The sequence below is a fragment of the Bradyrhizobium lablabi genome, assembly GCF_900141755.1.
Lineage (GTDB): Bacteria > Pseudomonadota > Alphaproteobacteria > Rhizobiales > Xanthobacteraceae > Bradyrhizobium > Bradyrhizobium lablabi_A.
Map to the genome: position 1 here is coordinate 4174855 of NZ_LT670844.1, position 57671 is coordinate 4232525.

51 protein-coding genes and 1 tRNA gene (1 of these 52 running past the window's edge) are annotated in these 57671 nt (G+C 63.5%); 23 read left to right on the top strand and 29 right to left on the bottom strand.

The features are described from left to right. Positions 1-185: the 5' portion of a hypothetical protein gene (locus B5526_RS19470; protein WP_079545115.1), read on the bottom strand. 28 nt of this gene lie to the left of the window's left edge; only the first 185 of its 213 coding nucleotides appear in the window; it begins with the start codon at positions 183-185; its stop codon lies off the left edge, out of view. Positions 186-346: 161 nt separating this feature from the next. Beyond that, positions 347-625, bottom strand: coding sequence for a hypothetical protein (locus B5526_RS19475; RefSeq protein WP_079540647.1), 279 nt, complete (start codon positions 623-625; stop codon positions 347-349). Between the two features lie 364 nt (positions 626-989). On the opposite strand from B5526_RS19475, the gene B5526_RS19480 reads away from it, so the two are divergent. Then, on the top strand, positions 990-2009 hold the full coding sequence (locus tag B5526_RS19480; RefSeq protein ID WP_079540649.1) for a polysaccharide deacetylase family protein: 1020 nt from the start codon (positions 990-992) through the stop codon (positions 2007-2009). 151 nt (positions 2010-2160) lie between these two features. Here the strand turns inward: B5526_RS19480 and B5526_RS19485 are convergent, their stop codons facing one another. The 5 genes from B5526_RS19485 to B5526_RS19505 form a co-directional block, all read right to left on the bottom strand. After that, positions 2161-2475 (bottom strand): hypothetical protein, encoded by a 315-nt coding sequence (locus B5526_RS19485; RefSeq protein WP_079540651.1) that lies wholly within the window; start codon positions 2473-2475, stop codon positions 2161-2163. 145 nt (positions 2476-2620) lie between these two features. Beyond that, positions 2621-2696 (bottom strand) — tRNA-Thr (locus tag B5526_RS19490). A gap of 166 nt (positions 2697-2862) precedes the next feature. Further along, positions 2863-4584 (bottom strand): heme biosynthesis HemY N-terminal domain-containing protein, encoded by a 1722-nt coding sequence (locus B5526_RS19495; protein WP_079540653.1) that lies wholly within the window; start codon positions 4582-4584, stop codon positions 2863-2865. Between the two features lie 7 nt (positions 4585-4591). After that, on the bottom strand, positions 4592-5761 hold the full coding sequence (locus tag B5526_RS19500) for a COG4223 family protein (protein ID WP_079540655.1): 1170 nt from the start codon (positions 5759-5761) through the stop codon (positions 4592-4594). A gap of 166 nt (positions 5762-5927) precedes the next feature. Further along, a complete protein-coding gene (locus B5526_RS19505) occupies positions 5928-6665 on the bottom strand; it encodes a uroporphyrinogen-III synthase (protein WP_079540657.1) in 738 nt (245 codons plus the stop codon). Between the two features lie 118 nt (positions 6666-6783). On the opposite strand from B5526_RS19505, the gene tsaD reads away from it, so the two are divergent. The 3 genes from tsaD (at position 6784) to B5526_RS19520 (ending at position 9583) form a co-directional block, all read left to right on the top strand. Continuing rightward, positions 6784-7875, top strand: a complete 1092-nt coding sequence (tsaD, locus tag B5526_RS19510) for a tRNA (adenosine(37)-N6)-threonylcarbamoyltransferase complex transferase subunit TsaD (RefSeq protein WP_079540659.1) — start codon at positions 6784-6786, stop codon at positions 7873-7875. A gap of 195 nt (positions 7876-8070) precedes the next feature. Continuing rightward, entirely contained in the window at positions 8071-9051 is a 981-nt protein-coding gene (locus tag B5526_RS19515; protein WP_079545116.1) for an NAD(P)H-dependent glycerol-3-phosphate dehydrogenase, read from the top strand. A 115-nt stretch (positions 9052-9166) separates the two neighbouring features. Beyond that, positions 9167-9583, top strand: coding sequence for an EVE domain-containing protein (locus tag B5526_RS19520; RefSeq protein ID WP_079545117.1), 417 nt, complete (start codon positions 9167-9169; stop codon positions 9581-9583). A 736-nt stretch (positions 9584-10319) separates the two neighbouring features. On the opposite strand, the gene B5526_RS19525 is transcribed toward B5526_RS19520, so the two are convergent. Beyond that, positions 10320-11465, bottom strand: coding sequence for a DNA topoisomerase IB (locus B5526_RS19525; RefSeq protein WP_079540661.1), 1146 nt, complete (start codon positions 11463-11465; stop codon positions 10320-10322). A gap of 397 nt (positions 11466-11862) precedes the next feature. Between B5526_RS19525 and acs the strand changes: the two genes are divergently transcribed. Together acs and B5526_RS19535 are read left to right on the top strand one after the other, a co-directional pair. Further along, the gene (acs, locus tag B5526_RS19530) at positions 11863-13815 is read left to right on the top strand and encodes an acetate--CoA ligase (protein WP_079545118.1); all 1953 of its coding nucleotides are present in this window, start codon (positions 11863-11865) and stop codon (positions 13813-13815) included. Between the two features lie 466 nt (positions 13816-14281). Next, the gene (locus B5526_RS19535) at positions 14282-14794 is read left to right on the top strand and encodes a L,D-transpeptidase (protein ID WP_079545119.1); all 513 of its coding nucleotides are present in this window, start codon (positions 14282-14284) and stop codon (positions 14792-14794) included. Between the two features lie 163 nt (positions 14795-14957). On the opposite strand, the gene B5526_RS19540 is transcribed toward B5526_RS19535, so the two are convergent. Beyond that, positions 14958-15173, bottom strand: a complete 216-nt coding sequence (locus tag B5526_RS19540) for a DUF1674 domain-containing protein (protein ID WP_079540663.1) — start codon at positions 15171-15173, stop codon at positions 14958-14960. A gap of 192 nt (positions 15174-15365) precedes the next feature. On the opposite strand from B5526_RS19540, the gene B5526_RS19545 reads away from it, so the two are divergent. The 6 genes from B5526_RS19545 to B5526_RS19570 all read left to right on the top strand — a co-directional run bounded on the left by B5526_RS19545 (position 15366) and on the right by B5526_RS19570 (position 23307). Further along, positions 15366-16715 (top strand): RsmB/NOP family class I SAM-dependent RNA methyltransferase, encoded by a 1350-nt coding sequence (locus tag B5526_RS19545; RefSeq protein ID WP_079540666.1) that lies wholly within the window; start codon positions 15366-15368, stop codon positions 16713-16715. 162 nt (positions 16716-16877) lie between these two features. Further along, a complete protein-coding gene (locus B5526_RS19550; protein WP_079545120.1) occupies positions 16878-18596 on the top strand; it encodes a heparinase II/III family protein in 1719 nt (572 codons plus the stop codon). Between the two features lie 92 nt (positions 18597-18688). Then, the gene (purH, locus tag B5526_RS19555; protein ID WP_079540669.1) at positions 18689-20281 is read left to right on the top strand and encodes a bifunctional phosphoribosylaminoimidazolecarboxamide formyltransferase/IMP cyclohydrolase; all 1593 of its coding nucleotides are present in this window, start codon (positions 18689-18691) and stop codon (positions 20279-20281) included. Between the two features lie 220 nt (positions 20282-20501). Continuing rightward, positions 20502-21551 carry an aromatic ring-hydroxylating dioxygenase subunit alpha gene (locus B5526_RS19560; RefSeq protein WP_079540671.1) on the top strand — a complete coding sequence of 350 codons (1050 nt, stop codon included), beginning with the start codon at positions 20502-20504 and terminating at the stop codon, positions 21549-21551. Positions 21552-21555: 4 nt separating this feature from the next. Continuing rightward, positions 21556-22311: a GntR family transcriptional regulator gene (locus B5526_RS19565; protein ID WP_079540673.1), complete on the top strand. Its 756-nt coding sequence runs from the start codon at positions 21556-21558 to the stop codon at positions 22309-22311. Between the two features lie 15 nt (positions 22312-22326). After that, positions 22327-23307 carry a PDR/VanB family oxidoreductase gene (locus tag B5526_RS19570; RefSeq protein ID WP_079540675.1) on the top strand — a complete coding sequence of 327 codons (981 nt, stop codon included), beginning with the start codon at positions 22327-22329 and terminating at the stop codon, positions 23305-23307. A gap of 142 nt (positions 23308-23449) precedes the next feature. Here B5526_RS19570 and B5526_RS19575 read toward each other — a convergent pair whose 3' ends face one another. Continuing rightward, on the bottom strand, positions 23450-24835 hold the full coding sequence (locus B5526_RS19575; protein WP_079540677.1) for an MFS transporter: 1386 nt from the start codon (positions 24833-24835) through the stop codon (positions 23450-23452). Positions 24836-24956: 121 nt separating this feature from the next. On the opposite strand from B5526_RS19575, the gene ggt reads away from it, so the two are divergent. The 3 genes from ggt (at position 24957) to B5526_RS19590 (ending at position 29217) form a co-directional block, all read left to right on the top strand. Continuing rightward, complete coding sequence (gene ggt / locus B5526_RS19580) at positions 24957-26711, top strand: gamma-glutamyltransferase (protein WP_079540679.1); 1755 nt, start codon at positions 24957-24959, stop codon at positions 26709-26711. Between the two features lie 153 nt (positions 26712-26864). Then, the gene (locus B5526_RS19585; protein WP_079540682.1) at positions 26865-28166 is read left to right on the top strand and encodes an MFS transporter; all 1302 of its coding nucleotides are present in this window, start codon (positions 26865-26867) and stop codon (positions 28164-28166) included. A 154-nt stretch (positions 28167-28320) separates the two neighbouring features. Continuing rightward, positions 28321-29217 carry an SDR family oxidoreductase gene (locus B5526_RS19590; RefSeq protein ID WP_079540684.1) on the top strand — a complete coding sequence of 299 codons (897 nt, stop codon included), beginning with the start codon at positions 28321-28323 and terminating at the stop codon, positions 29215-29217. Between the two features lie 80 nt (positions 29218-29297). Here the strand turns inward: B5526_RS19590 and B5526_RS19595 are convergent, their stop codons facing one another. The 7 genes from B5526_RS19595 to sdhC all read right to left on the bottom strand — a co-directional run bounded on the left by B5526_RS19595 (position 29298) and on the right by sdhC (position 36849). Beyond that, positions 29298-31184, bottom strand: a complete 1887-nt coding sequence (locus tag B5526_RS19595; RefSeq protein ID WP_079540686.1) for an OmpA family protein — start codon at positions 31182-31184, stop codon at positions 29298-29300. A 262-nt stretch (positions 31185-31446) separates the two neighbouring features. After that, a complete protein-coding gene (locus B5526_RS19600) occupies positions 31447-31833 on the bottom strand; it encodes a VOC family protein (RefSeq protein WP_079540688.1) in 387 nt (128 codons plus the stop codon). Between the two features lie 27 nt (positions 31834-31860). Beyond that, positions 31861-32688, bottom strand: coding sequence for an FkbM family methyltransferase (locus B5526_RS19605; RefSeq protein WP_079545121.1), 828 nt, complete (start codon positions 32686-32688; stop codon positions 31861-31863). A gap of 224 nt (positions 32689-32912) precedes the next feature. Then, entirely contained in the window at positions 32913-33695 is a 783-nt protein-coding gene (locus tag B5526_RS19610; RefSeq protein WP_079540690.1) for a succinate dehydrogenase iron-sulfur subunit, read from the bottom strand. 503 nt (positions 33696-34198) lie between these two features. Then, positions 34199-36043, bottom strand: coding sequence for a succinate dehydrogenase flavoprotein subunit (sdhA, locus tag B5526_RS19615; RefSeq protein ID WP_079540692.1), 1845 nt, complete (start codon positions 36041-36043; stop codon positions 34199-34201). 3 nt (positions 36044-36046) lie between these two features. Then, positions 36047-36421 carry a succinate dehydrogenase, hydrophobic membrane anchor protein gene (gene sdhD / locus B5526_RS19620; RefSeq protein WP_172842209.1) on the bottom strand — a complete coding sequence of 125 codons (375 nt, stop codon included), beginning with the start codon at positions 36419-36421 and terminating at the stop codon, positions 36047-36049. Positions 36422-36450: 29 nt separating this feature from the next. After that, on the bottom strand, positions 36451-36849 hold the full coding sequence (gene sdhC / locus B5526_RS19625; RefSeq protein ID WP_079540696.1) for a succinate dehydrogenase, cytochrome b556 subunit: 399 nt from the start codon (positions 36847-36849) through the stop codon (positions 36451-36453). Positions 36850-37197: 348 nt separating this feature from the next. Here sdhC and B5526_RS19630 point away from each other — a divergent pair, with 348 nt between their 5' ends. From B5526_RS19630 to B5526_RS19640, 3 genes are read left to right on the top strand one after another with little or no spacing between them, the layout of a single operon-like run. Beyond that, positions 37198-38184, top strand: coding sequence for an ABC transporter substrate-binding protein (locus tag B5526_RS19630; protein ID WP_172842068.1), 987 nt, complete (start codon positions 37198-37200; stop codon positions 38182-38184). Then, entirely contained in the window at positions 38181-39173 is a 993-nt protein-coding gene (locus tag B5526_RS19635) for an ABC transporter substrate-binding protein (protein ID WP_079540701.1), read from the top strand. The genes B5526_RS19630 and B5526_RS19635 overlap by 4 nt, the downstream gene beginning before the upstream one ends. Continuing rightward, positions 39170-40153 (top strand): ABC transporter substrate-binding protein, encoded by a 984-nt coding sequence (locus B5526_RS19640; protein ID WP_079540703.1) that lies wholly within the window; start codon positions 39170-39172, stop codon positions 40151-40153. The genes B5526_RS19635 and B5526_RS19640 overlap by 4 nt, the downstream gene beginning before the upstream one ends. Positions 40154-40274: 121 nt before the next feature. Here the strand turns inward: B5526_RS19640 and B5526_RS19645 are convergent, their stop codons facing one another. Continuing rightward, on the bottom strand, positions 40275-41789 hold the full coding sequence (locus B5526_RS19645; RefSeq protein WP_079545122.1) for a malonate--CoA ligase: 1515 nt from the start codon (positions 41787-41789) through the stop codon (positions 40275-40277). A gap of 122 nt (positions 41790-41911) precedes the next feature. On the opposite strand from B5526_RS19645, the gene B5526_RS19650 reads away from it, so the two are divergent. The 4 genes from B5526_RS19650 (at position 41912) to B5526_RS19665 (ending at position 45225) form a co-directional block, all read left to right on the top strand. Beyond that, positions 41912-42673 carry an SDR family oxidoreductase gene (locus tag B5526_RS19650; RefSeq protein ID WP_079540705.1) on the top strand — a complete coding sequence of 254 codons (762 nt, stop codon included), beginning with the start codon at positions 41912-41914 and terminating at the stop codon, positions 42671-42673. A 317-nt stretch (positions 42674-42990) separates the two neighbouring features. After that, positions 42991-43545 (top strand): fasciclin domain-containing protein, encoded by a 555-nt coding sequence (locus tag B5526_RS19655; protein WP_079540707.1) that lies wholly within the window; start codon positions 42991-42993, stop codon positions 43543-43545. A 187-nt stretch (positions 43546-43732) separates the two neighbouring features. Beyond that, on the top strand, positions 43733-44362 hold the full coding sequence (locus tag B5526_RS19660; protein WP_079540709.1) for a cytochrome b/b6 domain-containing protein: 630 nt from the start codon (positions 43733-43735) through the stop codon (positions 44360-44362). 77 nt (positions 44363-44439) lie between these two features. Further along, positions 44440-45225 carry a molybdopterin-binding protein gene (locus B5526_RS19665; protein ID WP_079540711.1) on the top strand — a complete coding sequence of 262 codons (786 nt, stop codon included), beginning with the start codon at positions 44440-44442 and terminating at the stop codon, positions 45223-45225. Between the two features lie 13 nt (positions 45226-45238). Here the strand turns inward: B5526_RS19665 and B5526_RS19670 are convergent, their stop codons facing one another. The 9 genes from B5526_RS19670 to B5526_RS19710 form a co-directional block, all read right to left on the bottom strand. Next, positions 45239-47110 carry a bifunctional sugar phosphate isomerase/epimerase/4-hydroxyphenylpyruvate dioxygenase family protein gene (locus tag B5526_RS19670; protein WP_079540713.1) on the bottom strand — a complete coding sequence of 624 codons (1872 nt, stop codon included), beginning with the start codon at positions 47108-47110 and terminating at the stop codon, positions 45239-45241. Next, positions 47107-47847, bottom strand: a complete 741-nt coding sequence (locus B5526_RS19675; RefSeq protein ID WP_079540715.1) for an ABC transporter ATP-binding protein — start codon at positions 47845-47847, stop codon at positions 47107-47109. Before B5526_RS19675 ends, B5526_RS19670 begins: the two co-directional genes overlap by 4 nt. 9 nt (positions 47848-47856) lie before the next feature. Further along, complete coding sequence (locus tag B5526_RS19680) at positions 47857-48600, bottom strand: ABC transporter ATP-binding protein (RefSeq protein WP_079540718.1); 744 nt, start codon at positions 48598-48600, stop codon at positions 47857-47859. After that, positions 48597-49595, bottom strand: a complete 999-nt coding sequence (locus tag B5526_RS19685) for a branched-chain amino acid ABC transporter permease (RefSeq protein ID WP_079540720.1) — start codon at positions 49593-49595, stop codon at positions 48597-48599. The genes B5526_RS19680 and B5526_RS19685 overlap by 4 nt, the downstream gene beginning before the upstream one ends. After that, complete coding sequence (locus B5526_RS19690) at positions 49592-50467, bottom strand: branched-chain amino acid ABC transporter permease (RefSeq protein ID WP_079540722.1); 876 nt, start codon at positions 50465-50467, stop codon at positions 49592-49594. Before B5526_RS19690 ends, B5526_RS19685 begins: the two co-directional genes overlap by 4 nt. A 56-nt stretch (positions 50468-50523) precedes the next feature. Then, the gene (locus tag B5526_RS19695) at positions 50524-51675 is read right to left on the bottom strand and encodes an ABC transporter substrate-binding protein (RefSeq protein WP_079540725.1); all 1152 of its coding nucleotides are present in this window, start codon (positions 51673-51675) and stop codon (positions 50524-50526) included. A 60-nt stretch (positions 51676-51735) separates the two neighbouring features. Then, positions 51736-52623: a shikimate dehydrogenase gene (locus tag B5526_RS19700; RefSeq protein WP_433994586.1), complete on the bottom strand. Its 888-nt coding sequence runs from the start codon at positions 52621-52623 to the stop codon at positions 51736-51738. Positions 52624-52701: 78 nt separating this feature from the next. After that, positions 52702-53640 carry a LysR family transcriptional regulator gene (locus B5526_RS19705; protein WP_079540727.1) on the bottom strand — a complete coding sequence of 313 codons (939 nt, stop codon included), beginning with the start codon at positions 53638-53640 and terminating at the stop codon, positions 52702-52704. 86 nt (positions 53641-53726) lie between these two features. After that, positions 53727-54926: a YbfB/YjiJ family MFS transporter gene (locus tag B5526_RS19710; protein ID WP_079540729.1), complete on the bottom strand. Its 1200-nt coding sequence runs from the start codon at positions 54924-54926 to the stop codon at positions 53727-53729. 243 nt (positions 54927-55169) lie between these two features. On the opposite strand from B5526_RS19710, the gene leuB reads away from it, so the two are divergent. Next, positions 55170-56282 carry a 3-isopropylmalate dehydrogenase gene (gene leuB / locus B5526_RS19715; RefSeq protein WP_079545124.1) on the top strand — a complete coding sequence of 371 codons (1113 nt, stop codon included), beginning with the start codon at positions 55170-55172 and terminating at the stop codon, positions 56280-56282. A 226-nt stretch (positions 56283-56508) separates the two neighbouring features. Here the strand turns inward: leuB and B5526_RS19720 are convergent, their stop codons facing one another. Beyond that, positions 56509-56895 (bottom strand): hypothetical protein, encoded by a 387-nt coding sequence (locus B5526_RS19720; RefSeq protein WP_079545125.1) that lies wholly within the window; start codon positions 56893-56895, stop codon positions 56509-56511. Positions 56896-57054: 159 nt separating this feature from the next. Then, positions 57055-57510: a hypothetical protein gene (locus tag B5526_RS39605; protein ID WP_349642740.1), complete on the bottom strand. Its 456-nt coding sequence runs from the start codon at positions 57508-57510 to the stop codon at positions 57055-57057. Between the last annotated feature and the right edge of the window lie 161 nt (positions 57511-57671).

The following is a 57671-nucleotide window of genomic DNA, read 5'->3' on the forward strand; positions in this document are numbered from 1 at the left end:
GCGCAGGCCTTGCTGAGCCGGGCGCGGTTTTGCTTCAGGCATGCCAGCACGATTTGGTCGCCATCATTCATATGCGCGCGGCAGAAACGCGAGACGTCCCGCGCGCAGGCGTCATGCCCCTGCTGCTGCGCCGACGCCGCGGAAGCCATCGCAACAAGCGGGATAATGAAAAGAAATCTGGCCATCATGTTGCGCCTCATACCCGTCAACGATGCGCGATCAGATTCTGCTGCCGCGTTGATGTCAATGCGCTGAAAAAATGCACGAGCAGTCTGCCGCGGGGCAGACTGCTCGGCCAGGTTCGCTATCTCCGAGGGAGCCGTGCGGAGCGCGAATTGCTTTCGAGTTACTTGGAGGCGACCTTGGATCCCTGGGCCGCCAGGTCGCGATCCATCACCGTTCTGCAACCGGTGGAGAGCTGCGCCCGGTGCTTCATCATGCAGGCGGTGATCGCGGGAATGTTGGGGATATCGGAAGAGCACAGGCGGAAGGCGTCGCCCGTGCACATCTGCTGCGCCTCGGGGCTAAAGGCGAAGCTCGAGGTCGACGCCAATGCGGAGAACGAGACGGCGAAAGCCAGCACCAAACCGGCCTGACGAAGTGTTCTGGTGAAAGATGCGGTCATGTTCGGCTCCTCGGTTGGCCGCGGGGTCGCGGCGCGTTGTTGATGCCTATGAGTGCCGCAACCATCGGATTTGGACTGTGATGATCATCACTTCGTCAGGCCGATTGTGATTTCCATCACCCGGCCGGATTCGAGCTTCACCGACTGTCATGGCCCGGGCCCGTTCCGGGCATCCATGTCTTTCCCGCCCTTGGGCGGGAAAGACCGTGAATGGCCCGGACGCGGCCTGGCCATGACGATAAAAGCGGATCATTTCCAAGCCGTTAGAAAAATTAATGCGCCGGCCAGGGCCGCGTTGGTGGGGCGTTAACGACTATTTCCCATTAATGGCTTGGCTAAAATTGTATTCCTGGAAAGTGTAGCGATGCGTAACGCGTTAGGTTTGATGCTGGCGAGTGTTGTGACGGCCATCGTGATATCGGCCGTTTGGTGGTTCTGCACATCTTCCCCGCGTCTCGATGTGGCGGCTCCCGCCACCGTCGTCGCCCCACGGGCCGAGCGGCTGACGGAAGCCGCCAAGCCGGCCGCGGCGCCAGGCGATGTCGAGGTCACGGCCGCCATCCCGGACAAGGCACCGGTCGCGCCGCAGCCCAAGAGCATTTGCGCCAATCCGAACCCGCTCGGCGTTGCCCGCGTCGTTGAAATCGACACCACGGGCGGACCGGGTTTTGGTTTCGAGAACTTCAAGCAGCTCGACTTCCTCGCCGATAAGGAAGTGGTGCTGACCTTCGACGACGGCCCGTGGCCGGCCAACACGCCCGCCGTGCTGAAAGCGCTTGCGGACGAATGCACCAAGGCGGTGTTTTTCCCGATCGGCAAGCACGCCCTCTATCATCCGGAAATCCTCAAGCAGGTGGCCGCGGCGGGTCATACCGTCGGCGCCCACACCTGGTCGCACGCCAATCTGAACAGCAAGAAAATGACGGAGCAGCAGGCCAAGGACGAAATCGAAAAGGGCTACAGCGCCGTCAAGATGGCGCTGGGCGCTGCGCCGACCCCGTTCTTCCGTTTCCCGGAACTGCAGCATAATCCCGCGGCGGTGGCCTATCTCGGCACGCGCAATATCGCGATCTTTTCCTGCGATCTCGATTCGTTCGATTTCCGCGCCAAGGACGCCGGCCAGATCGTCAATACCGTGATGACCAAGCTCGACAAGCATGGCAAGGGCATCATCCTGATGCATGATTTCCAGAAGCACACCGCCGAAGCCCTGCCTACGCTGCTCGGCCGGCTCAAAGCCGGCGGCTACAAGGTCGTGCAGATGAAGGCCAAGGCGCCGATGCAGACATTGCCCGAATATGACGAGGCGCTGATCAAGGAGCAGAAGGTTCCGGTCGCCAGCACCCGTCCGGTCGGCAGCGTGGTGCAGACGGTTGCGCAGTAGCGGGCGGACTCTTTAGCGAGACAAAGCAATTCGACTTCCTCGTCATGGCCGGGCTCGTCCCGGCCATCCACGTCTTGGCAGCACAAAAGCAAGAAGACGTGGATGCCCGGGACGAGCCCGGGCATGACGCGTTCGCTCTGAGGCGCCGCGCCTACCAGTAAATCCCGTGGCGGTGCAGCTCATAGATCACGCGCGCTTCGGTCAAGCCACGCCGATGCTTCCGCATCGCGGCCTTCGCATGCACATCCTTGTCGGCAACGGGTTTTGACGGATCGGCCGCCGGCGTCTGCGCCGCAGGGGTCACGGCCGCAGGCCGCGCGACATAGGTCGGTGTCTCGGCCGGCTTGGCCTGGTCGGTCGCCGCCGGCTGATCATCGTTCGACGCGATCGTGAGGCCGCGCGACACGCCCGCCTGAGCCGTTGCCGATACCAGAACTAAAGCTGCGATCAGAATGAATTTGCGCATGTGAAGTCCCCTTCGTTGGTGTTGGCTGCTGGCCAAGGAGACTAGGCGAGGCGGACCCGACGTTATGTGATTGGGATCACGCAGCTTGTTCCGCCCAAACGGGCTTAGCCTACGATCCGGATTGCGGCTGGGTTCACGAGAGAATTGGTGCCGCAAACAGGACTCGAACCTGTGACCCCGTCATTACGAATGACGTGCTCTACCAACTGAGCTATTGCGGCGGACCAAGCGGCTTGGTGTTCAGCTACGGGGCCGAAAACGCCCGCACCTGATATCGGGCAGCGCCTGTTTTGGCAAGAAAAACGCTTGGCTCGGGCGGGTAAATAGCTTTTTTTGACGCGTTTTCTTTACGCGAACCGGTACCCACTTCGCTCGAAAACGCTTTGCTCACCCGCCCCAGCGGGACAGAAAGCCGCGCCAGCCGCCGGCCTGGCCCTGCGCAGGACCGACTTGTTCCGCGAATTCATCGCTCACCGGCCCGTCATCGATCCCGGGATCGTCGGGCGGGCGGACGATCGGGATGACCGGCGGAATGTTTTGCGGGGCGGTTTTGGGCAAATCCTGGCGTGCGCGGAACAGCGGCGGCACGGCGGTGGCTGATGATTCGCCTTGCGGCGGGGACGGTGCGGGCTTGGCGGCCGGGACCGGTTCGACGACGGTTGCCGTGAGCGGCGGTGGTGAATTGGCCGGAGAATTGTCCTGTGCGGCGGGTTGAGATGTCGGGGATGGCGCTGCTTCCTCGACAGGGGCCGCGCGCGGCGGCTCGACGCGGCGCGGAGCGAGCATTGCTTCCTCGAAGGGCGAGGACTCGATCGCGCCATTTTTGTCGGACGGTAACGCCGCGAGCGGCGTCTGCCATTGAAACGCGTCGAGCCGGCCGGTGACCGGCGATACCGGCCGCCAGCGCTCCGAAACATAGCCATCGGCGGTCCACACCGGATCGTGCAGCGCGCGGACCGCGCGCAAGGTCCAGGCCCGCGCCCGGCCGCTGTCGCCGTGCTCGGTGCGCTCGATTTCCGCCATCAACAGCGCCACCCGTTGCGTCGGCGCCGCCGTGAACGGCGCCAGCACCTCGCGGGCGCGGGCAAATTCGACTGCATCAATGGCAGCGCGCGCCACCGCCAGCGCACCCTCGATATGACCAGGCGTTTTGGCGGACAGGGTCTCGACACGCACCAGCCGCTGGCGGGCGGAATCGCCGAGCTTCACATGCGCATAGGCGTCGGCGAGATCGGGATGCGGCTGCGCCAGCCAGGCGGTTTCCACGATCCGCATCGACCGCCGCACCTGATGCGCCTCGCTTTCATACTTGCCGGCAAGGGCTGCCGCCGGCACCAGCGTCGGCGCGAGTTTTACGGCCTCCATCACGCTCTCGCGCGACAGATCGCGGTCGACGGTTTCCAGTTCCAGCGCCCGCGCCGTCAGCAGCACGCCGCGCTGACGCCGATAGGCGGCCTTTTCGATCAGGCCGGAGGTGAGATTGTTGTCGAGGATCGCCAGCGCGCCGCTCCAGTCGCTGCCGGCGCAGCGAAATCCTAGCACCGCATGCGACGCCCAGGTCGATGACGGCGCAACTTTCAACGCCTCTTCCGCGATCATGACCGCCGCGACCGGGTCGTCGGCGCGCTGCGCTTCGATGAACAATCCGCGCAAGCCCAACAGCCGCGTGTCCTCGCGTTCGGCCATCGCGCGGAACGCGGCCTTGGCGCCGTCGCGGTTGCCGTCGAGCTGGGCCGATTGGGCGTGCAGTAACAGCGCCAGCGGATCATTCGCGGCATGTTTTCGCGCGACCTCGGCGTGCGCGCGCGCAGCCGTTGCATCGCCGTGGCCGATCGCGAGCAGACCGCGGGTGATGGCATGCCGGCCGCGCGCATGACGGCGCTCGTGCCGGCTGCGCCGGATCTTTTCCGGCACCCGCCACAGCGCGCGCAGGATCGCCCACGCGACCGTCGCCGCGACGATGGCGATGCCTAGCGCCAGCGCAGCCTGCGTGATCACGATCTTGGTGCCGCCCGACGACAGCACGACATCGCCGGTCTGATCGGCTACCCACGCCGCGCCCGCCGCCGCAAGCGCGATCAACAGCAGAAACAGAATGATCCGGTACATCGGGGTCCTATGGCGCGGGTTTGGCGAGCGCCGCCATCGCGTCGGCCGCAAATTTTCGCGATGTGGCGAGCGCGGCATCGCGCGCATCGGCCTTGTCGAGCCAGGCTTGCGCCGCGGCGCGATCGGGGGCTGCGAGCGTGTTCAGCTCGCGCCGCGCCTCGTTGAAATCGTTGCGCAGCGCCGCCGCGGTGACCCGCGCCACCACCGCGCCGCGATCGGTGCCGACCGTATCGGTGCGCTCGATGCGGACCAGTTTGGCCGCGCCCGCCTGCAGCCGATCGACCAGGCCGGCGCCGGTCGTGCTCTCCGGCGCCGGCGGCGTTAGCTTTGGCACCAGGGTCAAGAGCTCACGGCTCAGCGCGTTGGCGCTCGGCACGCCCGAGGCGGCAAAGCCGTCGAGCGGTTTTAATGCATCCGGATTGTCCGTAAGCGATTTCGCCGCCGCCAGCGCGGCCGGATAGGGGTCGCCGATCCGAACCAGAACGTCGAGCAGGGCGGCCGCCACGACACGGCGCAGCGGCATATCGTCGGCGGGTTTGGCGCCTTCCTGCGCGATCTCGGCGCTTTGCGCGCGGGTAGCGCGCTCGATCTGGGCGATGCGCTCGTTGATCGCGGAGAGATCCACGGCGGCGGCGGCTTCGCGCGGCGTCGCCTTGGCGTCATTGAGGGCGGTCGCGAGCTTCTCCGACTGCGCTCGCAAACCCGCGAACTCGCCGCGCAGCGCGGCAACGGATTTCTCCAGCGCCTCGACGCGCCCGGTCACCGCCGGATCGGGCGTGGCAGGTTTGCCGATCTTGGACTCCACGCTCGCCACACGCGCGGCGAGATCATCGATGGCGGCTGCCTGCGGCGCGCCGGGCGGCGCCGGCGCAGGCCATCCCAACATCCAGGCGACGCCGATTACCAGCGCCGCGGCGACGGCGCCGGAGACGGGCGCAATCACCCAAGGCGAAATCACCGAAGGCGAAATCACCGCGCGAGCATCGCGGGAAACGGGCTCGGGCTTTACGTCATCGCCCATATTTTTTGCGTCATCGCCCGTATTTGGTGTGTCCCCGCCAGCATCCCGGGTTTCGCCGGACACCTCGGAGGCTTCGAGGTCGATGGTCGGCGGCGCCCGTTTGGCCCGCGCCGGTTCCGGCGGCGATGTCGTAGCTTCGGGCGTGTCGTCGACCATCCCTGCGGTTCCCTAGATATTGCGGCCGGACATTAGCAGATTCGGCAAATCTACTTGGAGTTTCGGTTCCGATTGCATCAGAGCCGAGGTTCTAGTTGCTTGTTTTGACACGTTTTCCCGGGGCGGACCGGCGTCTGCTTGGGTTCGAAACCGCTTTGTAGCGCGATCAGGGGCGCAAAGCACGGTCCAGCGCCTCGAGCAAGGCATTTTCATCCGGCCTCGCCGCCACCATGACCTGCGTAGCCCCGGCATCGCGGAGGACCGAGGCAACGGCCGCCGAGATGCAACATTGCGGAATTGCCAGCGCCGATATTTCGACGCCGCCCGCGCGCGCCGCCTCCAGAAAGGCGCGCGCGCTGCGGCGCGAATAATGCAGCACCGCCTCGATCCGGTGGGCGGCGAACGCGTCACATATTTCACGCGGGAGGTTTGATACCGGTGACATCCGATACGTCGTGTGCGTGACGACCGTAAAACCGCGCTCGCCGAGTTCGCCGGCCAGATCGCGCGCGAGGTCGGCGCCGGCGAGATAAAGCAATGGGCTCGTTTTTTTCAGCTCCTTTGTCCTTACGCTGGCGAGCACGGAATCGCGCAAGCCTGCGGCGTCGCTATCGGCCGAGATCACCTGAGCAAACCCGGCGCCGCGGGCGGCGGCGGCGGTGCGTTCTCCGACCGCAAACAAGGGCAGCTTGAGCAACCGGCTGTTTTCAAGATGCGGCTCAATGCCGCGCAGCGCATTGGCGCTGGTGACGATGACGGCGCCGTAAGCCGCATCAATATCGTCCTGGAAGGCGACCGGCTCGAACCGCAGCATCGGCGCCTTCAAGACTTCGAAGCCTCGCGCGCGAAGCGCCGCCGCGGTGGCTTCGTCGTCTGGCTGCGGGCGGGTGACAAGAACGGCCATGTATTATCCTCTTGCGAGCGGGCGTTCTGCCGCAACGGACGATTGCACTGCGAGACCCCGCAATGCTACCGCATGAGGAGGAAAAACCCCGGTTTCGCCGATAAGGCAAGGGCTCAAATTGGCTAACGACGTCAGAACATTGGTGCTGGGCATCGAGACCACCTGCGATGAAACCGCGGCTGCCGTGGTCGAGCGCTTGAGCGACGGCAGCGGAAAAATCCTGTCCAATATCGTGCGCTCGCAGACCGAGGAGCATGCACGGTTCGGCGGCGTGGTGCCGGAGATCGCGGCGCGCGCCCATGTCGACCTGCTCGATGGCATCGTCGACAGTGCCATGAAGGAATCAGGCGTTAGCTTCGCGCAGCTTTCGGCGGTCGCCGCTGCCGCCGGTCCCGGCCTGATCGGCGGGGTGATCGTGGGGCTGACGACCGCGAAGGCGATCGCGATGGTGCACGACACGCCGCTGATCGCGGTCAACCATCTCGAGGCCCACGCGCTGACGCCGCGGCTGACCTGCGCGCTGGCGTTTCCCTATTGCCTGTTTCTGGCCTCCGGCGGCCACACCCAGATCGTCGCGGTGACAGGCGTCGGCAAATATGTGCGGCTCGGTACCACCGTCGACGACGCCATGGGAGAGGCCTTCGACAAGGTGGCAAAAATGCTGGCGCTGCCCTATCCGGGCGGGCCGGAGGTCGAGCGGGCGGCCCAGGGCGGCGACCCCAGGCGCTTTGCCTTTCCACGGCCGATGCTAGGCCGCGCGGATGCCAATTTCTCGCTGTCCGGATTGAAGACAGCGGTGCGCAACGAAGCCGCCAGGATCGATCCCCTGGAGCCGCAGGATATCAGCGATCTCTGCGCCAGCTTTCAGGCGGCGGTGCTGGAATCGACGGCCGACCGACTAAGCGTCGGCTTGAAATTGTTTCACGAACAGTTCGGCCCGCCGCGCGCGCTGGTCGCCGCCGGCGGCGTCGCCGCCAATCAGGCGATCCGCGGCGCGCTGCAGGATGTCGCGGCCAAAGCGCAGACCACGCTGATCATCCCGCCGCCCGCGCTCTGCACCGACAATGGCGCGATGATCGCCTGGGCGGGTATAGAGCGGCTGGCGATGGGATTGGTCGACACGATGGACGCCGCGCCGCGCGCGCGCTGGCTGCTCGATGCCAACGCCACGGCGCCGGCCGGATTTGCCAATACGCGTGCGGGATTTTGAGGCCTTATGAAGCGAGGATCAATCCGCAAGGGCAGTCTAACCTCTCCCCGCCTGCGGGGAGAGGTCGGATCGCGCAGCGATCCGGGTGAGGGGGACTCACCGCGCATTCCTCCCCCTCCGAATTCGCGGCTGCAGCCCCTCACCCCAACCCTCTCCCCGCAAGGGCGGGGCGAGGGAGCGCACCGAGTTTGGATGATGACCTCGTTCCAATCAGTCGCGGTGATCGGGGCTGGCGCGTGGGGGACCGCACTGGCCGCACTGGCCGCGCGGGCGAGACGCGACGTCGTTCTCCACGCGCGCAATTCGGAGAGTGCGAAGCAGATCGCGGCCACGCGGGCAAATCCAAAATTGTCAGGCGTCCGGTTGGATGCGAGCATCAAGGTCACAGGCGATATCGCGCTTGCCGCGGACGCGGACATCATCCTGATCGCAACTCCGGCGCAAGATCTTCGCGCCGCTGTCACCGCGCTTGCGCCTCATCTTGCCGCGACAAAGCCCGTGATCGCCTGCGCCAAGGGCATCGAGCGCGGCACCCACAAATTCATGACCGAGGTGATCGCGGAGGCTGCGCCCAACGCCATACCGGCGATCCTGTCAGGCCCGAGTTTTGCCGCGGACGTGGCGCGCGGCCTGCCCACGGCGGTGACGCTGGCGGCGCAAGACGAGACGCTTGCGAGCACGCTGGTGCAGGCGTTGGGCTCGGCGACCTTCCGGCCCTATCACACGACGGATGTTCGCGGCGTTGAGATCGGCGGAGCCGCGAAGAATGTGCTGGCGATCGCGGCCGGCATCGCGATCGGCCGGAAATTGGGCGCGTCCGCGCAGGCGGCGCTGACCACGCGCGGCTTCGCCGAACTGGCGCGGCTCGGCCGCGCCTGCGGCGCGCGCAGCGAAACCATGGCGGGGCTGTCGGGTCTTGGCGATTTGATCCTGACCTGCTCGAGCCCGCAATCGCGCAATCTCGCGCTCGGCATCGCGCTCGGGCGCGGCGAGCAGCGGCCGCGCGAAAAACTTGCCGAAGGTGAATTCACCGCGCCCGTGCTGGTCGAACTGGCGGCGTCGCAGGACGTCGACATGCCGGTGTCAAACGCGGTCGCGGCGATTTTGAGCGGCGCGCTCACGATCGATGAAGCGATCGAAAGCCTGTTGACGCGCCCATTCAAGGCGGAGGGATGATCTCTCCCTCGTCATGCCCGCGCTTGTCGCGGGCATCCACGTCTTGTTTAATTGGCGCCGCAAAGACGTGGATGGCCGGGACAGGCCCGGCCATGACGGTGGGATGGTGGACGTCATGAATTACTGGCTGGTGAAATCGGAGCCTTCGAGCTGGTCATGGGACCAGCAGGTGGCAAAGGGCGCCAAGGGCGAAGCGTGGACCGGCGTGCGCAATTTCACCGCCCGGCAGAATCTTGTGAAGATGAAAAAGGGCGACCTCGCCTTTTTCTATCATTCGAACGAGGGCAAGGACATCGTCGGGATCGCGGAAGTGATCAAGGAAGCCTATCCCGATCCGACCGACAAGACCGGCAAATTCGTCTGCGTCGATATCAAGGCCGACAAGCCGCTGAAAACGCCGGTGACCATGGCCGCGATCAAGGCGGACAAGCGATTGGCCGACATGGCACTCGTAAAGTATTCGCGGCTGTCGGTGCAGCCGGTCACGGCGGAAGAATGGAAGATGGTGTGCAAGATGGGGGGAGTGTTGTGAACTCGTCATTGCGAGCGAAGCGAAGCAATCCATCTTGCCGCGAAACAAGAACTGGATTGCTTCGTCGCAAACGCTCCTCGCAATGACGGTTGAAGCCTGCCTTACTCCGCCGCCATTACCACTTGCGTCAGCAGTGTGAGGGGGGACAAGGACCGCAGTTTGCCCGTCGTGCCAATCTGCCGCGGTCGGGCGTTATTGATTTTACCCCCAAATCAGCGCCACATTTCGCGCTGTCCCGCCCTTTCAAGAGGGGCGTATCGCGATCGTCACGGACGTTGGTGCGGGATGCGGTGGACGTTGCGGCGCTATTGACGAACAGCGCTGAAGCGGACGGCGAAGACGTGTGGTCCTGACACCCCGACGCTGGTGTCAAGTTCTTGAGAAGCAAGCTTCTCAGGGGCGACGGTGGCAAGAAAGCCCGGTCGCCGGGGAGAGCACGAAATAAGCCGTAAACCATTGCGTGGGGAATGCCGGGTGATTCCGGTGTGACCTGACTAACGCGTGTGCTTTTTTGCTTTCTACCAGCGCACACGCGGCTATCGGGCGCATCGGGCGCCCGGCATCCCCGCGCCCTCTGTTCTTCCGAGGGCGGGAAGTTCATGCAAACCTCGCGCGAAACATGCGGCGAGATCGCGAAGCCATGTCTTCAAACGCCATATCTTCAAACGCCATATCTTCAAACGCCGTGTCTTCAAACGGCGGCTGTTCGAAATGTGAATTGGGAAGTGCGCAGATCTTACGCCGCCGCCGCCATCACGACCTGCGCCAACAGCTGCTCGCGCTTCGACTGCGAGCGATAGCCCTTCATGGTGGCGGCGAAACGCTCGAGGATGCCGTCTTCGAAGGCGGTGACGATGGTGTCGTGGACGTAGCTCTTGCGGCAGATCGCCGGCGTGTTGGACAATTCATCCGCGGCGGCGCGGACCGCTTCCAGCACCTGCTTGCGGCGGCCGCGGGCGCTTGCCGCCGGAGAAATCCGCGACAGCGATTCCAGCACCACGGCGGACGCCATCAGCGTGCGAAAATCCTTCAGCGAAATCTTGATGCCCGCGATCTCGCGCAGGAACGAATTGACCTGGGTGGTCGAGACCGCGCGGACATTGCCAAAATTGTCGCGATATTGGAACATGCGCTTGCCCGGCACGCCGCGCAGGATGCCGATGGCGCGCACGAGTTTTGCGGCGTCGCATTCCTTGCGCACGGCCTTGCCGCCCTTGGCCTTGAAGGTCAGCACCAGATTATCGTCTTCCAGCGCGACGTTGGATTTCAGCAGCGTGGTCGCGCCGCGGGTGCCGTTGAGGCGGGCATAAGATTCATTGCCCGGCCGGATCGCGGTGCGCGCGATCAGCTCGATTACCGCCGAGAGCGCGAATTCGCGGCTCGGGACGTCGCCGGACAGGTGCATCGAGACGTTGCGACGGATCTTTGGCAGGGCCGCGACCAGCCGGGCCAAACGATGCGCCTTGCGCTGCTCGCGGACCTTTTCCCAATCGGAGTGATAGCGGTATTGCAGCCGGCCCGCGGCATCGCGGCCGACCGCCTGCAGATGCGAACTCGGATCGGGGGAATAGCGCACCTCGGCATAGGCCGGCGGCACCGCCATCCTGTGCAGGCGCTTGATGGTGCCGGTGTGGCGGATCGGCGTGCCGTTGGCGCGGACGAAGGAATAGCTCTTGCCCCGCTTGATGCGGCGGATGGTCAGCTGGTTCTGGTCGCCAAGTTTTAGACCGAGTTCCCGGGCCAGGGATTCGACGGAGGTCTTGCCATGGAGGCTGGGTTTTGGCGCAGCCGGTTTCGGCAGTTGGCCGAGCGCCTTCGCCAGAGCAACGGCAGGATCGGCGGAAGCGGGCCGCTCAGCCTCGAAATTCTGCTGATCCATCATGACTTTAGACGCCTTGCTCCTGTTACGCCCTGCTACTGCCGGCTCTTGTTGTTTGGTTCCGGCCGAGGGGCTATCGCCCCGGGGAAGCCATTTAGGGGGTTATCGCTGGGAACGCTAGCCCACCTCGGGGGAGGCGACGGTTTCTGGTTACCATTGAGCAGGCACGCAGACGTCCCATGCGGCGTTTTGACCTGCGGGAAACGTGAACGTGATGGTCGGCCGAACCTCGGCGACGCCTCCTCCTCGCGCCCGCGAATTGATCCGACGCATCGTGAAGGGACCCCGACCAAAAGTCGTATCCGTTCCGCTTGTCGGCGCCATCAGGCCCGACGCATACTCGTTGCAACAAGAAGCGGCCGGCAGCCCGCGTTTGCTGGCCGCATGGGTGGAGGTAAAGATGTCCGAGAAGATCTACGACGTGCCCGCGGAATGGGCCAAGCGCGCCTGGGCCGATCAGGCCAAGTACCAAGAGATGTACGCGCGCTCGATCAGCGACCCCAACCGCTTCTGGGCCGAACAGGGAAAGCGCATCGGCTGGATGAAGCCTTTCAGCAAGGTCGAGAACTCGTCGTTTGCTCCTGGCAACATCTCGATCAAATGGTTCGAGGATGGCATCCTCAATGTCGCCTGGAACTGCATCGACCGCCATCTCCATAGCCGCGGCGACCAGACCGCCATCATCTGGGAGGGCGATAATCCTTCCGAATCAAAGCACATCACCTACCGGCAACTGCACGACGAAGTCTGCCGGATGGCCAACATCCTGCGCACGCGTAACGTCAAGAGGGGCGACCGCGTCACCATCTATCTGCCGATGATTCCGGAAGCCGCCTACGCCATGCTGGCCTGCGCGCGGATCGGCGCCATCCATTCGGTGGTTTTTGCAGGCTTCTCGCCCGACAGCCTGGCCCAGCGCGTCACCGACTGCCAGTCCAAGATCATCATCACCGCCGATGAGGGCCTGCGCGGCGGCAAGAAGGTGCCGCTAAAGGCCAATGTCGATGCCGCGATCGAAAAAGCCGGCGGCGTCGATTGGGTGGTCGTGGTCAAGCGCACCGGCGCCAAAGTCGACATGAATCCCTCGCGCGACCTCTGGTACCACGACGCCGCCAGAATGGTGACGACGGAATGCCCGGTCGAGCACATGCACGCCGAGGATCCGCTGTTCATCCTCTATACGTCGGGCTCGACCGGCCAGCCCAAGGGCGTGCTGCACACTTCGGGCGGTTATCTGGTGTTCGCGGCGATGACGCATCAATATGTGTTCGACTATCACGACGGCGATATCTTTTGGTGCACCGCCGACGTCGGCTGGGTCACCGGCCACAGCTACATTCTCTATGGGCCGCTGGCCAACGGCGCGACCACGCTGATGTTCGAGGGCGTGCCGAATTATCCCGATAATTCGCGGTTCTGGAACGTCATCGACAAGCACAAGGTCAACATCTTCTACACCGCGCCGACCGCGATCCGCGCGCTGATGCAGAGCGGCGACGAGCCGGTCAAGAAGACCTCGCGCAAGTCGCTTCGGTTGCTCGGCTCGGTCGGCGAGCCGATCAATCCGGAAGCGTGGGAATGGTATCACCGCGTGGTCGGCGACGAGCGCTGCCCGATTGTCGATACCTGGTGGCAGACCGAGACCGGCGGCATTTTGATTACGCCGCTGCCGGGCGCGACCAAACTCAAGCCGGGATCGGCGACGCAGCCATTTTTTGGCGTGGTGCCCGAAATCGTCGATGCCGACGGCAAGGTGCTGGAAGGCGAAGCGCAAGGCAATCTCTGCATCGCCAAATCCTGGCCGGGGATGATGCGCACAGTTTATGGCGATCACGCCCGCTTCGAGCAGACGTACTTCTCGACCTACAAGGGCAAATATTTTACGGGCGACGGCTGCCGGCGCGACCCCGACGGCTATTACTGGATCACCGGACGCGTCGATGACGTCATCAACGTCTCCGGCCACCGCATGGGCACCGCCGAAGTCGAGAGTTCGCTGGTGGCGCACGCCAAGGTCTCGGAAGCCGCCGTGGTCGGCTATCCCCACGACATCAAGGGCCAGGGCATCTATGCTTATGTGACGCTGATGAGTGGCGTCGAGCCGAGCGAGGAATTGCGCAAGGAATTGGTGGCGTGGGTGCGCAAGGATATCGGCCCGATCGCGTCCCCCGACCAGATCCAGTTCGCGCCGGGTCTGCCCAAGACGCGCTCCGGCAAGATCATGCGGCGCATTTTGCGCAAGATCGCCGAAGACGAGCCGGGCAGCCTCGGCGATACCTCGACGCTGGCCGACCCCGCCGTGGTCGACGATCTCGTCGCGCACCGGCAAAACAAGAAGAGCGCGGGGGCCTGACTGCTGCCTGCTTAGCCTCTCCCCGCGTGCGGGGAGAGGTCGAAATTCTCGCACAGCGAGAATTTCGGGTGAGGGGGACTCACCGCGCGCGTCTCAGCTTCAGAATTTGCGGAAGCGCCCCTCACCCCAACCCTCTCCCCGCAAGAGCGGGGCGAGGGAGTGCACTACCGTCGCCCGACATCCCCGTACAATTGATCCGCTCCAACTGATCCCTGCCCCCTCACGCAATCGTCAGGGGCAGATCCCGCTTTGCGGCAATTTCCTGACGAGTGTTGTTTTCAGGTCATTTACTTTGTTCACAACATTTCCTTTGTTTGGCCACAGTCGGGCAAGCCGCGCAGGGTCACCGAAACCGGCCGGTTAAGACACGCGGTTAAAAATGCGTGGGCAAAAGCCGGAATTACCGGGGTTTGCGGGAGATTTGGCTGCCCGAGCAGGGGCGATGGAAGCTGAAACGGAGATAATGATGTCGTTGAGGATTGCGGTCGCGCTGGCGGCCACCTTCGGGGCGGGTTTGTTGGTGACGACGGAAGCCCAGGCGCGGGCGGAAGTGGTCGGTGTGCACGGCGACTATTCGCCGGGGACGATCGTGGTGAAGACCAATGAGCGCCGGCTCTATCTTATTCTCGACCAGGACCATGCCGTGCGGTATCCGGTCGGCGTCGGCAAATCCGGCAAGCAATGGGCCGGCACCACGCGGATCGACGGCAAGTACCGCAATCCGGCCTGGTCGCCGCCGAGCGAAGTCAAGCATGACAAGCCGAACATGCCGGATGTGATCCCCGGCGGCTCGCCGCGCAACCCGATGGGTGTCGCCGCGATGACGCTGGCCGGTGGCGAATATGCGATCCACGGCACCAACATGCCGGGTTCGGTCGGCGGTTTTGTCTCCTACGGCTGCATCCGCATGCTGAACGACGATATCACCGACCTCTACGGGCGCGTCTCCGTCGGCACGCAGGTGGTGGTGACGCGCTGACAATAACACTTGTCATTCCGGGATGCGCCGCTTGGCGCAGGCCCGGAATCCATACTCCCGATCGTGGTTATAGATTCCGGGCTCGCTCGCTTCGCTCCGGCCCTGGAATGACGGAGTAGGAATAAAAAGCCGCGCCTCAGCGCGGCTTTCGCATATCCCGGCCTCAAAAATCCGACGCGATGCCCTTGTTCTCCCAATCGCCGTATCGTGTCGGTTCCGGGCCCTTTGGGCCCTGATATTCCTTAGGTCTCGGCGGGACATTTGCTTCCGCGGCTTTTCTCCGCGCCTCCGCCTCGGCGAGCGCGCGCTGGGCCGCCGGCGTGAGCGGCTTGCGTTCCGGCGATGATGTGGCCGCTGGCGGTGAGGGATCGTCTTTCATCTCGAAGCTTCCAGCCGTGGCATGAGGAATGCGTCGTTCCAGCCTTCGACATATAGATGTGATGCCGTACCCATGGAATCGGTAGGGCTGATTCTTATATTTGGCATATTCCCGTGGCACAGCTGTTTCTGCCTCGGGTGAAATAGGCGACAACGCCAGGCGTTACCCGACCTCCCGAGATGTTCACGCTCCATGCCCCCTCAAAGATTCGCCCTGCCATCCGAGGTGCCCGGTCTCGCGGCGCGGCGGATCGCGGCGGATATTCTCGACGGTGTACTGCATAAGCACCGCACGCTCGACGACCAGCTCGACGGCGCCGCCGCGCATCCCGGGCTGAAGTCGCTCGCCGATCGCGACCGCGCGCTGATGCGGCGGCTGGTGGCGACGATTTTGCGGCGGCTCGGCACGCTCGGCCATGTGTTGTCACGGCTGCTCGATCGCGGCATCCCGACCGATGCGCCGCGCGCGCAGAGCGCGCTGCTGATTGGCGCGGCGCAAATTCTCTGGATGGATGTGCCCGATCATGCCGCGGTCGACCTGTCGGTGCGGCTGGTGCAGTCGGACCGGCGGGCCGCGAAATATGCCGGTCTCGTCAATGCGGTCCTGCGCCGCTGCGCGCGCGAGGGCGAGGGGTTGATCGAGGAAGTCAGGTCGCAGACGCTCGATGTTCCGCCGTGGTTGCTGGCGCGCTGGATCGCCCATTACGGCGAGAGCGTTGCACGCGAGATCGCCGAAGCGATCAGCCACGAGCCGTCGCTCGACATCACCGTAAAATCCGACGCCGAACAATGGGCGAGCCGGCTGCACGGCGAGATGTTGCCGACCGGGACCGTCCGCACGCTGCTGCAGGGTTCGGTCACCATTCTGCCGGGCTTCGCCGAGGGACAGTGGTGGGTGCAGGACGCCGCCGCTGCGTTGCCGGCGCGGCTATTCGGCGATGTCGCCGGCAAATCCATCCTCGATCTCTGCGCCGCACCTGGCGGCAAGACGGCGCAACTCGCCCACGCCGGCGCGCGCGTCACCGCGGTCGACCGTTCGCCGGCTCGCATGGCGCGGCTGCGTGAGAATTTCGCTCGGCTCTCGCTTCAAGCCGAGGCCGTGGTGGCCGACGCCGTCGAATGGCAGGGCGGAGATAGCGGCGGCTTCGACGGCATCCTGCTCGATGCACCCTGCACGTCGACCGGCACCATCCGCCGCCACCCCGACGTCGCCTGGTTGCGCCAGGAAGCCGATATCGGCGCGCTGGTGGCGTTACAGAAGCGGCTGCTGCAAAAGGCGGTAGCCCTGCTGCGGCCGGGCGGCACGCTGGTCTATTGTACCTGCTCGCTGGAGGAGGAAGAGGGCGAGCAGGCCATTTCGGCCCTTCTCGCCAGCGAGGCGGCTATGCGCCGCTCGCCGATCGAAGCCGGCGAGGTCGCGGGGCTTGCCGAAATCCTTAACCCCGAGGGCGATTTGCGCACGCTCCCCAGCCATTTGCGGCAGCCAGACCCCAAGCTTTCCGGGCTTGACGGCTTTTACGTCGCGAGACTGGTTAAATCCTGATTTTGCACTGTATTTTCGCTTCGAGGCGCTGATTCGCGCGGTTTCAAGATGGTGTGTTGAGCGCGTTTCCGGATTAAAAGCATTCGCATAGAATTCTCTGCATCCTCCCGATCAAGGCAAGGCGTGTCGGTCGCTCAACGCAGACGCATCTCAACGCTGATCATGGGCCGCTTCGCGCGGAACCTGATGGCCCGCGCGAGCGGTGGCTCGGTGGCGTTGTCGCGGCTGTGGCCGGGCCGCACCGACCGGCTGATCATCGCCCCGCATGATCTGCGCACCGCCGACGCCACCCGCGCCGCCGAGATCTATGCCGGCCGCTTCGTGTTCGCCGGCAAGATCGTAACCTGCCACGGCCGCTCGATCTTCGATCTCGAGCCGCCGTCGGAAGATTGGGAGGTGGCGCTGCTCGGCTTCGGATGGCTGCGGCATCTGCGCGCCGCCGACACCGCGTTGACCCGCGCTAATGCGCGCTCGCTGGTCGACGACTGGATTTCCAACTCAGGTCAGAAACGCCGCCCGATCGGCCGCCGCGCCGACGTGCTGGCGCGCCGCGTCATCTCGCTGTTGTCGCAGGCGCCGCTCGTGCTCGGCGATACCGACGGCAAATTCTATCGGCGTTACTTACGCGGGTTGACGCGGGAAATCCGGTATCTGCGCTATACAATGATCGATATTCCCGACGGCGTGCCGCGGCTGCAGGTCCTGATCGCTTTGTGTTACGCCTCGCTCTGCCTCGCCAACCAGTCGGGTCACATCCGCGCCGCGACGCGAAAACTCTCCGACGAATTGCAGCGGCAGATCCTGCCCGACGGCGGCCACATCTCGCGCAATCCAGGCGCGCTGATCGAATTATTGATCGACCTGTTGCCGCTGCGGCAGACTTTTGCCGCCCGCAACATCGCGCCGCCGCCGGCGCTGCTCAACGCGATCGACCGCATGATGCCGATGCTACGCTTCTTCCGCCATGGCGACGGCAGTTTTGCGCTGTTCAACGGCATGAGCAGCGCGCCATCCGATCTGTTGGCGACGCTGCTCGCCTATGACGACACCCACGGCGTGCCGATGGCCAACATGCCGCATACCGGCTTTCAGCGCCTCGACGCCGGCGCGATGACGGTCATCATGGACACCGGCCCGCCGCCGCCGCCGAGCGTCAGTCACGACGCGCATGCCGGCTGCCTGTCGTTCGAATTGTCGTCCGGGGCGAGCCGGATCGTGATCAATTGCGGCATGCCCTCGACCGGTCGCGACAATTGGCGCGTCTTTGCCCGCAGCACGGCGGCGCATTCGACCCTGACCTATCACGACATCTCGTCCTGCCAGTTCGTCGAGCTTTCGGCGGTGAAGCGGCTGCTGCAGGGCGCGCCCGTAGTCAGCGGCCCGTCGAATGTGGAAAGCTACCGCGAGGTAGTCGCCAACGGCGTATTGCTCACCACCTCGCACGACGGCTATCTCGGCCGCTTCGGCGTGGTGCATCGCCGGGTGCTGATGGCCGCGCATGACGGCTCCCGGCTCGACGGCGAGGATACCGTGTCGCCGGCTCCGGGCGCCCGCATCAAGGGCAGTGAGACCGACTATGCCGTGCGGTTTCATCTGCATCCCGCGGTGAAGGCGAGCCGGCTCAGCGACGCGCGCGGCGTGATGCTGGTGCTGCCGAACCGCGACGTCTGGACCTTCGAGGCGCTCGACGACAAGGTCGAATTGGAAGACAGCGTGTTTCTGGCTGGAAACGACGGCCCCCGCCGCACCGCCCAGATCGTGATCCGTCAGGATTCGCGGCACGCCTCCTCAATCCGCTGGAGTTTTGTGCGCTCGACCGCCTCGCCCTCGGCCACCACCGCCAGGCGCAACGCCCGCCGCGAGCCGGAACTGCCGCTGTAAAATTGTGGCCAACACCTTAGGTAGGTGCCACCAGCGGTTTTACGGCTGATAAAACCGTGCTACCCGGCGGGCTTGCCATTTAGGACCGAGATATGACCGACCATCCGCGCCGCGTAACCCGCGCTTTATTGTCCGTTTCCGACAAAGCCGGGCTGATCGAGTTCGCCCGGGGGCTTTCCGGCCACGGCGTCGAACTCGTCTCTACCGGCGGCACCGCGAAAGCGATTGCTGCGGCAGGCCTCAAGGTCAGGGATGTTTCGGAACTCACGGGTTTTCCGGAAATGATGGATGGGCGGGTGAAGACGCTGCATCCAAAGGTGCATGGCGGATTGCTCGCGATCCGCGACAACGCCGAACATGCGCAGGCGATGAAAAGCCACGGCATTGCGCCGATCGATCTTCTGGTGGTCAATCTCTATCCGTTCGAGGCAACCGTCGATAAGGGCGCTGATTTCGAAGCGTGTATCGAGAATATTGACATCGGCGGCCCGGCGATGATCCGCGCCGCGGCGAAGAACCATGATGACGTTGCCGTCGTGGTCGAGCCGCAGGATTATCAATCCGTGCTCGACGAGCTCGCCGCCAACCAGGGCGCGACCACGTTGTCGCTGCGCCGCCGTCTTGCGGCAAAAGCCTATGCGCGCACCGCCGCCTACGATGCCGCGATCTCGAATTGGTTTGCCAGCGAACTCAAAATGGAGGCGCCGGATTTCCGCGCCTTTGGCGGCCGGCTGATCCAGGCGCTGCGCTATGGGGAAAACCCGCACCAGACGGCCGCGTTCTATCGCACGCCCGACAAACGCCCGGGCGTCGCCACCGCGCGGCAATTGCAGGGCAAGGAACTGTCCTACAACAACATCAACGATACGGACGCGGCTTACGAATGCATCGCCGAGTTCGATCCCGCGCGTACCGCCGCCTGCGTCATCGTCAAGCACGCCAATCCCTGCGGTGTCGCCGAAGGTCCCGATCTCGTCACCGCCTATCGCAAGGCATTTGCCTGTGACACACAATCCCCTTATGGCGGAATCATCGCGGTCAATCGCACGCTCGATGCCGACGCCGCGCGCGTCATCACCGAAATCCTGACGGAAGTGATCATCGCGCCCGATGCGACGGAAGAGGCAATCGCGATCGTCGCCAAGCGAAGGAATCTCCGCCTGCTGCTCGCCGGCAGCCTGCCCGATCCGCGTGCGGCGGGGCTCACCGCAAAGACCGTCGCCGGTGGCTTACTCGTGCAGAGCCGCGACAACGCCGTGGCCGATGATTTGCAACTCAAGACGGTGACAAAACGCGCGCCGACCGACGCGGAACTCCGCGATCTCCGATTCGCGTTCCGCGTCGCCAAGCATGTCAAATCCAACACCATCGTCTACGCCAAGGATCTCGCCACCGTCGGGATCGGCGCGGGCCAAATGAGCCGGGTCGATTCCGCGCGGATCGCCGCGCGCAAGGCGCAGGATGCCGCCGATGAGGCCAAGCTCGCGCAGCCGATGACAAGAGGCTCGGCGGTGGCGTCGGACGCGTTCTTTCCGTTCGCCGATGGCCTCCTGGTCGCGATCGAAGCCGGCGCCACCGCGGTGATCCAGCCCGGCGGCTCGATTCGCGACGATGAAGTGATAAAGGCTGCCGACGACGCCGGCATCGCCATGGTATTCACCGGCGTCCGGCATTTCCGGCATTGATGTAAGCCGCAGGCCTCTCCTCAACACAGGTCGTCATACCCGCGAAGGCGGGTATCCAGTAATCGCCGGCGTTTACTGGATCATCCGCTTTCGCGGATGATGGCTCTTTCTATTGTATACATATAGGTTATATAATACCCCCATTCTACAAGTTTTTGCCTTTCTCCAAAATAAATTGTATACATCCGGCATACGAAAAGCCGACCGGAGGTAATCGCCCATGGCCCGACCCTTCCCGATGAATGCCTGGTACGCCGCCGCCTGGGATGCCGATATCAAGCACGCGCTGTTTCCGCGCACGATCTGCGGCAAGCACGTCGTGATGTACCGGCGGGCCGACGGACAAGTGAGCGCCCTGGAAGACGCCTGCTGGCATCGCCTGGTGCCGCTTTCAAAAGGCCGGCTCGAAGACGATAGCGTGGTCTGCGGCTATCACGGTCTAAAATATAATTCGTCCGGCCGCTGCACCTTCATGCCGTCGCAGGAGACCATCAATCCGTCGGCCTGCGTGCGCGCCTATCCGGTGGTCGAGCGCCATCGTTTTGTCTGGCTTTGGATGGGCGATCCCGCGCTGGCTGATCCTGCGCTCGTTCCCGACATGCACTGGAACGACGATCCTGCCTGGGCAGGCGACGGCAAGACCATTCACGTCAAATGCGATTATCGGCTAGTGGTCGATAATCTGATGGACCTGACGCATGAGACCTTTGTCCATGGCGGCAGCATCGGCAACGACGCCGTCGCGGAGGCGCCGTTCGATGTGGTTCATGGCGACAAGACCGTGACGGTGACGCGCTGGATGCGCGGCATCGAGGCGCCGCCGTTCTGGGCCAAGCAGCTGCAAAACTCCGGAGCGGTCGACCGCTGGCAGATCATTCATTTCCAGGCGCCCTCAACCGTCAATATCGATGTCGGCGTGGCGCCGGCCGGCACGGGTGCGCCGGAGGGCGATCGCTCGCAAGGCGTCAATGGCTTTGTGCTCAATACCATGACGCCGGAAACCGCGACGACGTGCCATTATTTCTGGGCCTTCGTGCGCAATCATCATCTGACCGAACAACGGCTGACCACCGAAATCCGCGAAGGGGTCGCGGGCATTTTCGGCGAAGACGAAGTCATTCTCGAAGCCCAGCAGCGCGCGATCGACGAGAATCCCGATCGCGTCTTCTACAATCTCAACATCGATGCCGGCGCGATGTGGGCGCGGCGCATGATCGATCGCATGATCGGCCGGGAAGACTCGCCCCCAACGCTGCAGGCGGCGGAGTGAAGGGATGAGCGAACGCGACCCCGATCGCGCAGTGTCGCAAACCGTGCGCGCCCAGCTCGCGCTGCGCGACCTGATCCTTTCCGGCAGACTGCGGCCCGGCGAGCGGATTTCGGAGCTCGGCGCCGTCGAAACCACAGGCGTGTCGCGAACGCCGGTGCGCATGGCGTTGGTGCGGCTCGAGGAAGAAGGCCTCTTGGAAGCCATTCCGTCCGGCGGCTTCATGGTGAAGGCATTTTCCGAGCGCGACATCCTCGATTCCATCGAGCTGCGCGGGGCGCTTGAAGGTCTCGCCGCGAGATTCGCTGCCGAACGCGGCGTATCCGCACGCGATCTGGAGCCGCTGAAAGAAAGCCTTGCGGAACTGGACCAGTTGGTCACGCAGGACCCGGTTTCGGAGGAAGTGTTTTCGTCCTACGTCACGATGAACGCCCGCTTTCATGCCTTGCTGACGGAACTATCGCGGAGCGCCCCGCTGATCCGGCAGATCGACCGTGCCTCCGCACTGCCGTTCGCCTCTCCCAGCGGTTTTGTCATGGCGCAATCGGTGCTGCCGGAAGCGCATCAGATCCTGATCATCGGACAGGACCATCATCGCATCGTCGTCGACGCAATCGAAAACCGGGAAGGGGCGCGAGCCGAAGCGGTGATGCGCGAGCACGCCCGTCTTGCCGCACGAAACCTGCGGCTGGCGCTGCGCAACCGGACCCATCTCGATCTGTTGCCGGCGCTGGCGCTGATCCGCGCTCCGGTTGCCGAATAGGACGCGAGGACTTCCATGCGATTTGCAACGAAATGGACGACATGCAGGGTTCACGCGATCCGCGACGTCGCGCCGGCGATTCGCGAATTCGTGCTGCGGCCCGAGGCAACGAGCGTCGAAAACTACGCGATCGGCGGCCACGTCAATGTCGGCGTCTTGATTGATGGCCGTCCGGAGACGCGTTCTTATTCGCTGGTCGGCGATGTCAGCGCCGACGGCTACCGGATCGCGGTCCGGCGCGCGCCCGACAGCCGCGGCGGCTCGCGCTATATGTGGTCGCTGCAAGGAGGCGCGCGCATCGAGGTATCGAGCCCGGCTTCACTGCTCGAAATCGACTGGACGCGAAAATCCTATTGTCTGATTGCGGGCGGGATCGGCATTACGCCGATCATCGGCATTGCCGGGGCGTTGATGCGCCGGAACGCCGACGTGACGCTGCATTACGCCGTCAAGTCGCGAGAAGATGCCGCGTTTCTCGATGAGCTGTCGAAATTGCTCGGAGATCGCTTGATCGTCCATGCGAGCGACGAGGCCAAGCGGATAGAACTTGACAAAACCTTCGCCCGTCTGCCGGCGGATGCGTTAGCGATCATTTGCGGCCCGATGCGCCTGCTCGAAGCCGCCCGGCGCAACTGGACGGCCGCAGGACGCGTGCCGGCCGATTTGCGCTACGAGACGTTCGGCTCGAGCGGCCTTCTACCAACCGAATCGTTTCGCGTCCGGATCGATCATTGCGCCCGGGAGATCATCGTTCCCGAAAACAAATCGATGCTGGATGCCCTCAACGAGGCCGGCTTTGAGGTGATGTCGGACTGCCAGCGCGGCGAATGCGGGGTCTGCGCGATCGACGTCGTTGCCGTGGAGGGTCAAGTCGATCATCGCGACGTGTTCTTCAGCGAGCACCAGAAACAAGGCAACGGCAAGATCTGTCCCTGCGTCTCGCGTGCCGTCGGCGCGATTACGGTGAATACGCTCTATCAGCGCGACGCGGGTTAGCGAAAATCCAGTTCGGTGGCTTCATCCTTCGAGACGGCCGCTTTGCGGCCTCCTCAGGATGAGGTCTAAGACCCTCATGGAGAGGAGCGCGGCAACGCCGCGCGTCTCGAACCACGAGGCCAGCGCAGCGCCACTTTCTCCGCTAGTCCCGCACCCGCGCCAACAGCGCCAGTCCCGCCACGAAAAACAGCACCAGCACCGCCATGCCGGCCTTCTGGCTGTCGGTGATGGCCGTGATCACCCCGATCAATAGCGGCCCGACAAACGACGTCACCTTTCCGGTCAGCGCAAAAAGTCCAAAATATTGCGCGATGCGTTCTCTCGGCGCCAACCGGATCAGCAGCGTGCGCGACGCCGCCTGCAGCGGCCCGCCGGCGGCACCGATCAGGCACCCGAGCACGAGATAGGCGCGCTCGGCGGCGCTTGCGAACAGCGCGCCGCCCGGCGCGGGAGGGGCAACCCTGACGAAGAGGACAGACTCCTTGTCCACCAGCAGGATCGCGACGATCGCAAACAGCAGGATCAGCTGGCTTCCTGCGATCACCCGCTTTGGTCCGAGCCTGTCGTCGAGCTTGCCGCCAAGCCATGCGCCAAAGGTGCCGGCGATGGCTAGGATGATGCCGAAGGTGCCGATCTGAATCGTGTCCCAGCCAAACGTGCCGGCGGCGTAGATGCCGCCGAACGCGAACAGCGACACCAGGCCATCGGTGTAGATCATGTTGGCGAGCAGAAACGCGGCCATCGATTTCTGCTTCGGCAATTCGCCGAGCGTTTGCCGCAGTTCGACCATTCCCTCGCGCAGGGCTTCGGTCACCGGACGCTTGGCGGGATAATCCGGCGTCAGCAAAAACATCGGCAGCGCGAAGATGATGAACCAGATGCCGGTCAGGGGACCGGTGATGCGGTCGCCCTGATGGGTGCCGGGATCGAGGCCGAACAGCGGCTTGAATCCGAACAGCGTGCGGCCGGTGTCCGGACTGGCCGCGAGAAAGCCGAGCACCAGGATCAGGCTGAGGATGCCGCCGACATAGCCGGTGGCCCATCCGGTGCCGGACAACCGGCCGATCTTGTTTGGCGGCACCAGTGTCGGCATCATCGCATTGTTGAAGACGATGGCGAATTCGACGCCGATGGTGGCGATCGCGAAGACCAGCAGCAGCGGCGGAATCACACTGGCGTCGCCGGGCCTGCCGAACCACATCAGCGAGGCGCCGATCACCAGCATCGCACCGAACGCGGCGATCCACGGCTTGCGGCGGCCGCTGGCGTCCGCGATCGCGCCCAGGACCGGCGACAGCAGCGCGATCGTCAATCCCGCCGCGGCAGTCGCAAAGCCCCACAGCGACTGTCCGCTCGCGGGATTGGCGGCGACATGCGTCGCAAAATAGGGCGCAAACACAAAGGTCGTGATCAGCGTGAAAAAGGGCTCCGCCGCCCACGCGAAGAAAATCCAGCTGATGACGGCGGCGCGCGGAGGATAGGTCTCTCCCATGCCAGCCATGCGCGCGTCCGGAGCGATCACCGCCATGGCCGAAAAATATCCTTATTGATCACGAGGAGGCTTTTTGCCCAAGGGTTCGGAAACCATATAGCATCGACGTCTCTGACGATGCTTCCCGAATCTTCGCTAACCCCGCGGCGGAATTTTGATGATCTCATTTACGGCCGGAAAACGCAGGATCGTTGCAAGTCTCATCCTCTTTGCCGCGTTTTGGCTACCGGCCGCAGCCCAGGAGCAGCGCCGCGGTGTCTACACCCCTCCCGCGCTTGAAACCCTTCATGCGGTTGCGGCCGAACATGGCATGGTGGTCGCGCAGGAAAAGATCGCGGCGCGGATCGGCGCTGAGGTGCTGCGGCGCGGCGGCAACGCCGTCGATGCCGCGGTGGCCACTGGATTCGCGATGGCCGTGACCTATCCGCGGGCGGGCAATCTCGGCGGCGGCGGTTTTATGATGATCCACTCCGCGGAGCATCACGAAGACGTCGCGATCGACTATCGCGAAACCGCGCCTCAGGCGACCACGCCGCAGATATTTCTGGGACCCGACGGCAAGCCCGATACCGCGAAGTCGCGCGATTCCGCGCTCGGCATCGGCGTCCCCGGCACGGTCGCGGGGTTAGCGCTGGCATTGGAGAAATATGGCTCGGGGAAATTTACCCTTGCCGAATTGCTGCAGCCGGCGATCGATATCGCGCGCGGCGGCCTCGTCGTCACCGACGACAGCGCCGACACGCTGCCGGATTGGTTTCAGCGGCGGATGGCGCGCTTTCCAGCATCGGCAAAAATCTTTTCCCGCCTCGATGGTACTTCGCTGCGCGAAGGCGACAAATTGGTCCAGACCGATCTGGCGGCGACCCTCTCGGCGATCGCGACGCAGGGGCCGCGCGGGTTTTACGAGGGGCCGGTCGCGGAAAAACTCGTGAAAGCGGTCAACGATGCCGGCGGCATTTTCTCCCTCGACGACCTCAAATCATATCAGGCCGTGATCCGCCCCCCGATCCGCGGCAATTATCGCGGCTATGACATCATCTCGATGCCGCAGCCGTCTTCCGGCGGCGTCGGGCTCGTCGAGACGCTAAATATCCTCGAAGGCTTTCCGATGCGCGAGATGAAGCAGGGCACCCCGGCGTCCCTGCACGTCATGATCGAAGCGCTGAAGCGCGCCTATGCCGACCGTGCGCGCTATCTCGGCGATCCCGCCTTTGTCAGCGCCCCGATCGCGACCCTGATCTCGAAGGACTATGCCGCAAAACAGCGCGCCAGCATCGACCTCGACCACGCGACGCCGTGGACCGATGCGCTGTCGGCGATGCCTCCGCGCGAGGGCTCGAACACCACGCATTTCTCGGTGGTCGATGGGTTAGGCAATGCGGTCAGCAACACCTATACGCTGAATTTCAGCTACGGCCTCGGCCTTGTCGCCGAAGGCACCGGCGTGCTGCTCAACAACGAACTCGACGATTTCACTGCGGCCCCCGGCGCATCTAACGCCTTTGGCCTGGTCGGTTTCGAGGCCAATCTGCCCGGCCCGGGAAAACGGCCATTGTCCTCGATGGCGCCGACCATCGTGCTGAAGGACGGCAAGCCGGTGCTGGTGACGGGTACGCCGGGTGGCAGCCGGATCATATCGATCGTGATGCAGGTCATCGTCAACATGCTCGATTACGACATGGATGTCGCCGCCGCGGTGGCGGCGCCCCGCCTGCACCATCAATGGCTGCCGGACGAAGTGCGGATCGAGCACGGTTTTAGCGATGACACGCTGGCCGCGCTGCGAGCAAAAGGTCATCGCCTGATCGAGCCGCTCGGCTATTCCTCGGCCAATTCGATCGCCGTGACCGCGAATGGATTGCTCGGCGCCCCCGATCCGCGGACCCGGGGTGCGGAAGCGGCGGGCCAATAGGCGGCCGCGGACCTCAGGGCAACGGATTTGCCTGATGATGCGCATCTGTTATCAGCGTAGATTCAATCAACCCCGCGCCAACCGGCCGCCGTGGGGTGGGGAACAGGCCGGTCAGAAAATCTCCGGGGAAACATCCATGCGGAAACATCCATCATGAGCAGCACCGTCGAACCTTCGGGCGCGATCGAAACAGCGCCGATCGAGGATACCAGCCTTCTCGCCTTCTATCGCGACATGAACCTGCCGGAGCGGCGGACGTTCTGGGCCTGCGCGGCGGGATGGGCGCTCGACGGCATGGATTTCATGATCTATCCGCTGGTCATCGGCACCATCATCGCAATGTGGAAGGTCGATCCCGGCACTGCCGGCCTCGCCGGCACCGTGACGCTGCTCGCTTCCGCCGTCGGCGGCTGGCTCGGCGGCTATCTCGCCGACCGCATCGGCCGGGTCAAAACACTGCAGTTCACGATCCTGTGGTTTTCATTCTTCTCGCTGGTCTGCGCGGTCGTGCAGAATTTCGATCAGCTCCTGATCGCCCGCGCGCTGCTGGGCTTAGGTTTTGGCGGCGAATGGGCGGCCGGCGCCGTGTTGATGGGCGAAGCGATCCGTCCGGAATTCCGCGGCCGCGCGGTCGGTTCGGTGCAATCGGGCTGGGCGGTCGGCTGGGGCCTTGCGGTATTGTCGCAAGCGATTTTGTTCTCCTATCTGCCGGCCGAGATCGCCTGGCGCTGGATGTTCGCGGTCGGCGCGCTGCCGGCGCTCCTGGTGTTCTTCCTGCGCCGCTATGTCGAAGAGCCTGCGATCGCCGCGGCGACGCGCGAAAAGCAGGCCGCATCGGGCGACCAGCCGGCGCTGTGGGAAATCTTCCATGGCCCCATCCTGAAAACCACGATCCTCGCCTCGCTGATGGCGACGGGATGCCAGGGCGGCTATTACGCCATTACGTTTTGGGTGCCGCGCTTTCTCACCACCGAACGCAAGCTCTCGGTGGTGTCTTCCACCGGCTACCTCGCGGCGCTGATTCTCGGATCGTTCATCGGCTACCTCGTCGGCGCCTGGCTCGCCGACCGTATCGGGCGGCGCAATTTGTTCCTGACCTTTTCGATCGGCGCCATCGCCGTGGTGCTGCTCTATACCCAATTGCCGCTGACCAACGAGGTGCTGTGGCTGCTTGGTTTCCCGCTCGGCTTCTTTGCGTCGGGCTATTTCTCCGGCGTCGGCGCGTTCCTCACCGAGCTTTATCCGACCAGACTGCGCGGCTCCGGGCAGGGCTTTTGCTACAATTTTGGCCGCGGCATCGGTGCGCTGTTCCCGTTCCTGGTCGGCGCGCTCTCGAATTCAACCTCGCTCGCCAACGCGATTGCGATTTTTGCCGTTGCCGCATACGGCGTGTTTTTCCTCGCCGCCTTTGCCTTGCCGGAAACGCGCGGACGGGTTCTGCATGCGGATACGTGACGTATCGCGCCGTCATTCCCTCCCCCCTTGTGGGGGAGGGCTAGGGAGAGGGGTAAGCCACAAACACCGGACTCGCGGCTACCCCCCACCCCACCCTCCCCCGCAAGGGGGGAGGGAGCCAGTCATTCCGTGCGTCCATAACAGGAGGCTTCAGATGACCACCCTCAAAGGCAAGACGCTGTTCGTCTCCGGCGGCAGCCGCGGCATCGGGCTTGCGATCGCGTTGCGCGCGGCGCGCGACGGCGCCAATGTCGCGATCGCGGCAAAGACCGCCGAGCCGCATCCGAAACTCAAGGGCACCATCTTTACCGCCGCCGATGACATCCGCGCCGCCGGCGGCAAGGCGCTGCCGATCCTCTGCGACATCCGCGATGAAGCCCAGGTGATCGCGGCAATCGACAAGACCGTCGCCGAATTCGGCGGCATCGACATCTGCGTCAACAATGCCAGCGCCATCAGCCTGACCAACTCGCAAGCGACGGACATGAAGCGCTTCGACCTGATGATGGGCATCAACACCCGCGGCACCTTCATGGTGTCGAAATATTGTATCCCGCATCTGAAGAAATCGCAGAATCCGCACATCCTGACGCTGTCGCCGCCGCTCGACATCAAGGCAAAATGGTTCGAGCATTCCACCGCCTATACGCTGGCGAAATTCGGCATGAGCCTGTGCGTGCTGGGTCTTGCCGCCGAGCAGAAGTCTGCGGGCATTGCGGTCAACGCACTGTGGCCGCGCACCACCATTGCCACCGCCGCGGTCGGCAATCTCCTGGGCGGCGAGGCCATGATGCGCGCCAGCCGCACGCCCGAAATCATGGGCGATGCGGCCCATGTCATCTTCACCAAGCCGTCCCGCGAATTCACCGGCCAGTTCTGCATCGACGACAAGGTGCTCTACGACAGCGGCGTGCGCGATTTTGAACATTATCGCGTCGATGCCTCTGTACCCCTAATGTCGGATTTCTTCGTGCCCGACGACGATGTGCCGCCGCCCGGCGTCGCCGTGATGGCACTGCCTTCCGTCGGCGAGGCTCAGAAGTCGCGGTAGGGACGCGCCGATCGGCGGCGAGCCAGCAAAAAAAATGGCCGGGATTGCCCCTGGCCATTTCAAATCGCGAATGTTTTGCCTCAGCGCGGCGGCGCGATGCCCGGGGGCGGCGGCGGCAGCGATGCCACCCCGCCGTTGAGCAAGGGCGTGATGCGGCGGACGGTGACGCGCCGGTTGATACGGCTCGGTCCGCTCGTCTGTTCCTTCAGATATTGCGCACCATAGCCCTGCGAAGTCAGGTTTTCCGCCGGCACGCCAAACTGCTGCGTCAGCAACTCGGCCGCGGATTGGGCGCGACGATCCGACAGCGACAGATTGTCGACATCGTTGCCGACCGCATCGGTGTGGCCCTCGATCAAAAACACCTCGCGCGGGTTGCGCTGGATCGCCCGATTGAGGCCGTCCGCGATCACCTGCAGCTTCGCCGCCTGATCGGGTGGAACGTCCCACGATCCGGTCTCGAAGTTGATGGAGTTGAGATCGATGCTCGGCATCAACTGCCGCACCGACGGGCTGTAGCGGATCTCGTCGAGCGAATAACGCCGTTGGATTCGTTCCACCGGCGGCGCCTCCATGGTCTCGTAGATCAGGTCCGGCGGCGCGTCGTCGGCTTCAACGATATAGCGGTCGTAGGGAATGCGGATCACCGGCGGCGGCAGGTCGACATAGAAGCCGCCGACCGCGGCCGGATCGCGATAGCTGTTGTCGATGATAATGATCTCGCGGCCTTCGCGATCGCGCCTGATCCGGCGCAGCAACTGGCCGTCGCGGCCGACCACGGTGATGATCTCCGAGCCGTCGGGACGAATCACGACGGTGCGGGTGTCGCCGCCGACCTGCTCGGTCCGGATGTCGCGCGCGCCGTAACGGAATCGCTCATCTTCGTCGTGGCGAATGAACGACTGCCCGGAGGGATCGACAATGATGACGCGGCCGGGTTCGGTGAAGACCCTGCGGCCCCCCTGGTCGCTTTCCTGCCGCGCGGCGCGGAAATCTTCCATGCGGCGCGGCCCCTGCGGCGGCGCACCCTGAGGAATGGGTGCGAGCGCTGCGGCGGGCGGCGGCGGGGGCGGCAGCGGCGCGGTCACCGTCGGCGGGGCATGCCGCACCAGCGGCGCGGCGCCAGCCGGCAGCGCGGTCTGCGCGCCACCCGGTGCCGGCGTAGCGCTCGGCGCGACCGGTGCCTGGCCGGCGCGACCTGGCGGCGGCGTGCCCGCGCCACCGCCAGTGGGAGGCGCAGTAGGTGTAGGAGTGGGCGTCGACGTTGGTGACGGGGTCGCGGCGGGCGTTTGGCCGGCGCGCCCTGGGGGTGGCGTACCCGCGCCACCGCCTGCGGGAGGCGCCGTGGGCGTCGGCGTCGGCGTCGGGGCCGCGGTGGGCGCAGGTGACTGCGGCAGTTGTTTCGCCCCTGTTGGCGGTACCAAGGTCGGCGCGTTCTTCTGCGGCAGCTTCTGCTCGAGCCTTTGCTGAATCTGCGGCGTAGCCGTTGGGCTCGGCGTCGGTGTCGGCGTCGGGCTTGGCGTCGGGGTGGGCTTCGGCGCTGCAGGCGGTGGCGCTGCCGCAGGCGGCGGAATGTGCGGAGGCGGCGGCGCGGGCGGGGCTGCCGCGGGTGGCGGAACGTGCGGGGGCGGCGGCGGCGGCGGTGGTGGTGCCGCGGGCGGCGGGACATGCGGGGGTGGTGCCGCAGGCGGTGCGGGCTTCGGCGCGGGTGGTGGCGGAGGCGGCGGTGGTGGCGGAGGAGCTGCGGGCTTCGCCGGCGGGGCTGCGGGGGGCGCGGGGGGTGCTGCCTTCGGTGGGGCGCCCTTCGGCGCTTCCTTCGGCTTGGGCTTTCCGTCCGGACCCAGTTCTTCCTTCGGCGCGGCCTGCGCCACGACCAGCGGCGCGGTTTGCGCATGCGATGGAGCGGCTGCGAGTTGCGTCACGGTAAGCGCGGTCGTGGCAAGCAGCACGAGACGAAGGTTTGTCATGATGGTCTGGATCCCTAGGGAAGGTTTTCGACAATACGGTGTTGGCAATAAGCATTAGGCCGGATTGTGGCGGCCTCTAAAGGCGGACTTGTTTTTATTTCATGACAAGGAAAGTCCGGAAGCGCGTTTGTTCATTGCGCATTCAGGCCATCGTTTCAAAACATAGTTTCATGTCGTCCCCATATCTGGTGCGCGTCAACGGCCTTGGCGCGGCAATGTTCCGCCTCTGACAGCATCGCGCTGCAGCGAGAGTGAGGTGGCCTTACGCCGGCGCGTGACAGACCGCCTCGATATTGTGGCCGTCGGGATCGCGCACGAACGCGCCGTAATAATTGGCATGATAATGCGCGCGGATGCCGGGCGCGCCATTGTCGCGTCCGCCCGCCGCGATCGCCGCGTTGTAGAACGCATCGACGGTCAAGCGGTCCTTCGCCAGGATCGCGACATGCAGCGGCTTGTCCAACCCGCCTTCGCCGCCGATCCAGAAATCCGGCTTACCATTGGCGCCGAAACCGGCCGCGGGATCGTGACCGCTCTCCTCTTGCGTCACTTCCATGATCAGGCTGTAGCCAAGCGGCGCCAGCGCCTTCGCGTAGAAGGTTTTCGCGCGCGCATAATCGGAAACTGGAAAACCGATGTGGTCGATCATCGAAATCTCCTGCGGTTTGGGCTCGAGTTATAATTTGACGAGAAACGTGTTGCTGCGGGTCTTGCCGATCTCCGCGTAACCGCGCGCGCGCATGTCGGCAATGCAGTCGTCCTGCCATTCGTTCCGCGACAGATGCTCGATCACCACCGCGCGCGGCCACAGCGATGGCGGCGCCTGCCTGAAGAAGGTGGTCAGCACGCGGTCCTCAAAACCCTCGACATCGATCTTCAGCGCATCGACATGGCTGACGCCGGCATCGCCGAGAATGCGTTGCAACCGCAACGACGGCACCTTGATGGCGCTGCCCGAGCTTGTTCCTGACACGATGTGGCTGGCGCCGAGATTGTCGCCGTCGGTCTCGATCATCAGCTCGCCGTCCGAAGGGCCGGCGGCCGCGGCGACCAGGGCGACTTGCGTGGCGCCGGACGCGGCAAGGTTGAACGCAAGCCGCGCCTGCGTGACCGGATGCGGCTCGACCGCGATCACCTTGCCTTGCGCGCCGACGTGACGCGCCAGCACCATGGCGTAGGTCCCGACATTGGCGCCGATATCGACGAAGACGCCGCCTGTGGGTGTTTGCTCGCGCAAAAATGCGAGCTCCTCGAGATTGTAATCCGGATTGAACAACGCGCCGCGCTCGGTCGCAGAGGCCTGATGATAGAAGCGGAACGAGGCGCCCTGATAGGCGACATCGACCGGACCCGCGCGCAGCAAATTGACCAGCCGCGACAGCATCGGCCGGAATGCGCCGCGTTTCAGCCGCGTGCGCTGCGCAAGCCGGATGATCGCAGACTGCGCGCTAGTTGGCGCGAATGCGCCAAATGGCGGCGACGCCGGATCGTTGGCCGCGGCAATGCCGGGAGGAGGGATGGGTATGGTCAAACGTGTCTCGCTGGCGCTTCGCGAATGCCGCGCTTACATAGCTGACTTTGCCATCCGTTCCAACGTCACACTCCATCTGGTCCCGGCGAACGCCAGGACCCATACGCCGCGGCCTTGCTATTTAGCGCTGGGACTAAACGGCTCTCTACAACTAATTTCGGTGGCTGTGGATCCGGTGTTCGCCGGGACGACAAGTATCAAATCTGCCGCTCGACCAGCTTCAGCTTGAGTTCGGCAATCGCCTCGGAGGGATTGAGGCTCTTCGGGCAAGCCTTGGCGCAGTTCATGATGGTGTGGCAGCGGTAGAGCCGGAACGGGTCTTCGAGATTGTCGAGCCGCTCGCCGGTCGCTTCATCGCGCGAATCCTTGACCCAGCGCGTCGCCTGCAGCAGGGCGGCCGGGCCCAAAAAGCGTTCGCTGTTCCACCAATAGCTCGGGCATGAGGTCGAGCAGCAGGCGCAGAGAATACACTCGTAAAGCCCGTCGAGCTTTTCGCGGTCCTCATGGCTCTGCCGCCATTCCTTCTGCGGCGTCGGGGAAGTGGTCTTCAGCCACGGCTCGATCGAGGCATATTGCGCGTAGAAATTGGTGAGGTCCGGCACCAAATCCTTGATCACCGGCTGATGCGGCAGCGGATTGATCTTGACCGCGCCGTCCTTCACGTCGTGCATCGATTTGGTGCAGGCGAGCGTGTTCTGGCCGTCGATATTCATGGCGCAGGAGCCGCACACGCCCTCGCGACAGGAGCGGCGGAAAGTCAGCGTCGGATCGATGTGGTTCTTGATCCAGATCAGGCCATCGAGCACCATCGGGCCGCAATCATGGATATCGACGTAATAGGTATCAACACTCGGATTCTTGCCGTCGTCCGGGTTCCAGCGATAGATTTTGAACTCGCGCGTCTCGGTCGCGCCGGCCGGCTTCGGCCAGCTCTTGCCGCCGCTGATCCTTGAGTTTTTCGGGAGTGCGAATTCAACCATGGGAAGCTGTGCCTATCGAGTGCTATTGGGGTCCGTGTCTCTGACGAACTCGTCCTGAGACATTCCACAGTTTGCTAGAACGAAGCGGTCGTCTTTTGTGAACACAGGCAGACATTTGCGCCAGAACCGGGTGCCTCTGCCCTTGTCGTCATAGGCATAGTCTTCCATTTCCATCGTCGCTCCGCGCAAGCGATACTGCCATTGTCCATCCCATCCGTCGCAACCGCTACTTTTCCCGCACGCCACATTCCAGGTCTCAAGTAGGCCACGCGGCCGAAAGCACCATGTCCGCGAGCCCCACTCGTTCCTGTCGACGGGGATCTGATCCCTGGGAAAGGGAGTCGTTTGGGTCCAGCAGCCAGCGAGCCGCCCCGGCGGAGAGACCCTTCCGGCTGCTGCGGATTCGGACGCCACGACGGAGGCGATAGCTGCAAGCGTCACTCCCAAAGAAACCGGTCGCGACGAGCGCTGCGGCGTACCTCTTCCGCCACGCTCGAGTATCATCAATACACCCTCGCCTTCGGCGGGATGTATTGAACGTCATTGGTCATGGTGTAGTCGTGTACCGGGCGATAGTCGATCGAGGTCTTGCCGCCATCGTCGAGCCAGGCCAGCGTGTGCTTCATCCAGTTCTTGTCGTCGCGGTCGGGAAAATCCTCGCGCGCATGCGCGCCGCGGCTTTCCGAGCGGTTGGCGGCCGAATCCATCGTCACCACCGCCTGCACGATCAGATTGTCGAATTCCAGCGTCTCCACCAGATCGGAATTCCAGGTCAGCGAGCGGTCACTGACCGAGATGTCGCCGATGCCGCCATGCACCTTGTGAATCAGGTTCTGGCCCTCGTGCAGGATCTCGCCGGTGCGGAATACCGCGCAATTGTTCTGCATCACGTGCTGCATGTTGTCGCGCAGTTTTGCCGTCGGCGTGCCGCCGGAAGCATGGCGGTAATGATCGAGCCGCCCCAGCGCCTTGTCGGCGGAGCCGGCCGGCAATTCGGCCTGCTTGCCGTTCGCGGTCAGCTTCTCGGCGCAGCGCAAGGCCGCGGCGCGGCCGAACACGACGAGGTCGATCAGCGAATTGGAGCCGAGACGGTTGGCGCCATGCACGGAGACGCAAGCCGCTTCGCCGAGCGCCATCAGGCCGGGCACAATGGCATTGTCGTCGCCGTTTCGTTTGGTCAGAACTTCGCCGTGATAATTGGTGGGAATGCCGCCCATGTTGTAATGCACCGTCGGCACGATCGGGATCGGCTCGCGCGTCACGTCGACATTGGCGAATATCCTCGCCGATTCGGAAATGCCCGGCAGCCGCTCGTGCAGCACTTTTGGATCGAGATGGTCGAGATGCAGGAAGATGTGGTCTTTCTTCTTGCCGACGCCGCGGCCTTCGCGGATTTCGATCGTCATCGCGCGCGACACCACGTCGCGTGACGCGAGGTCCTTGGCGGACGGCGCATAGCGCTCCATAAAGCGCTCACCTTCGGAATTGACGAGATAGCCGCCCTCGCCGCGCGCGCCCTCGGTGACGAGGCAGCCAGAGCCATAGATGCCGGTCGGGTGGAACTGAACGAATTCCATGTCCTGCAGCGGCAGCCCGGCGCGCAACGCCATGGCGCCGCCATCGCCGGTGCAGGTATGGGCGGAGGTGCAGGAGGCGTAGGCGCGGCCATAGCCGCCGGTGGCGAGGATGGTGGTTTGCGCGCGAAAACGATGCAGCGTGCCGTCGTCGAGTTTTAACGCGACCACGCCGCGGCAGGTGCCTTGGTCGTCCATGATCAGGTCGATGGCGAAAAATTCGATGTAGAATTCCGCGGAGTGGCGCAGCGCCTGGCCGTACATGGTGTGCAGCATGGCATGGCCGGTACGGTCGGCGGCGGCGCAGGTGCGCTGGGCCTGGCCCTTGCCGTAGTCCAGCGTCATGCCGCCGAACGGCCGCTGATAGATCTTGCCGTCCTCGGTGCGCGAGAACGGCACACCCCAATGTTCGAGCTCATAGACGGCTTCCGGCGCATTGCGCACCATGTATTCGATGGCGTCCTGATCGCCGAGCCAGTCCGACCCCTTGACGGTGTCGTACATGTGCCAGCGCCAGTCGTCCGGATGCATGTTGCCGAGCGAAGCCGAGATGCCGCCTTGGGCTGCAACGGTGTGCGAGCGGGTCGGAAACACTTTTGTGATGCAGGCGGTGCGCAGCCCCGCTTCGCTGCAGCCGACCACGGCGCGCAGCCCCGCGCCGCCGGCGCCGACCACGACGACGTCGTAAGTGTGGTCCTCGATCGGATAGGCCTTGCCATTGGTGGCGGGACCACCAGAGCCGTTCGCGGCCTTGCCGTTGCCATCAGCGGCCATGCGCTAAACTCCCGATGACAGTTTTAAAATCGCGTAGATCGAGGCCAGCGCGACTGCGACCGCGAAGAAATTATTGGCCATCACGGCGGCGAGCTTGAGCTTCTCGTTATGCACATAGTCCTCGATCACCACCTGCATGCCGATCTTCATGTGCCAGGCGCTGGCGATGATGAACAAAAGCAGGATGATGGCGACCAGCGGCGAGCCCAGGACCTGCTTGGCGAAGGCCTGGTTGCGGCCGAGCAGCATCATCACCACCACGATCACCGGCAGGATCAACAGCACCATCGCCACCGCGGTGAGGCGCTGGCGCCAGAAATCCGAGGTGCCGGAATGCGAGGCGCCGAGATAGCGCACGCGCGAGAGCGGAGTGCGCATGGTCTTCGGGGCAGCGGTTTCGTGTGCGCTCATCGTCCGCCTCCGATCGCGTAGGCCGCGATCCACAACAGCACCGTCAGCGAAATGCCGCCGATCAGGGCGGCCCAGGTCAGCGCTTCACGCTCGTTCGGCTTGAAGCCGTAACCCAGATCCCAGACGAAATGCCTGATGCCAGAGAGTAGATGATGCATCAGCGCCCAAGTGTAGCCGAACACGATCAATCGGCCGAAGAAGCCGGTGGTAAAGGCCTGCACATTGGCGTAGGCGGCCGGCCCGGAGGCGGCTGCGATCAGCCACCACGCCAGCAACAGAGTACCGAAATACAGCGCGACGCCGGTGGCGCGATGGACGATGGAAAGCGCCATCGTCAGGGTCCAGCGGTAGGTCTGCAAGTGAGGCGAAAGCGGTCGTTCGATCCTGGCGGTCATCGGCGGCTTTGACGGTTGGCGGGCCCGCGCTGGGACCCCTCGGGGATCGCAAAAGATAAATCCTATTTACGAAGTCGAAACAGCCAGCGCAACGGCGAAAATCGACAATTGCGAACCAAGGTTCACATCTATGGATGAGGCTTGCAATTGCGGCCATTGACAAGGTCTGATGCCGCTGATGGCTGGTATACCTGAAGCACGATTCATGAACGGATGTCTGGGCTGCTCGGACTGGCTTCGCTTCGGATGGCCGGGGGCGCGAGGCCTGGATTTCTCGCCGGGCGGTTCGTTGAAATCCGGGGTGATTTGGATGAATGTCGCCGGGCATTGGGATGGACGGGGATATTGATGCAACGGCGCGGGTTCATCCTGGCTCTGGGCGGCGCAGCGGTCGCATGGCCGAGCGCGGCCCGCGCGCAAAAGGCAAAACCTGTGATCGCCATCCTCGGCAGCGGCGCCGAGGATGCCAGCTCCAGCAGGCTGCAGATGTCTTTGCTCGACGCCGGGATGCGCGAACTCGGTCTGGTCCAGGGACAGGATTATTTGTTCGAGACCCGTTGGGCTGGCAGCGACGCAAGCCGATTTGCGCCCCTTGCGGCCGAATTGCTGGCGTTCCATCCAAGCGCCGTGGTCGTGTCCACCAATCTCGCGGCACTGGCCGTGCAGAAGCTGTCGCGGACGGTCCCCATCATTGGCACCGGCCTGAATACGCCGGTGGCCATAGGCCTTGTCGAGAGCCTCGCCCGTCCCGGCGGAAATATCACGGGCGTCGCCACCATGTCGGAAGACCTCGAGCTCAAACTGTTTGAAATGATGCGCGAGACGATCCCCGGCATTCGTCGTGTCATGGTGTTCACCAACCCGTCCAATCCGTCTACTCAGGCCATGCTCGACTTGCTGAAGGATCCCGCTGAAAAACAGCGGATTGCAATCGATGTGGCACGCGTCAGCGCGCCTGCCGATCTCGAGGCGGCCTTTGCCGAGATGTCGCGACAGCCTCCCGGCGCGGTGATCGTGCTGAGTGACAACAGCGTGTTTGCGCTGGCCGACCGCATCACCGCGCAGGCGCTGGCGTTGCGGGTGCCGACATTCGGAACCTTCGCGCGGCCGTTTGCGCAGGCCGGCGCGCTATTGACTTATTCCCGCGATCCCAGGGAGGCGTTTCAGGGCGTAGCGCGTCTTTTGAAGAAAATCCTCGACGGCGCCAATCCCGCCGAGCTTCCCTTCGAGCAGCCGACCAAGTTCAACCTGTTCGTCAATCTCAAGACCGCAAAAGCGCTCGGCATCGAGATTCCGCCGGCGCTGCTCGCGACCGCCGACGAGGTGATCGAATGAGGCGGCGGGCGTTCATATTGGCGCTTGGCGGTGCCGCGGCGTCGCTGCCGTTCGTCGCGCACGCGCAAGCGACCAACGGCGTGCGGAAGGTCGGCGTATTGTTGTCGGGCGTAGAAAGCGATCCCGACAGTCAGGTACGCATCACGGCGTTCCGCCGGGGTTTTGCGGAGCTCGGCTGGAAGGAAGGCGAGAATGTCCACATCGAATACCGCTGGTCGGCCGGCAACAGCGACCTCATCCGAAAATATGCGGAAGAAGTGGTGGCGCTTAAGCCTGACGTGATCGTGGCCAACAGCACGCCTGTCATCGCGATGCTAAAAAGCATGACCAATTCGATCCCGGTCGTCATTGCACTCGCGACCGATCCGGTCGGCCTTGGCCATGTCGAGAGCCTGTCGCGTCCGGGTGGCAATTTTACCGGCTTTACCTTCATCGATCCGGCATTGATCGGAAAATGGATCGGATTGCTCCGGGAGATCACGCCCAATGTCGCCCGCGCCGGGCTGCTGTTCGATCCGAGCACGACGCCTTTCTATCCCCGCTGGATTCGTGAGATCGAAGCCGCCCATCAATCGGGAACGACGGAACTCGTTGCTATGCCGGTGCACAGCAATGACGAAATGGCAGTGGCCATCGCCGCGCTGGCGCAGAGGCCGGATAGCTGCCTGATGATCGGGCCTGACCCGTTCAACGTCGTTCGGATCAAACAGATTGCGCAGCTCGCCGCGCAAAACCGGTTGCCCGCGATTTCGGTGTACCGGCCGTTCGCTGACGAGGGTGGACTGATGTCGTACGGACCGGATACCGCGGATATTTTTCGGCGTTCCGCCGGATATGTCGATCGCATTCTAAAAGGAGCTAATCCAGCCGACCTTCCCGTGCAGCAGCCGGACAAGTTTGAATTCGTCGTCAACCTGAAGGCTGCCAAGGCGCTTGGTCTAACTGTGCCGCCGATGCTGCTCGCCACCGCCGACGAGGTGATCGAATGAAGCGTCGCGCGTTCATTCTCGCTCTTGGCGGTGCGGCGGCAAGTGTGTCGCTCGCCGCGCGCGCGCAGCAGGCAGACTCCGCCACTATCGGATTCCTGCACAGCGGTTTGCGCGACGATCAAGTCAGCCTGGCAAACGCCACGCGCGCGGGTCTCAGGGAGCAGGGATATGTGGAAGGCCAGAATCTCAAGATCGAATATCGCTGGGCCGAGGGGCAATATGACAAGCTGCCGGCCATGGCGGCGGAGCTAGTTGACCGCCGCGTTGCCCTGATTATCGCGGCCGGCGGCAGCGATCCGGCGCGGGCGGCCAAAAACGCTACATCCACAATTCCCATCGTCTTTGTCAGCGCCGCCGACCCGGTCCGGACCGGCCTCGTCGGCAGCCTCAACCGGCCCGAGGCCAACGTTACCGGCATTAGCATGGTCGGGGCGGCGCTGGAAGCCAAGCGGCTTGAGCTGTTGCACGAGATGCTGCCGCAGGCATCCGCCGTCGGCGTCCTCATCAATCCAAAATATCCGGACGCCAAGACGCAGGCGCAGGAAGTCGACCAGGCTACGGCAAGGCTCGGCGTGAAGACGACAGTCTTGAACGCCAGCACTGAAGCGGAAATCGATGCCGCCTTTGCGAGGTTCGCGCAGCAAAAGGTCGGCGCCGTGCTCGCGTGCAATGATCCGTTCTTCGGCTCCGACCGCGAGCACATTGCTGTACTCGCGCTGCGCCACCGGTTGCCCGCGATGTCGTTCCGCCGCGAATTCCCGGAAGTCGGCGGCCTGCTCAGTTATGGGGCGCGCTTCGAGGAAGGTTACCGCCAGGCGGGCATTTATGCCGGCCGGATATTGAAGGGTGCAAAGACCAACGATCTTCCGGTGACGCAGCCGACCAAATTCGAAATGGTCATCAATCTAAAGACCGCAAAGGCCATCGGGCTTGCGATCTCAGAATCCTTCCTGCTGCGTGCGGATGAGGTGATCGAATAAAAACAGGTCTACGTCGTCCGGCGAGCGCGTCCTGTCCGTTATTGCTTCTTCGCTTCGCCCCCTCGCAATGACGGGCATGAGCGAGCGTAGCCGGATGGAGACTTTCGCGCAGACGACGGCGCTACTTCGAATAAATCTTCGCGTAGGTATCGCGCAAAATATTCTTCTGCACCTTGCCCATGGCGTTGCGCGGGAGTTCGTCGACCACGATCACCCGCTTCGGCATCTTGAATTTTGCCAGCCGCCCGTCGAGCGCCTTCAGCACCATGGGTTCATCGACTTGCGCGCCCTTGTCGCAGACCACCACGGCGGTGACGCCCTCGCCGAAATCAGCATGCGGCACGCCGATCACAGCCGATTCGATCACGCCCGGCATGGCGTCGATCTCGCTCTCGATTTCCTTGGGGTAGACGTTGAAGCCGCCGGATATCACGAGGTCCTTGCCGCGGCCGAGAATGTGCACATAGCCCTTGCCGTCGATCTTGCCGAGATCGCCGGTAATGAAAAAACCGTCGTCGCGGAATTCGGCTTTTGTCTTTTCCGGCATCCGCCAATAGCCTTTGAAGACATTGGGTCCCTTGACCTCGATCATCCCGATGGTCTCGCGCGGCAATTCCTTGCCGGTTTCCGGATCGGTGACGCGCACGGCCACGCCAGGCAGCGCGTGGCCGACCGCGCCGGGCACGCGGTCGCCATTATAGGGATTGGAGGTGTTCATATTGGTCTCGGTCATGCCGTAGCGCTCGAGCACGGCGTGGCCGGTGCGCGCCGCCCATTCGCGATGGGTATCGGCGAGCAGCGGCGCCGAGCCGGAAACGAACAGCCGCATGTGTTTTGTCGTCTCCTTGCTCAGCGCCGGGCTTTGCAAGAGCCGCGTATAAAACGTCGGCACGCCCATCAGCACGGTGGCGCGCGCCATCAATTTGATAATCGCCTCTGGATCGAATTTCGGCAGGAAGATCATCGCGGCGCGGGCGAACAGCGTGACGTTGCTGGCCACGAACAATCCGTGGGTGTGATAGATCGGCAGCGCGTGGATCAGCACGTCGTTTTTCGTAAAACCCCAATAGTCGACGAGCGTCAGCGAATTCGACGCCAGATTATCGTGGGTCAGCATCGCACCCTTGGAGCGCCCGGTGGTGCCGGACGTGTAGAGGATCGCGGCGAGGTCGTCGTTGCCGCGCGCGACGGTCGCGAATGCCGGGCTCGACTTGGCTGCGGCTTCCGTCAGCGTACCCTTGCCGTCGGCGCCGAGTGTCTCGACCTTGGCACCGACTTTTGCGGCGATCGCACCGATGCCACTGGCCTTGGACGGATCGCACACCACCACCGACGGTTCTGCGTCAGTGATAAAATATTCAAGTTCGTGGAGCGTATAGGCGGTGTTGAGCGGCAGATACACCGCACCGGCGCGGACCGCGGCGAGATAGAGCACGAGCCCCGGTACAGACTTCTCGGTTTGCGCCGCAACGCGGTCGCCGGGCTTGACGCCGCGGTCGACCAGCACATTCGCCATCTGACCGGTGCGGGCGAGGAGATCGCCATAGCTGATGCGTTGCCCGTCCAGCGTCTCGATCGCGAGCCGGGCTGGATCGTCGAGATCGTCGAACAGGCGGGAGAACAGATTGGCGTTCATGATGGTCTTCTGGGGCGCGTTCATGCATCATTCCGGGGCGGCCGAGTCCAATAGAAGTCCAATAGGCCGCATAGCTTTTAGATAGCAAGAACGCCCTTCAGAAAGCAACGGAGACAGTTTGCATGTCAAATAATGGGAAACGCGTGGCCTGGGTGACCGGCGGCGGCAGCGGGATCGGCGAGGCCGGGGCGGAAGCGCTCGCCGCCGACGGCTGGACAGTGGTTGTTTCGGGGCGCCGAAAGGACGCGCTGGACGCGGTGGTGGCGAAAATCACCAAAAACGGTGGCAAGGCCGAGGCGATGGCGCTGGATGTCAGCGTGGCCGCCGACGTCAGCAAGGCCGTGGAGGACATTCTCAAGCGTCACGGTCGCATCGATGTCTTGGTTAACAGCGCCGGCGTCAATGTGCCGAAGCGCAGCTGGGCCGACATGGAACTGGAGGGCTGGAACCAGCTCGTCGATATCAATCTCAATGGCGTCTTGTATTGCATGCGCGCGGTGCTGCCGGCGATGCGCCGGCAAAAGGACGGCTGCATCATCAACGTCGCGTCCTGGGCCGGCCGCCACGTCTCTAAGATGCCGGGCCCGGCCTATACCACGACCAAACATGCGGTGCTGGCGCTGACCCATTCCTTCAACATGGACGAATGCGTCAATGGCTTGCGCGCGTGTTGTTTGTCACCGGGCGAGGTGGCGACGCCGATCCTAAAACTGCGGCCGGTGGTGCCGAGCGAAGAGGAGCAGGCGCGGATGCTGCAACCCGAAGATTGCGGCCGTACCATCGCCTTCGTCGCCAGCATGCCGTCGCGGGTCTGCATCAACGAGATACTGATCAGCCCGACCTGGAACAGGGGATTTATCCAGACGCCGCATAGCCGGGATTAACTCGTCATTGCGAGCCAACGGGTCGGCGCGAAGCGCCGCCCGATGACAGGCTCCGCCAAGCAATCCATAGTCCCGCGCGAGAGGTATGGATTGCTTCGTCGCAAGCGCTCCTCGCAATGACGGGGAGGAGCCCCCACGGCCCTCCCCAAAAATAGTTTCAAACATCACGATAAATTATCCGCCGAAACCACCCGGAAAACCTCCCGTAGCTCAGGCCAATGGCGACGCAGACTGATCATCACGACAGCCCGCGTCGTTGTTGCCCCTCATCGCCGGTGGATGTCCGCCGGTAACCTCAATTCATCGGGAGACGATCCATGTCCAAGCGTATTGCATTCTTGACTGCCGCCGCGCTCAGTGCGCTCGCCCTCACCGCCACCATCGTTGCGCCCGTCAGCGCGCAGGAAAAGACCGTGATGGTCGGCGGCGCCGCGATGTTCCCCTCCAAGAACATCATCCAGAACGCGGTTAATTCCAAGGACCACACCACCCTGGTTGCGGCGGTGAAGGCCGCCGGCCTGGTCGAGACCCTGGAAGGCAAGGGCCCGTTCACGGTGTTCGCGCCGACCAATGCCGCCTTCGGCAAGCTGCCGGCCGGCACGGTCGACACTCTGGTGAAGCCCGAGAACAAGGCGACGCTCACCAAAATCCTGACCTATCACGTGGTCCCGGGCAGGCTCGAGGCCTCCGATCTGACCGATGGCAAGAAGCTCAAGACCGCTGAGGGCGAAGAGCTGACCGTGAAGAAGGCCGACGGCAAGGTGATGATCGTCGACGCCAAGGGCGGCTCCTCGACGGTGACGATCTCGAACGTCCATCAGTCCAACGGCGTGATCCATGTGGTCGACACCGTGCTGATGCCGGCGTCGTAACACCCGCGCGCGTCCCGATCTGGTCCCCACCAGGACACGCGAACGGCGAGCCGGGGCAGCCCGGCTCGCTATTTCGTGACCGCGATACCCCGGGTGTATCAACCGGGATTAAAGTAACGAAGCCGGGGTTCCCGGCGTATAATCGGCGTATAGACTTTTTGAGCCAAGGAAGGCCTGAGGATCAGCCATGTCCAGCCTCGCAGCCAGCGACGAACATACCGTCCCCGTCTCGGCGAAGATCATTCAGCCGGCCTGGGTGCGGACCGTGCACTGGATCAACGCCTTCGCGATGATCCTGATGATCATGTCGGGATGGCAGATCTACAACGCCTCGCCGCTGTTCAATTTCACTTTCTCGCACACCTTTACGCTGGGCGGCTGGCTCGGCGGCGCGCTGCTCTGGCATTTTGCGGCGATGTGGCTTCTGATGGTCAACGGCCTCGTCTATCTCGCGCTGGGCATTGCCACCGGCCGCTTCCGCAAAAAGCTGCTGCCGATCACCCCGAGCGGCGTGATCTCGGATGCCAAGGCGGCGCTGACCTTCAAGCTCGCGCATGATGATCTGAGCAAGTATAATTACGTTCAGAAGCTGCTTTATGCCGGCATCATCGTGGTCGGAATCCTGATCGTGCTGTCGGGACTTTCGATCTGGAAGCCGGTGCAGCTGCAATGGCTGACGGCCTTGTTCGGCGGCTACGATGTCGCGCGCTATGTGCATTTTTTCTGCATGTCGGCGATCGTCGCCTTCCTGGTCGTGCATGTCGTGTTGGCGGTGCTGGTGCCGAAAAGCCTGCGCGCCATGATCATCGGCCGTTAGAGCATGATCCGGAAAAGTGGGAACCGGTTTTCCGATAAGATCATGCTCAAAAAATAGAGAATTCGAGGAGCAACATCATGGGCCGACTTCGCTCGCTTCTGATCCCCGGCGTCGACAAGAAACTGCTGGTGCGGGACGCCACCCAGTTGATGCCGGATCTCGCGCGGCGGCGCTTCATCGCCGGCGGCGCCAGTTTTGGCGCGCTGACGCTGTTGACCGGCTGCGACGTCTCCGACAGTTTTTCCGCCGAGGAAATGCTGAAGAAGGTTTCTAAATTCAACGACGCCGTGCAGGCGGCGATCTTCAATCCCAATGCGCTGGCGCCGACCTTTCCGGAAAGCGCAATTACAAAACCGTTCCCGTTCAACGCCTATTACGAACTCGACGACGCGCCCGAGGTCGACGGCAAGACGTGGAAGCTGGAGGTGCGCGGCCTCGTCGACAACAAGAAATCATGGACGCTGGAGGAGCTCTACAAGCTGCCGCAGGTCAAGCAGGTCACGCGCCATATCTGCGTTGAGGGCTGGAGCGCGATCGGAAGCTGGACCGGCACGCCGCTCCGCGATTTCCTCAAACTCATCGGCGCCGATACGCGCGCAAAGTATTGCTGGTTCCAGTGCGCCGACAAGGAGGGCTACAACTCACCGCTCGACATGGAAACCGCGCTGCATCCGCAAACCCAGATGACGTTCAAATTCGCTGACGAAATCCTGCCGCGGGCCTATGGCTTTCCGATGAAGATCCGCGTGCCGACAAAACTCGGATTCAAGAATCCGAAATACGTGATCTCGATGGAGGTCACCAACGACTACAAAGGCGGCTACTGGGAAGACCAGGGCTATAATTCATTCAGCGGCAGCTGAGCTGCGCAGCGTCTCAGGCCCGCGGGATGGTCAACGGCCGCGCTTCCCGCGTCTGCGCGGCGAGCCGGATCGCCGCATTGGCGGCACCAAAACCCTGATAGTCGCGGCGCTGCACGATCTCGAAGAAGAACCGCTCGTCGAAAATGTGGGTGTAGATCTGGAAGAATTCGCCGTCGCCTTCGCGATCGTACAGGATCTGGTTGGCGCGAAGCGCTGCCATGGTCGCCGCATCGAGATCGTATTTGGCTTCGATATCGTCGTAGTAATTGTCCGGAATTTTCAGGAAATCCGCGCCGCGCGCCCGCATATCCGTAACCGTTGCGAAAATATCGGCGCAGGAAAACGCAATATGCTGAACACCCGAGCCGAAGAATTCGTGGATGAAGCGCGACGACAGCGTCCGCGTCGCCGACGAACCGTTGAGGATCACGCGCAGGCTCTGGTTGTCGTTGGTCAGTGCCTGGCTCTGCACCAGGCCCGCCGGATCGGCGATCTCCATCTGCGGCAGGCGCATGAGATCGAGAATTCCCGTGTAGAACAATAGCCAGGACAGCATCTCGTCGTAAGGCATCGACTGCGAGATGTGGTCGACCGCATCGAGGCGATCCTTGGCCGGATCGCTGCGCAGCGCCTCGAAATCGGTGTCCCAGTTCTTGCCGGCTTGTTCGAGAAAATACAGCAGGCTGCCGCCAACGCCGCGGATCGCGGGAATCTCCAATTCCCCCGGCCCGACCGGAGAATAGAAGGTGCGTGCCTTCAGCGCTTCCGCACGCGTCATGGTTTTACCGGCGTCGTCGACATCGATGGCGATGGCGCAGACGCCCGGGCCGTGCGTGACGTAATGCGCGTGGGCAAAGCCGTCAGGCTCGCAATTGATGACGAGTTCGATTTTGCCCTGCGACCAGCGCTCGACATCCTTGCTGCGATGGGAACCGGTCCTGCGAAAGCCGAGCTGTTGGAACAAAGCGGCGAGATCGCCGGCCTTGGCGTCGCTGATGGCGAATTCGATGAATCCGACGCCGCGGCTGTGCGCCTTCGGTTGCAGCTTCGCCGCGGGCGTGCTGACAAAACCCTCTGCAAGCTGGTCCTCGAGCAGAATCAGCGAGCGCAATCCGTCGGTTGCGGTGCGAACCGCGGAGCCGGCGCGAAACTGATCGTTGAAGATTTCCAGTGACATCGGGCCGGTGTAGCCGGTCGTCCGCACCGCCTTGACAAAATCGGCCACCGGCAGATCGCCTTGTCCGGGGAAACAACGGAAATGCCGGCTCCAGGACAATACGTCGAGGCCGAGCTTTGGCGCGTCCGCCAGTTGCACCAGAAAAATCTTGTCCGCCGGGATGGACTGGATCGGACCCGTCGGAAATGCCGGCGCCAGCGCGTGAAAGCTGTCCAGAATGATCCCGATCGATTTGTGATCGGCACGCCGCACGATTTCCCAGGCGTCGCGATAGTCGTTGACGTGGTGTCCCCAGGCCAACGCCTCGAAGCCGACGCGCAAGCCGCGCACAGCGGCGCGTTCGCCGAGCTCGCGAAAATCCGCCGCGGCGCGATCGATGCCGCCGAGCGAGCTAGGGGAGATATTGCTGCAGATCAGCAGCAGATCGGTGCCCAGTTCCTGCATCAAATCGAACTTGCGTTCGGCGCGGGCAAAATTGCGGGCGCGTTGCGGTTCGGGCATGCCTTCGAAATCGCGGAACGGCTGGAACGCGCAGATTTTCAGCCCGAGATCGCGGCAGAGTTTTCCGACATCGCGCGGGCTGCCGCTGAACGACAACAAATCGTTCTCGAAAATCTCGACCGCATCAAAACCGGCGCTGGCGGCGGCGCGCAGCTTCTCATCGAGCGAGCCGCTGAGCGAGACGGTGGCGATCGAACGCGCGCTCATGCGGCACTCTCCGTCATGGCGCCGCCCAGGAACAATTGTCCGATGCGGGGATCGCTGCGCACCCGCTCCGCCTTGTCGACGAGGCGGGTCTGGCCGAGTTCGAGCACGATGCCGAAGTCGGAGATTTCAAGCGCGGAGCGCGCGTTCTGCTCGATCATCAGGATCGACACGCCGCGGTCGCGCAATTCTTTCAGGATGTTGAAGGTCTGCGCCACCATCAATGGCGAGAGACCGATCGACGGCTCGTCGATCAGCACCAGCTGCGGATTGAGCAGCAATCCGCGGACGATCTCGAGCTGCTTCTGCTCGCCGCCCGACAGCGTCGACGCCTGCTGCATGGCCTTTTTGCGGAGCGCCGGAAACCTATCCAGCCCGGCTTCGATCCGCGCCGGCAGATCGGCGATGTCGCGGCCGGCCGCCGCCGCGCCGAGCTGGATGTTGTGGCGAACGGAAAGCTCGGGGAAAATGTTGCGCCCCTGCGGCACGTAGCAGATGCCGGCGTTGAGCAATTCGCGCTGGCTCAAGCCGGTGACGTCGCGCCCCCTGAAGATAACCTTGCCCTCGCGCAGCTTTAAGAGGCCAAAAATCGCCTTGAACACGGTGGATTTGCCGGCGCCGTTCGGTCCGATCACCGTGGTGATCGAGCCCGCCGGCACCGAGAAACTGGTGCCGTTGAGGATCGTCATCTTGCCGTAGCCGCCGACGAGATTTTGGACATCCAGGATGGTGTCGCTCATGGCAGGTCCTCAATGGCCGAGATAGGCTTCGATCACGGCGGGATTGGCGCGCACTTCGTCAGGCCGGCCCATCGCCAGCACCTTGCCTTCCGCCATCACCATGACGCGCGAGCACAGCGACATCACGAATTCCATGTTGTGCTCGATGACGACAAACGTCGCTCGCTTCTCGCGGTTGATCGCGGCGAGCCGCTCCTTCAGGTCGGCGAGCATGGTGAGGTTGACGCCGCCGGCGGGCTCGTCGAGGAGCACCAGGCGCGGTCCGCCCATGAACGCCATCGCGGCGTCGAGCAGTTTTTGCTGGCCGTAGGACAAGCCGCCCGCGGCTTCGCTCGCGAGATGATCGAGCTTGAAGAAGCCGATCATCTGGTCGGCGGCCCCGGTCAGTCCGGCATCGGAAGGACCGAACAGCCGCGACATCATGCTGCCCTGATGCTCTTGTCCGGCGAGGATCAGGTTTTCCCGCACCGACAATTTTGGAAACACCTGCAGCAATTGAAAGGTGCGGCTTACGCCCAACCTGTTCAATTCGGACGGCCGCAAACCGGTGACCACCCTGCCATCGACCTTCACTTGGCCCGCGCTCGGCGTCAGTTGGCCGAGGATGCAGTTGAAGAGGGTGGATTTGCCGCAGCCGTTCGGCCCGATCAGGCCGAGGATCTCGCCCTCCTGCACATCAAAGCTGACGCCATCGACCGCGGTGATGCCGCCGAAACGCTTGCGGATATCGTTGACTTCGAGAACCGCGGTCATGGCGCCGTTTCCAGTCTGGAGCGCGCGACGGCGCGCAGTGCCGATGCGACCTTGGTGCGGCGCTCCGTCAAATAGCGATCGAGGATGCCCAAAATGCCGGTCGGCGAGTAGATCAACAGCAGGATCACCGCGACGGCATAGAGCATGAGGTAATAGCCCTCCGTGAACCGCAGCCATTCCGGCAGCAGCACCGCGATCATCGCGCCGAGGAACGGCCCGAAGAAGAAGCCGGCGCCGCCGACAATCACCATCATCAACAGATCGAGCGAGAGCGACAGATTGAACGGCACCGGGTCGATATATTGTGTGAGCGGCGCGTACAGCGCGCCGGCGACGCCGCCGAGCGCCGAACCGATCGCGAACGCCATCAAGGTGTAGCGCCGCGTATCGATGCCGAGCGACAGCGCCCGGATCGGATTTTCGCGCAGCGCTACGAAGGCGCGGCCCCAGGGCGAGCGGATCAGCCACCAGACCCCAATCGAGACGATCGCGAGCGAGCCGAAGCAGACATAATAGAACGGCAGCGGGCGGTTGGTGGCGATGCCGAAGATGTGCGGCCTTGGAATGTTGCTGATGCCGTAAATGCCTTTGGTTAGCCAATCCTCGTTGCGGAACACGAGGAACGCCAGCGTTGAAAAAGCCAGCGTCACGAAGGCGAGATAATGATGCTGCACGCGCAGCGCCGGATAGCCGAGCAGCCAACCGATCGCAAAACACAGCACGATCGCAACGCCAAGTGCCGCGACCAGCGGCAGGCCCTGCGTGGTCATGATGGCGGCGGCATAGGCGCCGATACCGACAAACGCGCCCTGCGCCAGCGAGACCTGCCCGGCATAGCCCAGCGTCAAATTCAGGCCCATCGCGGCAATCGTCATCACCGCCCACTGGCTGAGGATGAACAGGCCGTAGCGGTTGAAATTCATGGGTACGACGATCAGCGCGGCGATTACGACGACGCCGAAGCCGATGGGCAGATATCTGGGAATGCCGGTCATACCGTGCGCTCCTCGGCACGGCCCAAGAGCCCTTGCGGACGGAACAGGATGATGACGATCAGAAGGATCAGCGGCACCGCCGCGCGATATTGGGTGGAGACGTAAGCCGCCGAGAGATTGTCCACCACGCCGATCAACAATCCACCGGCGATGGCGCCACGCACCTGATTAAAACCGCCGACGATCGCCGCGATGAATGCCGCCTGCCCCAGCACCTCGCCGCTGGAGAATTTTGCGAGATAGATCGGCGTGATCAGAAGCGAGGCCAGCGCCACCAGGAACGCATTGATCAGGAACGTCAGCAGGATCATCCGCTCGACGGGGACGCCGATGATGCGCGCAACGACCGGATTCTGCGCCGCCGCCTGCATCTGATGGCCGATCGAGGTGCGATTGAGCAGCGCGGTGAGGCCGATCACGGCAAGGATGGCGAGCGCCAGCACGCCGAGGCTCTGCAACGAGATCATGCGGCCGAGGATCGAGATGTCACCGGCCGGCACGATCGAGGGAAACGGCGAGGCCTCGGCGCTGAAAAATTGTTTTACGGCTTCCTTGATGCCGATGGCGAGCGCCATGGTCGCAATCGCGAGCGGCAACACGCCGTGGCGCAGCATCGGATCGACCAGTAGCATCTTGAAGCCGAGGCCGAGCAACAACAGCGATAGCAGGATGCCGACCAGGATCGCGAGCCAGAACGGGGCGCCCACGTGCATCACAGCCAGCATCAGGAATGCCGGCAGCATAACGAATTCGCCCTGCGCGAAATTGATGGTCTGCGAGGTCTGCCACAAGAGTGTGAAGCCTGTGGCGACCAGGGCGTAGATCGCTCCGGTTGCGAGGCCGGCCACCAGAAGATCGAGCAGATTGGACATGCTTCCCCTGTTTTCTGCGGACGATGAGCTGCGCGCGTGCCCGCAAAAAGCCCAGCTCAGTTCAGCTTCGGCAAGATTTTCTTGATCACCTGCTTGCCTTCGACGATCTCGACCAGAAAACCCTGACGGTCGATGTCGCCGTTCGCATCAAAAGTCACGTCCATCAGGATGCCCGGCTCATCGGCCGCCTTGATGGTGAGGCCATGCAGCGTATCGGCGAAGGCCTTGCCGTCGACCTTGCCCATTTTCTCGGTGGTCGCCTTGATCATGTAGATCGCGAGATAGCCTTTGATGCCGTTGTGGTCGGGAACGTAATTGTATTTCTTGACGAACTTTTCGCGGAACGCCTTTACCAGATCGATCGGCGCGTCGGTGGTGAGGCCGACATGGCCGCGCGCGCCGTTGGCGGCGTCGCCGGCGAGTTCGACCACCTTCTGCCCCACCAGCGTAGTCTCGCCGATCAGCGGGACGGTCACGCTTTGGCGCTTGAGTTCTTTGAGGATACGCGCGCTCTCTTCCTCGTTGAGGTAGATAAAGACGGCATCCGGCGCGGCGGCCTTGATCTTGCTGACATCGGCGGCGAAATCGGCTTGTCCTGCTTCGGTCGACAGATCGGCTGCGACCTTGATGCCGTGGCGGGTAAATTCCTTGGTGATGACGTCGCGTCCGCCCTTGCCGAAATCATTGTTGACCCAGACGATCGCGACCGACTTGGCCTTGAGATCGTCGTTGATGTATTTTGCCACCTTCGGCATCGAGGACTGCTGGCCGAACGAAGTGCGGAACAAAAACTTGTTGCCGCCTTGCGTCAGTTCGGCGGCCTCACCGCCCATGATCTGCGCGATGCCGGCGTCGGCGGCGAGCGGTGCGGTGACTTTGACGGATCCGGAATAGCCGGGGCCGAGCAACACATAGGGCTCGCTGTCGAGCGCCTTCTGCACCTGCGCGCGCGCCACGCCCGGATTACTCTGCGAATCCGCGTGGCTGACCTCGATCTTGTGCCCCAAAATGCCGCCGTTGGCGTTTATCTCTTCGACCGCGAGATCGATGCCGTTTTTCCAGTTGTTGCCGACGGTGGCGCCGCCGCCCGACAATTCGGCGACGTCGGCCAGTTTGATCGGCGCGCCCTGTGCGAACGCCGTTCCGCTCCAGACTGAGGCGAGCAAGACGGAAGCGAGCAAGGCGCCCGCCAAGATTTTCGGCTTCATTCGGTTCCTCCCTGGTGATCTCACGATTTTTTAGCCGCGGCCTTTTGCTAAACCGCGTTGTCATGCCGCGTAGGATGCGGAATATCCTTTGGCCATCACCGCATCGAATGCAATTCCCATCTCGGCGGTGGACGGCGTCAGCCCGGTGAACAATTCGAACGCGTCGGCCGCCTGGTAGATCGCAAGCTCGCGCCCGGTCATGACCGCGGCGCCCTTGGCTTTGGCGGCCGTCAACAGCGGCGTCCACAGCGGTGAATAGACCGCGTCCGCAACCCACATGTCCGCATGCAGCAGGTTTTCCGGAACCGGCGTGCCGAGGTTCGGCAGCATCCCGACCGGCGAGCCGTTGACTATTCCCGCAACGCCGCGCAGCGCATCCTCGACGCTTTGGGTTGCGCTGGTTTTGACCTGACTTTCGAGCTGCTTTGCCAGACGCGCGGCCTTGGCCATCTCTGAATCAAAGATCCGCAGTTCGGCGACGCCGAGACCTGCAAGCGCAAATGCAATCGCCTTGCCGACGCCGCCGGCGCCGATCAGAGCGACCGGGCCATGGGCGGAGGCCGTGACGAGGTGGGAAACGGCGCGCGCAAAACCTGTGGTGTCGGTGTTGTGGCCGATCAATCTGCCGTCGCGGACGACGACGGTATTGACCGCACCGATGCGGGCCGCGCCCGGCGATAATTCGTCGAGCAGATCGACCACGGCCTCCTTGTAGGGAAAGGTGACGTTGATGCCGGCAAAGCCGAGCCGCCGCACGCCTTCGAGCAGCAGCTTCAAGTCTTCCCGTCCGGCGCCGGCTATCTCGGCGAGCTGATAATGGCAACGAAGGCCCAGCGCCTCGGCGGCTCGTTCGTGCATCGCGGGCGAGGCCGAATGCGCGATCGGCGCGCCGAGCAATCCGGTCAGAATGCGGTCGCGTGAGGAGTTATGGCTGGTGGTCTTCATCATCTCGCTGCTCTCGGCGCCAAGATAACGCAGCGCTCCCCTAACACAATTACCCTGTTGTGCGACAAACATAACATCATGTTAATTCTTGCGGACCCGCGAAACGGTCTTCTTTGGCCCGGTTCGAGCAAGCCCGACGGCGCGCATTTCCGAGCGCAGGCAATCAATAAAATGCTCGATGTAATGCGACAGCGGCGCGCCGCGCTTCACCGCGATGTAGGTGTCGAATTGGGTCGGCTCGGTGATGCGCAGCAGTTCGATACCGGGATAGCCGCCATGGGCGACGGTGAATTGATCGATCACCGCGATCCCGAGCCCGGCCTTGACCAGCGCGCAGACCGTGGTGCCGAACCGCGCCCGGATGGTGATGTCGTAACTGAGTTTATTGCGGGCGAAGATCTCGGCCATGATGCGGCCATAGGGGTCGTTGGGATCGATACCGATCAGTGGATAGCGGATGATTTCCGCCGCCGAGATTTGCTTGCGGCCGGCAAGCTCGTGGCCGTCGGGGACGATGCAGAACAATTCGCCCGAGGCCAGCGGCAGGAAGTCGAGGCCGGAATGATCGAGCCGGTAGCTCATGGCGACACAATCGCCGCGGCCGAGCAGGAGATAATCGACCGCCTCCTCGATCTTGAGGATGTTGATGTCGATGCGCAGCTCCGGATAGCGCCGCCGCACCCGCTCGATGGCGCGCGGCACCATCACCTGCGAGATGCTCGGCACCGAGCCGATGCGCAGCTCTGAGAGGGCGCCGCGGCCGATCTTGGAGATGATCTCGGTGAGATCGTCGACCTTCTTGTAGACGCCGTTGATCTGCTCGAAAATATTCTGCGCCTCAGGCGTCGGAAAATAGCGCCCGTTTTGGCGCTGGAAGAAGCGGATGCCGAGCGATTTCTCGGTGTATTTCACCAGACGGCTGATGCCGGGTGCCGACACATTGAGAAGCTTTGCGGCGCCGCCGATGGTGCCGGTCACCATGACGGCGCGGATGACTTCGACCTGGCGCAGCGTCATCATGTGTGAGCTTCCTCCGTGCCGCGCCGGCATCCAAAGCCGGCGGCATTTTGGATATTAGCGCAAAGCTTGAGGGAGCGAGGGGAAGATCAGGCCGCCTTCGCCTCTTGGGCCAGCCTTCTTTGAAACAATGCGGCGACCGCGGCCAGCGCCAGCGTCGCCGCCGAGACATTGAGCGCATAGGACAGGCTGCCCAGCGCGTCGGTGACGGCGCCGACCGCGATCGGCCCTAGGGTCTGGCCGAGGCCGAACGCGATCGTCATCGCCGCAATTCCTTTCGGCCATTCGGCGAGCGGGTAGTTGAAGCGCACGAAGGCGGTGGTCGATGCGACCACCGCGAAGAAGGCGACGCCGAACACCAGCGCCGATATCGCCAGCAAGAGCGTCGAATGTCCGAACAACGGCAGCGCCGCGCCGATGGCAAGCGCGGCAAGAATAATCGCGGTCGAGACGCCGCCGCGGTTGAGCGCCAGCACGCCGCGCCACACCCATGGCGTCACGAACGCACTCAGTCCGATCAGGCTCCAGAACGCGCTCTGCGCCGCCGCGCCGCCGCCGGCGTCGCGGACATAGGCGATCATGAAGGTCATGTAGGCGATATAGCCGGCGCCGAACAGAAAATAGCTGGTGAGATAGATCAGCACCGGCCGGATCGCGAAGCTCGCCGGCGCGGCTTCGGCAATCCGCGCCTTTGTATCGATCGGGGTCACTAGCAGCGGAATCATCAAGATGACCGACAACAGCGTCAGCGCCCACCAGACGATCCACCACGATCCCGGACCGAACGCCTGCAGCACGAACGGCGCGACCAGGCCGGAGGAGACGATGCCGAGCCCGGGGCCGGCATAGAACAGACTGAGCAGAAAATTCGCCCGCGCCGGCCACGACTGCGCGATCGTCGCCGCCAGCGCACCGCCGGCGACGAAGCCGACCGCGGCGGCCACCCCCACGAGCAGCCGCGCAAAACTCAAAATGACAAAATTGCCTGATATTGCGCATAGCGCCAGCGACACCACGCTGGCCAGCGTTCCCCAGCGCACCGCGGCCGACAGCCCAAATCGCTTGACGAACCTGGAGGCCAAGAGCGCGCCCACCAGATAGCCCGCGGCATTGATCGTGTTCATGAAACCCGCCGCCGAATACGACCAGCCAAGCGCGTCGCGCATGTCCGGCAGCACCAGCGCATAGGCAAAGCGGCCGATGCCGAGGCCGACGGTGGGCGCAAGCGACAGGAACAGGATCAGCCGCGCGGGATGCGCGTAAGGCTGGGGGCGATCGGGGGCGTGCAAGGGGTTACTCCGGCAAGCCTAGTTTGGCAGGGTTCGGGGCCTTTGCACAGGTGCGCCGCCAGCAATGGTGTCTTGCCAATCGCGCAACGCCGCTTTAGCACTCGGCGCGCGCACGCGATATTAGCCGTCATGCCCGGCCTTGTGCCGGGCATCCACGTCTTTCTTCTTCGTTTTCGTTTGCAACGAAGACGTGGATGGCCGGGACAAGCCCGGCCATGACGGGTGGATGAGGAAAACAATCAAATGGCGACCCAAAAACTGCTGCTTCTCCCCGGCGACGGCATCGGGCCCGAAGTGATGGCGGAGGTAAAGCGCCTGATCGACTGGCTCAACGCGCAAGGCATCGCACATTTCGAGACCGAGCAGGGGCTGGTCGGCGGCGCCGCCTATGATGCGAGCAAGCAGAGCATTACGGATGCCACGATGGCTACCGCTCAGGCCGCCGATGCGATCATCTTCGGCGCAGTGGGCGGCCCGAAATGGGACAGTGTTCCCTACGAGGCGCGCCCCGAAGCCGGCCTGCTTCGCTTGCGCAAGGACCTCGGCCTGTTCGCGAACTTGCGTCCGGCGGTGTGTTATCCCGCGCTTGCAGACGCATCGAGCCTGAAGCGCGAAGTGGTCGAGGGCCTCGACATCATGATCGTGCGCGAGCTCACCGGCGGGGTGTATTTCGGGGAACCGAAAACCATCGCCGATCTCGGCAACGGCCAGAAGCGCGCCATCGATACCCAAGTCTACGACACCTATGAGATCGAGCGCATCGCCCGCGTTGCCTTCGACCTGGCGCGCAAGCGGCGCAACAAACTGACCTCGATGGAAAAGCGCAACGTCATGAAGTCCGGCGTGCTCTGGAACGAAGTGGTTACGCAAGTGCATGCGCGCGAATACAAGGACGTCACGCTCGAACATCAACTCGCCGATTCCGGCGGCATGAATCTGGTGAAATCGCCGAAGGCATTTGACGTGATTGTCACCGACAATCTGTTCGGCGACATGCTGTCGGATATCGCGGCGATGCTGACGGGATCGCTCGGCATGCTACCGTCGGCGTCGCTTGGCGAGGTCGACGTCAAAAGCAAAAAACGCAAATCGCTGTTCGAGCCGGTGCACGGCTCCGCACCCGACATTGCCGGGAAAGGATTAGCCAATCCGATCGCGATGATCGCTTCGTTCGGCATGGCGCTGCGCTATTCCTTCGACATGGGTGCGCTCGCCGACAAGGTCGATGCTGCGATCGCAGCCGTGCTCGCAAGCGGCCTGCGCACAGCGGATATCAAATCCGAGGGCACCAAGGCGGCGAGCACCACGCAGATGGGCGAAGCGATCTTGAAGGAGTTGCAGGCGCTGCACGCGTAAGCACAGCGCCGTCGTCCCCGCGAAGGAACCGTAGGGTGGGCAAAGCCAACGGGTCGCGCGAACGCGCGCCCGATGATAAACTCCGCGTGCCCACCATTCAAAATCAAGCGGCGTCCGATTGGGTTAGATGGTGGGCACGGCGCCAAGCGCGCCTTTGCCCACCCTACATCTCCGCTACATCTCCGCTTTCGCAGGGACGACCCGGAGTTAGCGTTGCGACGCTAAATCAATACAGCGGGAAGCCCCGCGGATAGCCGCCCATATCCGACGGCGGGTTGAGCGGCTGGCGGTCGATCGGGCGATTGTTGTTCTCGCGCCCGAACGAAGGGTAGCCGAGCTCCGGCGGGAGCGCGTAGTCAGTGAACTTGCGGTCGCCGGGCAATACTTCGGTGCCGGCGTCGAGCCAGGAGCGTCTCGTCACATAAATCCTGGTGTGCGGTCCCTGCTGATAGGACACGTTCGGACCGTTGGACCCGTAATAGGGACGGCCGCGATTGTCATATTTCAGCTTATCCTGCGCGCCGGCCGGCGTCATGGCGAAGCCGGTCGTAACGACGGCGACCGCGGCGAGCGACACCGCAAGCTTGTTCGCGGCGGGGAATTTCCAGGTCATCAGGTCCTCATGGGGCTGGCGGATCGCCAATTCGGTTGGGTACGGTTTTAGCCGGCGCAGGCCTGCGGTCACAAGGTCAATCCGGCCACACTGCGTCACAATAATGCGGGGTGGGACGAAAAGTTGCATGAAAACCAGCATCTTGGCGGGTGCGCCGGATCAAATTCCGCGGCGCCAACGGGGGTTTTCGACGCCCGTCACCCAGTCCGCCGGCGCGGCCGATGGCGTGGCGGAGGCGCAGCCGCCGCGTTTGAGCTCGGCATGGGCAAATAATTCGGCCAGTTTCGGGTCCTTTCCAGCCGTGAGCAGCACCAGGTGATCCAGCATGCAGGAGATCGCCGCGCGCCGGGCCGGCAAGGCATCGCCCTGGCACGACCAGCCGGAAATCCGCAAGGTCGGCTGGTCAAACCGCTTGATGAAGCTGAGGCAAGATCGCGGGCCGCCGGCCTCGTCGGCATGCCGAAGCAGCATCACGGCGCCGAATTTGCTGTCGATGACCCCTGCGGTTTCCAATTCGCCAACGCCTTTGAGGTCGATTTGCGCGGCAGATTCGGTGGCGGTCGGTCGCGATGGGTCGAATTCGTCGCCGGGGCGATAGATTTCGAGCTCGGCCACCTGCTTTTTGTCTTGAGCGGCCCAGCGAAGGATGTCCTTGCGGCCGCCTTCGGGATGCCGGAGAACCTCGTAACTAGCGGTTTTTTTCGGTCAAATCGAACTGGCTGACGGCGAATGAAGGATACGAAAGGCTGGCCGCGCTCCAGCCTGGTTTGGCGGCA

Bases quoted from the DNA above. Each gene is read 5' to 3' on its own strand.
- B5526_RS19475 (WP_079540647.1), bottom strand. From the start codon at position 625: ATGACCGCATCTTTCACCAGAACACTTCGTCAGGCCGGTTTGGTGCTG.
- B5526_RS19480 (WP_079540649.1), top strand. From the start codon at position 990: ATGCGTAACGCGTTAGGTTTGATGCTGGCGAGTGTTGTGACGGCCATC.
- B5526_RS19485 (WP_079540651.1), bottom strand. From the start codon at position 2,475: ATGCGCAAATTCATTCTGATCGCAGCTTTAGTTCTGGTATCGGCAACG.
- B5526_RS19495 (WP_079540653.1), bottom strand. From the start codon at position 4,584: ATGTACCGGATCATTCTGTTTCTGCTGTTGATCGCGCTTGCGGCGGCG.
- B5526_RS19500 (WP_079540655.1), bottom strand. From the start codon at position 5,761: ATGGTCGACGACACGCCCGAAGCTACGACATCGCCGCCGGAACCGGCG.
- B5526_RS19505 (WP_079540657.1), bottom strand. From the start codon at position 6,665: ATGGCCGTTCTTGTCACCCGCCCGCAGCCAGACGACGAAGCCACCGCG.
- B5526_RS19515 (WP_079545116.1), top strand. From the start codon at position 8,071: ATGACCTCGTTCCAATCAGTCGCGGTGATCGGGGCTGGCGCGTGGGGG.
- B5526_RS19520 (WP_079545117.1), top strand. From the start codon at position 9,167: ATGAATTACTGGCTGGTGAAATCGGAGCCTTCGAGCTGGTCATGGGAC.
- B5526_RS19525 (WP_079540661.1), bottom strand. From the start codon at position 11,465: ATGATGGATCAGCAGAATTTCGAGGCTGAGCGGCCCGCTTCCGCCGAT.
- acs (WP_079545118.1), top strand. From the start codon at position 11,863: ATGTCCGAGAAGATCTACGACGTGCCCGCGGAATGGGCCAAGCGCGCC.
- B5526_RS19535 (WP_079545119.1), top strand. From the start codon at position 14,282: ATGTCGTTGAGGATTGCGGTCGCGCTGGCGGCCACCTTCGGGGCGGGT.
- B5526_RS19540 (WP_079540663.1), bottom strand. From the start codon at position 15,173: ATGAAAGACGATCCCTCACCGCCAGCGGCCACATCATCGCCGGAACGC.
- B5526_RS19545 (WP_079540666.1), top strand. From the start codon at position 15,366: ATGCCCCCTCAAAGATTCGCCCTGCCATCCGAGGTGCCCGGTCTCGCG.
- B5526_RS19550 (WP_079545120.1), top strand. From the start codon at position 16,878: ATGGGCCGCTTCGCGCGGAACCTGATGGCCCGCGCGAGCGGTGGCTCG.
- purH (WP_079540669.1), top strand. From the start codon at position 18,689: ATGACCGACCATCCGCGCCGCGTAACCCGCGCTTTATTGTCCGTTTCC.
- B5526_RS19560 (WP_079540671.1), top strand. From the start codon at position 20,502: ATGGCCCGACCCTTCCCGATGAATGCCTGGTACGCCGCCGCCTGGGAT.
- B5526_RS19565 (WP_079540673.1), top strand. From the start codon at position 21,556: ATGAGCGAACGCGACCCCGATCGCGCAGTGTCGCAAACCGTGCGCGCC.
- B5526_RS19570 (WP_079540675.1), top strand. From the start codon at position 22,327: ATGCGATTTGCAACGAAATGGACGACATGCAGGGTTCACGCGATCCGC.
- B5526_RS19575 (WP_079540677.1), bottom strand. From the start codon at position 24,835: ATGGCGGTGATCGCTCCGGACGCGCGCATGGCTGGCATGGGAGAGACC.
- ggt (WP_079540679.1), top strand. From the start codon at position 24,957: ATGATCTCATTTACGGCCGGAAAACGCAGGATCGTTGCAAGTCTCATC.
- B5526_RS19585 (WP_079540682.1), top strand. From the start codon at position 26,865: ATGAGCAGCACCGTCGAACCTTCGGGCGCGATCGAAACAGCGCCGATC.
- B5526_RS19590 (WP_079540684.1), top strand. From the start codon at position 28,321: ATGACCACCCTCAAAGGCAAGACGCTGTTCGTCTCCGGCGGCAGCCGC.
- B5526_RS19595 (WP_079540686.1), bottom strand. From the start codon at position 31,184: ATGACAAACCTTCGTCTCGTGCTGCTTGCCACGACCGCGCTTACCGTG.
- B5526_RS19600 (WP_079540688.1), bottom strand. From the start codon at position 31,833: ATGATCGACCACATCGGTTTTCCAGTTTCCGATTATGCGCGCGCGAAA.
- B5526_RS19610 (WP_079540690.1), bottom strand. From the start codon at position 33,695: ATGGTTGAATTCGCACTCCCGAAAAACTCAAGGATCAGCGGCGGCAAG.
- sdhA (WP_079540692.1), bottom strand. From the start codon at position 36,043: ATGGCCGCTGATGGCAACGGCAAGGCCGCGAACGGCTCTGGTGGTCCC.
- sdhD (WP_172842209.1), bottom strand. From the start codon at position 36,421: ATGCGCACTCCGCTCTCGCGCGTGCGCTATCTCGGCGCCTCGCATTCC.
- sdhC (WP_079540696.1), bottom strand. From the start codon at position 36,849: ATGACCGCCAGGATCGAACGACCGCTTTCGCCTCACTTGCAGACCTAC.
- B5526_RS19630 (WP_172842068.1), top strand. From the start codon at position 37,198: ATGCAACGGCGCGGGTTCATCCTGGCTCTGGGCGGCGCAGCGGTCGCA.
- B5526_RS19635 (WP_079540701.1), top strand. From the start codon at position 38,181: ATGAGGCGGCGGGCGTTCATATTGGCGCTTGGCGGTGCCGCGGCGTCG.
- B5526_RS19640 (WP_079540703.1), top strand. From the start codon at position 39,170: ATGAAGCGTCGCGCGTTCATTCTCGCTCTTGGCGGTGCGGCGGCAAGT.
- B5526_RS19645 (WP_079545122.1), bottom strand. From the start codon at position 41,789: ATGAACGCCAATCTGTTCTCCCGCCTGTTCGACGATCTCGACGATCCA.
- B5526_RS19650 (WP_079540705.1), top strand. From the start codon at position 41,912: ATGTCAAATAATGGGAAACGCGTGGCCTGGGTGACCGGCGGCGGCAGC.
- B5526_RS19655 (WP_079540707.1), top strand. From the start codon at position 42,991: ATGTCCAAGCGTATTGCATTCTTGACTGCCGCCGCGCTCAGTGCGCTC.
- B5526_RS19660 (WP_079540709.1), top strand. From the start codon at position 43,733: ATGTCCAGCCTCGCAGCCAGCGACGAACATACCGTCCCCGTCTCGGCG.
- B5526_RS19665 (WP_079540711.1), top strand. From the start codon at position 44,440: ATGGGCCGACTTCGCTCGCTTCTGATCCCCGGCGTCGACAAGAAACTG.
- B5526_RS19670 (WP_079540713.1), bottom strand. From the start codon at position 47,110: ATGAGCGCGCGTTCGATCGCCACCGTCTCGCTCAGCGGCTCGCTCGAT.
- B5526_RS19675 (WP_079540715.1), bottom strand. From the start codon at position 47,847: ATGAGCGACACCATCCTGGATGTCCAAAATCTCGTCGGCGGCTACGGC.
- B5526_RS19680 (WP_079540718.1), bottom strand. From the start codon at position 48,600: ATGACCGCGGTTCTCGAAGTCAACGATATCCGCAAGCGTTTCGGCGGC.
- B5526_RS19685 (WP_079540720.1), bottom strand. From the start codon at position 49,595: ATGACCGGCATTCCCAGATATCTGCCCATCGGCTTCGGCGTCGTCGTA.
- B5526_RS19690 (WP_079540722.1), bottom strand. From the start codon at position 50,467: ATGTCCAATCTGCTCGATCTTCTGGTGGCCGGCCTCGCAACCGGAGCG.
- B5526_RS19695 (WP_079540725.1), bottom strand. From the start codon at position 51,675: ATGAAGCCGAAAATCTTGGCGGGCGCCTTGCTCGCTTCCGTCTTGCTC.
- B5526_RS19700 (WP_433994586.1), bottom strand. From the start codon at position 52,623: ATGATGAAGACCACCAGCCATAACTCCTCACGCGACCGCATTCTGACC.
- B5526_RS19705 (WP_079540727.1), bottom strand. From the start codon at position 53,640: ATGATGACGCTGCGCCAGGTCGAAGTCATCCGCGCCGTCATGGTGACC.
- leuB (WP_079545124.1), top strand. From the start codon at position 55,170: ATGGCGACCCAAAAACTGCTGCTTCTCCCCGGCGACGGCATCGGGCCC.
- B5526_RS19720 (WP_079545125.1), bottom strand. From the start codon at position 56,895: ATGACCTGGAAATTCCCCGCCGCGAACAAGCTTGCGGTGTCGCTCGCC.